Source organism: Streptomyces sp. HmicA12, assembly GCF_000373565.1.
In the GTDB taxonomy this organism is placed as follows: Bacteria; Actinomycetota; Actinomycetes; order Streptomycetales; family Streptomycetaceae; genus Streptomyces.
Map to the genome: position 1 here is coordinate 1 of NZ_KB891803.1, position 55,434 is coordinate 55,434.

Here is a 55,434-nt window from a genome sequence, read left to right on the forward strand (position 1 = left end):
GCCACCTCGGACAGCAGCGTCACCTGCGCCACCCCCAGCCGCTCGGCGACCAGCGCCGGCACGATCCCGGCCGTGCCGTCGGTGGAGGCCATACCGGAGACNACCAGGTCGAAACCGGCCTTCTCGATCGCCTTCGCCAGCACCAGCGAGGTCCCGATCGCGTCCGTGCCGTGCAGATCGTCGTCCTCGACATGGATCGCCTTGTCCGCACCCATCGACAACGCCTTGCGCAGCGCGTCCTTCGCGTCCTCGGGACCCACCGTCAACACGGTGATCTCCACGTCGTCATCGGAGTTCTCCGAGATCTGCAGCGCCTGCTCCACCGCATACTCATCCAGCTCCGACAGCAGCCCGTCCACACCATCACGATCGACGGTCAGGTCATCGGCGAAGTGCCGGTCGCCGGTCGCATCCGGCACATACTTCACGGTGACAACGATCCTCAAGCTCACGCCGAATCTCCTCGCTCAGGGCGTCCTCAGGGTGTTGCCAACGTATGGCACTGAGTTCCCTCTGTAAAGGTACGTAGTGCCAAAGCGGAGCTCCCGGTGTTACGTTCCCGGCATGAGCGAGGCGCGCGAGGTCAACGGGTCACAGAAGAAGGCACCCATGCGGGAGGTGCTGGCCGAGGCGGCGTTCCAGCTGTATCTGGAGCGCGGGTTCGAGCGGACGACCGTGGACGACATCGTGGCGCGGGCGGGGGTCGGTCGGCGGTCCTTCTTCCGCTATTTCCCGTCCAAGGAGGACGCGGTCTTCCCCGACCACGAGAGCTGCCTGGCCGACATGACGGCCTTCCTCGACACCGCGAGCGACGAGCGCGACGCCGTCGAGGCGGTGTGCGACGCGGCCCGCCTCGTGCTGCGCATGTACGCGGCGAACCCCGAATTCTCCGTCCAGCGCTACCGGTTGACGCGCGAGGTCCCGGGCCTGCGCACGTACGAACTGTCCGTCGTGCGCCGCTACGAGCGCACGCTCGCCGGGTATCTGCGGCAGCGCTGGAGCGGCGCCACGGACGGCGCCCTGCGCGCCGAGGTCGTCGCCGCGTCGGTGGTCGCCGCACACAACAACGCGCTGCGCGCCTGGCTGCGTTCCGGTGGCGACGGCGACGCCGAAGCGGCCGTCGACCACGCCCTCGGCCTCGTGCGACAGGTGTGGGGCGGAGCCGCGCAGGCACCCCCGGCCGTGGCGCCCGACGACGTCGTCGTCATGGTCGCGCCCAAGGGTGCGCCGATGTGGCGCGTCATCCAGCAGGTCGAGACGGCGCTGCGGGACGACTGACGGGCGGCAGGCGATCGGCCGACAGTTGAGGGTACTGGGTGTCTTTACTGCACGGCACTCAGTGCCATACGATGACGGAGGCGCCGTGGCCGCAGCCCGGCGCACGCCGGGCGAGCGCGGGAGGCCGAGGATGTCGGAGTGGGCAGGGGTGTCCGGAAGCGGAATCGGAGCAGGGGCGGGGGCCGGGGTCGGCGTGATGGCGCCTCCGGCGAAGGACGCCGCGGGCTTCGCCTACCAGCGCTGCCGGTGGTGCGGCACACCGTCGTTCCGGCGGCTGCTGTGCCCGGTGTGCGCGTCCAGCGACCTGGAGACCGAGCGCAGTACGGGCCCCGGCATCGTGGTGCAGTCGCGGGTGGTCCACCGCGGTACCGGCGCGGCCCGCAACGAAGCACTGGTCCGCTTCCCCGAGGACTTCGTCGTGCCGTGCCGGATCGTCGGCACCGCACCCCATCTGGTGTGGGTGGGCGCCGGCGTCCGGCCCGCGCGCGGAACGGTCGTCGGCTCGGCGGTCGGCGAGGTCCTCTTCGAACTGTGCGACGACGCGACGGACGACGCCCGCTGGTGACACGTACCGCCGCGGACGAGTACCGCCGCGGACGGGCGCTGCCGGAAGCGCGGGTCAGTCGAGTCCCGCGAGGAAGTCGAGGAGTGCCGCGTTCACCTCGTCGGGCCGCTCCTGCTGGATCCAGTGACCGCCACCGTCGATGACGACCCGGCCGCGCAGATCCGTGAGCACCCGTTCCATCCTGTCGTCCGGCATGAAGCGGGCGACCGGGTCCTTGGAACCGGTGACGAACAGCGACGGGCAGTCGATCGTCCGTCCCGCCAAGTGCTCCGTGAGGGTCCAGGTGCGGTCCAGATTACGGTAGTAGTTGAGGCCGCCCGTGAACCCCGTCCGCTCGAACTCGGTCACGTAGTAGGCGAGTTCGTCGTCGCTCAGCCAACGCGGCGGCGGCAACTGCTCGTCGGGGCGGGCGGCCCACTCGGCCGAGTAGATCTCCCGCGTGACGAGCGTCCTGCGGACCTGGCGCGCCAGCGCGGGGTCGGCGACACCCGGCTCCTGGAACCACACGATGTAGAAGTCGTCGCCGTTCCGCTTGCGCAGGATGGGAACCGGCGGCGCCGGCGGGCGGGGCGCCGCGGGCACGCTCATCCCCGCCATCGCCCGCACGCGCTCCGGGTGCGCCGTCGCCATCTGCCACACGACGATCGCCCCCCAGTCGTGCCCCACGAACACCGCGTCGTCCGCGCCCACGGCGTCCAGCAGCCCGGCGAGATCCCCGCACAGCGTCAGTGCGTCGTACGCGTCGAGGTCGTCGGGCCGTGAACTGCCGCCGTAGCCGCGCATGTCGGGGACGAGGACCCGGTAACCCGCCGCGGCGAGCGCCAGAACCTGGTGCCGCCAGGAGAACGCCAGCTCGGGGAAGCCGTGGCAGAGCACGACCAGCGGCCGGTCCGTCCCCTCACCGGTCTCGGGGCCGTGCTCGAAGACCCGCAACGTGATGCCGTTCGTCGCGACGTCCCGTGACGCGACGTCTTCCCACCCGGCGAGCGGCGATGGTGTGGGCATGAGTGAAACTCCCTGCGTGTAGACGTGTCCGAGAGAGTGAAGTCGATGCCGGCGGCCCGCACAAGGGTGGGCCGGGAGCGACCGCCGGAGGCCGAGGTGGACGGACGCGGCTGAACCACGGTTCAGTGACCGGGCGCGACGGCCGGGCCGGCGGCCAGCCAGCGCCGGCTACCTCGGCGGCGCCGTGGACGCCCGGGGCGTGAGTGAGGGCGTCGACAAGGGGTGCGGGGTCACCGGGCGGCCCGCGATCACGTCGAACAGGACGCGGGCCACATCCGCGCCGAAACCGTGCACGTCATGGCTCATCGCCGACAGCGTCGGATGCGTCAGCCGGCACAGTTGCGAGTCGTCCCAGGCGAGCAGGGAGAGTTCGTCCGGTACCCGGATGCCCATCTCGGCGGCGACCCCGAGACCGGCCACCGCCATGATGTCGTTGTCGTAGACGACCGCGGTCGGCCGCTCGGGGTGAAGCAGCAGCGAGCGCGTCGCCCGCGCCCCTTCCTCGCCCGAGAATCCCGTCGTCACCTGAAGACCCGGATCCAGACCGAGACCCGCCGAGGTCTCCTCGAACGCCCGCTTGCGGATGCCACTGTGCCCGAGACCGGCGGGACCGCCCACCCGGGCGATCCGGCGGTGGCCCAGGGCGGCCAGATAGCGCACGGCCTCCGCGACCGCGGTGGCGTCGTCCGTCCACACCGAGGGGAAGCCGCCGGTCAGGTCCGGATGGCCGACCGCCACGGCGGGCAGACCGAGCCGGGTGAGCGGCTCGATCCGCGGATCGTCCTGATGGAAGTCGACCAGCACGGAACCGCCGACCTGCCGCTCGCGCCACCACATCTCCTGCAGCGCGACCTCCTCGTCCAGGCTGCTGACCAGGCGCAGCAGCAGCGAGCAGGACCGCTCGGACAGCACGCTCTCGATGCCGGAGATGAACTCCATGTAGAACGGTTCGAGGCCGAGCAGCCGTGCCGGGCGGCAGATGGCCAGGCCGATCGTGTCCGTCCGCCGGTTGGAGAGGTTGCGCGCCGAGGAGTTGGGCGCCCAGCCCATCTCCCGGGCCACGGCGAAGATCCGCTCGCGCGTGGCCTCGGACAGGCCGGGCTTGTGGTTGAACGCGATCGACACCGCGCCCTTCGACACCCCGGCCGCGGCCGCGACGTCCTTGATGGTGACGCGCCGGGTGGGCGTGCTCACGCGGGCTCCACGCAGAACAGTGCCGCCCGGATCGCGTTGGCACCGGAGTCCGGGGCGCCGTGCAGCCGGATCCTGGTCGACTCGCCGGGCAGCAGCGTGAGCAGGCCGCGGTCGGCGTGGGCGGCCGGGGAGAGCCGGTCGGCCTGCAGGAGCAGATCGCGGACGAGGGTATGAGCGGTGACCACGACGTCGACTGTATCCCGGCCGCGGTCGACGGTTTCGACGGCGATGTCGAAGCGCGGCTGCGGATAGCCGAACTCGTGGTCCCGCACCGGGAAGTGCAGCGCCCGCAGCCCGTCGGCGTCGGCGACCAGGTACTCCTTCACGGACCCTTCGGCCGGCACGAGCTCAGGCGGCACCGGCAGGCGCAGCACCTCGCGCGGCGGCGCGGTCAGGGCGAGCGAGACGCTGGCCGCCCGGGTGCCGTCCGCGCGCATGAGCCGGAGTGTGACGTCGCACGTCCACGGCTCGGATCCCTGATTGGCCAGGACGAGGTGCGGCCCGTCCGGGCCCGGCTGGAGGGTGAGGAGCCGGTCGGCGTAGACCCGGCGCAGCTCGTGGTGGAGCGGCTTGAGCCGGCCGTCGCCGTCGATCGCCGACCAGGAGCTGACCGGCCAGCAGTCGTTGATCTGCCAGACGATCGTGCCGGCGCAGCGCGGCCAGTGGGAGCGCCAGTGCTCGATCCCCGTGGCGATCGCCCTGGCCTGGACGACCTGCGCCAGGTAGTGCCAGCGGTCGAAGTCGCCCTCGGGCAGGGCGAAATGGCGGGCGATGCCACGGTTCAGCTTTCCGTTCCCGTCCTCCGCCTTCTGGTGGTGCAGCATGCCGGGGGAGTCCGGGGCGAGCTCCTCGCCGGGCAGGGCGCGCCGCAGTGTGGCCATCGTGGGCGGCGCCTGCCAGCCGAACTCGGAGACGAACCGCGGCACATCGGCCAGGTACTCGGTGTAGTCCCGCCGGTTCCACACCTCCCACGAGTGGTACGTGCCGTGGTCGGGGTCGTTCGGGTGGTGGTCCCAGGAACCGGACCACGGGCTGCCCGCCGAGTAGTGCCGCGTCGGGTCCAACTCCGCGACCACACGCGGCAGCAGACCGAGGTAGTAGCCCTCGCCCCAGGAGTTCCCGGCGAGGGGCTCCTCCCAGTCCCAGTCCCGGAACCCCCACAGGTTCTCGTTGTTGCCGTTCCACAGGACGAGGCTGGGGTGCGGCATGAGCCGTACGACGTTGTCGCGTGCCTCCGCCTCCACCTCGCCGCGCAGCGGCTGCTCCTCGGGATAGGCCGAGCAGGCGAAGAGGAAGTCCTGCCACACCATCAGACCGAGCTCGTCGCAGATGTCGTAGAACGCGTCGTCCTCGTAGATGCCACCGCCCCAGATGCGCACCAGGTCGACATGGGCGGCGGCCGTCTGCTCCAGACGCGTGCGGTAGCGCTCGGGCGTGATCCGGGAGGGCAGCACGTCGTCGGGGATCCAGTTCACCCCGCGTACGAAGATCCGCTCGCCGTTGACGACGAACGTGAAACCGGTGCCGTGCTCGTCCGCGCCGCGATCCAGCTCGACGGTCCTGAACCCGACCCTGCGCCGCCACTCGTCCAGCGGCGCCGAGCCGTCGAGCAGAATCAACTCGACCTCGTACAAGGGTTGTTCGCCGTGCCCTCGTGGCCACCACAGCCGCACGTCCGGCACGTCGAGCACCAGCGTGACAGCGTTGTCATCGACCTCGGCGCGCGCTTCGACCCCCGCCACCGTGGCACGCGCGACGAGCGGTCGCTCCGCTCCCGTTGCCGTGCGCTCCACGTCGACGCGCAGTTCCACCCGCCCCCGCGTCCCGTCGACGGTGACCAGCGGCCGCACCCGCTCGATCCGCGCCGTCGACCAGCGTTCGAGCCGGACCGGACGCCACAGTCCGGCCGTGACCACGGTGGGCCCCCAGTCCCAGCCGAAGCTGCAGGCCATCTTGCGGACGTACTGGAACGGCTCGGGATAGACGTTCGGCCGCTCGCCCACCAACTGCCTCACGGCGGCGGCCTCTTCATGGGCGGAGGCGAACGTGACGCTCAACTCGCCCGCGCGGCCTGTGACATCGAAGCGATAGGCGCGGTGCATGTTCCGCGTGCGCCCCAACTCGCTCTCGCCCAGGGAGATGTGGGCCACCGTGTCCAGGCCGTCGAATACCAGGTCGGTGCGTTCGTGGTCGTCCGGCGCGGGCGGCAGCTCGCGGGTGTACGTCCAGGAACGGCGCCCCACCCAGTCGATCTCCCGCTCGTTGAGCCCGATGAACGGGTCCGGAATCAGCCCGGCCGACAGCAGATCGGTGTGGACGCAGCCGGGGACCTCGGCGGGCAGCCGTGCCCCGTCGTGCGCGAGACGCCAACCGTCGCTGAGCTGGGTGATGTCCTTCATAGTGCGGCTCCAATCGGACGGCCACGGCCCGGGATTCGTATGAGACGTCCGTCAACCTAGTCGCAGTGAAGTGAACCGGTCTAGTCCCATCCCGGGATCGCGGACGAGGAGAACTGTGCAGGTAGGCCTCAAGGCCCCAACTCCCCGCTCTTGCAAGGGAGTAACGATTGGGTATCGCGCCGGAAATCCTAGCTTTACCGGTTCACGAATGGCTGACATAGTGCCGTCAGCCGCAGGGCCTGAGCCGTAACCCTTGGAAGGAGTTGGGCACATGAGGACGAAGTCGCTGAGCACCGCGCTGCTTGCCACCGCGCTGCTGACCGTCACGGGGTGTGGCGGAGGAGGGGCGTCCACGGGGGAGGCGGCCACCGCGCCTTCGGACCCCGGCAAGGTGTCGGGCACCATCACGGTGCTGACCAACCGCACCGACCTCGTGCAGGACGGCACGATGAAGAAGTACGCCGCCGCGTTCAAGAAGAACTACCCCAAGGTCACGGTGAAGTTCCAGGGCATCACCGACTACGAGGGGGAGGTCAAGATCCGGATGAACACCGACGACTACGGTGACGTCCTGCTGATCCCCGCCGCGATAGCCAAGGGGGACTATCCCAAGTTCTTCGCGCCCCTCGGTGACACCGGGACCATGGAGCGCAAGTACCGGTTCACCGGCAAGACCGATGTGCGCGGAAAGACGTACGGCATAGCCAACTTCGGTACCGCCAACGGCTTCGTCTACAACAAGGCGCTGTGGAAGAGGGCCGGCATCACCGACTGGCCGACCACCCCCGACCGGTTCCTCGACGATCTCGCGCGGGTCAAGGCGAAGACGGGTGCCACGCCGTACTACACCAACTTCAAGGACGGCTGGCCGCTGAGCGGGGCTTGGACCAACAACGTGGGCTCGGTCAGCTGCGACGGCAAGGCGTCGGACGCCCTGGCCACCGCGGACAAGCCGTGGGCCGACGGCAGCGATCTGAACGTCAGCGACACGCTGCTCTACGACATCGTGCACGACAAGCTGTCCGAGAAGGACCCGACCACCACCAACTGGGAAGCGTCCAAGACCCAGTTGGCCAAGGGCAAGATCGGCAGCATGCTGCTCGGCTCCTGGGCCGTCAACCAGATGCGCGGCGCCGCGCAGGCGGCCGGGGAGAACCCGGACGACATCGGCTTCATGCCGTTCCCGGTCCAGAAGGACGGCCACTTCTGCGCCACCCTCGTCTCCGACTACCAGCTCGCCGTCAACGCGCACTCCGAGCACAAGGAAGCGGCCCGCGCCTGGATCGACTGGTTCACGGAGAAGTCGGGCTTCGCCGCCAAGGAGGGCGGGGTCTCGGCACTGAAGGCCATGAGCTACCCCGATGTCCTCAAGCCCTATGAAGACAACGATGTCACGTTGATCGAGCGTTCCGAGGCCAAGACGGAGCAGGTCAACGCCATCGACAACGCCTCCGAGATCGGTCTCAGCAAGCAGGACTACCGGCAGAAGCTGATCGACATCGCCCGCGGCGCCCAACCGGGCTCCCTGAAGGACTACTTCGCGGACCTCGACAAGCGCTGGGCCGACGCCGCCGCGACCGCGGGCAACTGACCGGACCCGTGCACGGGGCCCGCGCCGCCGTCACGCGGGCCGGGCCCCCGCCGACAAGACCCTCGTCGCGGATCGCCCGTCGCGGATCACGAAAGGCCCTGTCCGACATGACCGACACCACGTCCCCGTCCTCGGCGTCCCCGGCCCCGAGCCGGTACACGCCCGCCGCCCGCCGCCTCCGGGGCGCGGCGCCGCCCACCCGGTCCTGGCGCGACCGTCCGCTGCGCCGGATCACGCCGTGGCTGTTCCTGCTCGCGCCGATCGCGCTGCTGATCACCTTCACCTACGTCCCCGTGGGCAACATGATCTATTACAGCTTCACGGACTGGGACGGGGTGAGTCCCGACCGGAACTTCACCGGGATGGAGAACTACACCCAGCTCTTCACCCGGCCCGAGCTGTTCCGGGTCTTCTTCGTGAGCTTCTACTACCTGGCCGCCTCGGCGGTGCAGATCGTGATCGCGCTCTACTTCGCGACCGTCCTCAGTTTCGATCTGCGCTTCAGGAACTTCTTCAAGGGGATCCTCTTCTTCCCCTACCTGATCAACGGCGTCGCCATCGGCTTCGTCTTCCTCTACTTCTTCCAGGACGGCGGCACCCTCGACTCGCTCCTGTCCTGGTTCGGCGTCGGCGCCGACCACGCCTGGCTCGGCGATCCCGAGTCCGCGAACACCTCCCTCGCCGGGGTGTCCGTCTGGCGCTTCACCGGCCTGAACTTCGTCCTCTTCCTCGGCGCGATCCAGTCGATCCCGGGGGAGCTGTACGAGGCGGCGCAGCTCGACGGGGCGAGCCGCTGGCAGCAGTTCCGGCACATCATCGCGCCCGGCATCCGGCCGGTGCTCAGCCTCAGCGTCATCCTGGCGATCTCCGGCTCGCTGGCCGTCTTCGAGATCCCGTACATCATGACCGGCGGCGCGACCGGCACCTCGACCTTCGTCATCCAGACGGTCAAGCTCGCCTTCCAGTTCAACAAGACGGGCCTCGCCTCGGCCTGCGCCGTGGTCCTGCTGCTGATCATCCTGGTGGTCACCTGGATCCAGCGGCGGCTCGTGCCCGACGACAAGGTGGACCTCGTATGACCACGCTCACCACGGACGACCTCCCCGCCGCGCGCCGCAGGCCCCGCATCGGCACCGCGCTGACGTACCTCTCGCTGGTCGTCGCCTCGCTCGTGGTCCTCGTGCCGCTCGTCGTCGTCCTCCTCACCTCGCTGAAGACGTCCGGTGAAGTGGCCGACGGAGGCGGCGCGTTGAGCCTGCCGCACGACTGGCTGAACTTCTCGAACTACACCACGGCGTTCCGCGACGGGCACATGCTCACGGCGTTCGGCAACACCGCCTTCATCCTGGTGTTCTCCATCACCGGCACGGTGCTCATCGGCTCGATGACGGCGTACGCGATCGACCGCTTCGAGTTCCGGCTGAAGAAGACGGTGATGGCCCTCTTCCTCATCGCCACGCTCGTGCCCGGCGTCACGACCCAGGTGGCCACCTTCCAAGTGGTCAACAGCTTCGGCCTGGTGGACACCCGGTGGGCGCCGATCCTGCTCTACATGGGCACGGACATCGTGTCGATCTACATCTTCCTGCAGTTCATCCGCGGGATCCCGACCTCGCTCGACGAGGCGGCCCGGCTCGACGGCGCGAACACCTTCACCATCTACCGCAAGATCATCTTTCCGCTGCTCAAGCCGGCGATCGCCACGGTCGTCATCGTCAAGGGCATCACGACGTACAACGACTTCTACATCCCCTTCCTCTACATGCCGTCCGAGGACATGGGGACGATCTCGACGGCACTGTTCCGCTTCAAGGGGCCGTTCGGCGCGCACTGGGAGAACATCTCCGCCGGAGCGATCCTCGTGATCGTGCCGACCCTGCTGGTCTTCCTATTCCTTCAGCGTTACATCTACAACGGTTTCGCCCAGGGCGCGACCAAGTAGCCGGCGTCGGAGGCGTCACGGCAAGTAGCGGGCGGAACACGGGGGTTGATGGGGGTGGTCCTCCAGGTGAAGCGTGCGCGAGGATGGAGACATGACCGCGGCCCAGCGCGCCATGTCCGAACTCGGGACCTGGCCGAACCTGGTAAGTGGTCCGCCCCGGTGCTCGGTTGGGCACGCCTTCGGTGCGGCGGGCCACGAACTCGTCCATTTCCACGCCGACGACTGCGCCGATCTGTATCTCACCTCGTCGGCGGTGCAGCGGCTCCTTCCGCAACTGCGGCACAACAGTGCCATCAGGGTCGAGCCGGGCGCCTCCTGGATCACAGTGCTCCTGGAGTGCGACACGGACGTGCACCTGCTGCTCAGCCTGGTGAGCGTGGCGCTGAAGGAACACGACGCGCACGCGTTCCCTTCGCGCCCCTGCGACTGGGAGCGGCCGCGGGCTTCGTAGGTCCGGGCCGACCGCCGCTGTCACTCCTCGAACTGGTCGCCGAACTGCTGCAGTCGCGCCTCTTCGAGGTCGAGGACGTGCTGGGCGCCTTGCAGTGCGCGCGAACTGTAGGAGCCGTGGGTGCGGGCGGTGAGGAGGGCCTCGCGTTCCGCCGTGATGACCCCCAGGCGCAGCTTCAGGTAGGTGGCGCGGGCCGCGTCGAAGTCCGCGGGTGCCGGGGTGTGGTCCCGCTCGTCCTCGTCCAGGTCCGCCTGTTTCGGCCGGATCCGGCTGTCCTGCCGTACGCGGTCCACGATGTCGGGCGGAACGGAACCGTCCGCGGCGGCCTCGTCCACGGCGGCGGACGCCGCGTCCGACAACTCGCCGACCAGACGGACGTACTCGTCGCGCAGCCGCGCGGGATCGTCACCCGGGATGCGCACGGTACGGATCACGGCCGGCAGGGAGAGGCCCTGCAGCAGCAGGGTCGTCACGGCCACCACGAACGAGATCAGGATCAACTGCGCGCGGAACGGCGTGTCCTCGGGCAGGGTCTGGGCCGCTGCCACCGTGATCGCGCCCCGCATGCCCGACCAGGCGAGCACCACGCCGCCCTGCCAGCCGAGCGTCTCCGTCAGCCGGAAGTCGATGTCGGCGCTGGTGCGGGTCACGCGGCGCTGGATGTGTGCCTGCTTGCGGGGGCTGAACCGTTCGCCCAGGTCGAAGGTGTTCAGCCGCTCCTGCATCCGCTCGATCATGGGTTTCGCGGCGGCGGCCCGGCGTTCGTCGCGGCGCACCATCGCCACCAGCGGCACCACGAACACCATGCGTACGACGATCACGAGGCCCGTGAGCGCGAGGCCGTAGAGGACGACGCGGCCCGCGCCCAGCCCGTTGTCGTGCCGGTGCGCCTCGTCCAGGAGCGTCTTCAGGCCGAGCCCCATCAGCAGGAAGATCGAGCTCTCCAGCAGGAAAGCGAGGGTGCGCCAGTTCATCGCCTCGCCGAGCCGATCCTGTGCCCGCAGCAGCCGGGGGCTCTGGTGCCCGGTCACGAGGCCCGTGACGACGACCGCGAGAACTCCGGACGCGTCGAACTCCTCGGCGGGCACGTACGCGACGAAGGGGACGACGAACGAGATCGCCGTGTTCAGGACGGTGTCGTCGAGCAGGGCCCGCACCCGTACGTTGACCAGGCCGACGACCACGCCCACCGCGACCGCCACCACCACCGAGAACACGAAGTCCCCGGCCACGCCCCACAGCGACACCGCACCGGCCATCGCCGCGACCGCGGAGCGCAGAAGCACCAGGGCGGAGGCGTCGTTGACCAGACCCTCGCCCTCCAGAAGCGTCAACAGACGTGACGGCAGGCCGAGTTTGCGGCCCACCGACGTCGCGGCCACCGCGTCCGTCGGGCTGACGACCGCGCCGAGCGCGAACGCGGCCGGCCAGCCGATGTCCGGCATGAGCAGGTGCACGAGCCAGCCCGCGCCCAGCGTGGACACCACGACCAGCAGCACCGCGAGCCCGCCGATGGCCTTGATGTCGCGGCGGAAGTCCTGCGCGGGCATGTTCACGGCCGAGGAATACAGCAGGGGCGGCAGAACGCCCGCGAGGACCCACTCCGGCTCCAGCTCCACCACCGGCACACCCGGTACGAAACTCAGGCAGATGCCCACCACGACCAGGCTCAGCGGCGCGGCGAGTCCGAGGCGTTGCGAGAACGCGGCCACCGCCACGATGCTCGCGATGCCGACGACGGCGATCAGGGTCACTTCCATGGCAGCCTCGCGGGCCTCTGTGCAAGCTGGTGCATGCGGGCCATTGTGGACGGCCGAGCGATGGACGAGACGAGAGGCGAGGCCGAGATGCGCAAGATCGTCCTGATGATGCAGGTGTCCCTGGACGGATACCTGGAGGGCCCGGACCGCGAGATCGACTGGCACCAGGTGGACGACACGCTCCACCAGCACTTCAACGACCTGACGCGTTCCGTCGGCGGTTTCCTCACCGGCCGCGTCACCCACCGGCTCATGGCGGACTACTGGCCGACCGCCGACGCCGACCCGGAGTGCACCCCCGTCATGGCGGAGTTCGCCGGCCTCTGGCGGGAGAAGCCGAAGATCGTCTTCTCCCGGACGCTGCCGCCCGGGCCCACCGACTGGCACGCCACCGTCGTCCCCGAGGTCGTCCCGGCCGCCATCCGGGCCCTCAAGGAGGAACCCGGCGGCGATCTCGTCGTCGGCGGAGCCGACCTGGCCGCCACCTTCCTGGAGCACGATCTGGTCGACGAATTCCGGACCTACGTGCACCCCGTCAGGATCGGCGCGGGCACACCCCTCTTCCCGGCCACCTCCTTCGCCCCGGCACCCCTGCGCCTCGCCGAGACCCGCGCCTTCCCCAACGGGGTCGTCCTGCTGCGCCACGAACGAGCCGGCACGTGAGGTGGCGGCGCGTCGCGGCCCGATGCCGCGCGCTCGGCGGCTACGCGGCGCGCCCGCACGTCCTGTTCGGCGGCGTCTACGGCGCCGTCCTCGCCAGCTCGATGGTCGCGGCGCTCACCCGCTACGGCGAGAGCTCCCGTGCGGACCGTCTGTACGACGCCGCCTGGCTGCTGATCACCGCACTCGCTTCGGCGCTCGCCCACGGCTACGCCCATCTGATCGCGCGGCGCGGCGACCAGGCCCACCACGGGGCGCTCGCCGCGCTGCGGCTCCTGTTCCAGGAGTGGCCGCTGCTCCTGGCCACCGCGCCGACCATGCTGATTCTGCTCGGCGCGGGCCTCGGGTGGTGGGACTCGGACGGCGTCGAGTACGTCGCGTTCACCTTCAACGTCGTCCTGCTCTTCGCCTGGGGTCTGCTCGCCGCCCGGGTCGGGGGCAGGACCTGGCCGTCCGCGCTGCGCATCGGATCGGGCGACGCGCTGCTCGGCATCCTGGTCGTCGTGGCCAACGCGCTCATCAAGTAGCCGCGGCGGCGCGCGATATCGCTGTGGGTGAAGTCGGCTCCCGCCGGGCCCTCACTCGGCCTACGCTGGCGCGATGAGCGCCCACGAGACCCGCAGTCCTCGCCCCGCCCCCAGCCCCGAGCCGCTGTGGCGGCACGTCGTCGGGGACGTGCTGCGCCGCCGGCGGCGCGCCCAGGGACGGACCTTGCAGGACGTGGCCGACGTCGCGGGGATCTCCATGCCCTACCTCTCCGAGATGGAGCGCGGCCGCAAGGAGGCCTCGTCGGAGATGCTCGCCGCCGTGGCCGGGGCGCTCGGCCTCGGCCTGTTCGACGTCCTGGCGCTCGCCCAGGGAGAGTTGGCGCGCGCGGTCCAGGTGCGCAGCACGGTCTCCGTCACCGCGGTCGGTTCGCTCGCCGCGCGGGGGACGGGTGTGGCCCGGGGGCGCGGAACGGTCTGCCTGGCGGCCTGATCGGCCCCCGTCGAGCTCTTCGCGTCAGTCGCCGCGCAGGTGGCGCACGAGCACGGGGACGTGGCTGCGCTCGATCTCCTTGACCGAGGTCACCAGCGTGACCCGGCCGTGCCGCGCCAGCTTCCGTACGTGCTGCACGAGCTCGGCCCTGACCGGCTCGGCCAGTTCGGTGTCGTAGCGCTCGGCGAAGGCGTCGTACCGTCCGTCGCGGTTCTCGTGGTACCAGGTCCGCAGTTCCTTGGACGGGGCGATGTCCTTGAGCCACTCGTCGACGGCGGCCCGCTCCTTGGAGATGCCGCGCGGCCACAGCCGGTCGACCAGCACACGGGTGCCGTCGGCCGGGGCGGGCGGGTCGTAGACGCGGCGTACGGCGTAGGGGTCCGGGCGCTGGTGCGAGCTCATGGGGCCATTGTGCGGGCCCCGCGGTCGGTGTCCCGCGCGTTCCCCTGTTCGGCCCACCCCGATGGCCGAACGTCCCGGCGTGTGCGAGTAGTCGGACATGACCCAAGCACCGTACGACCCTCAGACCCCGCAGCAGACGCCCGGCGCGGGCGCCCCGCCTCCCGAGCAGGGACCGCTCGGCAGGCTCGCGCAGTCCGCGTGGCAGGCCGTGCTGCTCATGGGTGTCGCCTCCCTCATCCTCGGCGTGCTCGTGCTCGTCTGGCCGGGCGCCTCCCTGCTGGCGGCGGGTGTCCTGTTCGGCGTCTATCTCCTGGTCAGCGGCATCTTCCAGCTGGTCTCCGCGTTCGGCCACCACGTCACCACGGGGATGCGGGTGGTGGGCTTCATCAGCGGTGCCCTGTCGGTGCTGCTGGGACTGTTCTGCTTCCGCGGGGCGATGCAGTCGATCCTGCTGCTCGCGCTGTGGATCGGCATCGGCTGGCTGTTCCGCGGCATCACCCAGACCGTCGCCGCGGCGTCCGACCCGGCGATGCCCGCGCGCGGGTGGCAGATCTTCCTCGGCGTGGTCAGCGCACTGGCCGGCATCGTCCTGATCGTCTCTCCGTTCGAGACGGTCGCGGTGCTCACCCTGGTCGGCGGACTGTGGCTGCTCGTGGTCGGCGTGGTGGAGATCGTCACGGCGTTCGCGATCCGCGGCAAGGCGAAGAACATCCCCACGGGCGCGTGAACGGCCGAAGCCCGTCGCGCGCGAAGGGCGCGACGGGCTCCAGGGGAAACCGCGTGATCGGACAGCGGCGTCAGACCCCGACGGCCTCCTCCAGCTCCTCCTCGACCGGGCTCTGCGCGACGGCGGCGTCCCGCAGGGCGCGCTCCTGCCGGCGCTCCGCGAGCCCCGCCACCCCGATCACGACGAGCCCCGCGACCAGCCACGCCGTGAGCGTCCACACGTACCGCGCCAGGCCGTACTGATCGAAGTAGAGAAGACTGCGCGCCCCCTCGACGAACCCCGCGCCGTTCCAGAACGTGTGCAGGCCGCCGAAGAAGCCGTTCTGCAGCTCGGGCCGGAAGATCCCGCCGGAGCTGGTGAAGTTGAGCATCACGAAGAGCACCATGACGCCGAGCGTCGTCCACCGCTTCAGGAACGTGTGCAGGCCGACGCCGATGAACAGGATCCCCGCCGAGTACAGCCAGGCCATGCCCCACAGTCCCCACAGATGGGCGTGGGCGAGATGGAACATCGGCCCCGCGAACGCCGCGCCGATGAGGCTCACGACGGCCGAGACCCCCACGACGAGGCATGCCCGGGTCGGCATCCGCAGCGCCGCACCGGCGCCGCCGAGGACCGCCACCGACGCGTACGAGCCGATGCTGAGTGCGACGAGCAGGAAGAACAGGCCCTGGCCCGTGGGGTCGTCGTCCACCGTCGGCACCACGTCGGTGACCTTCAGCGGCCCGCCCTGCTGTGCGGCGACCGGCGTGAACACCTTCTCGACGACGGAGACCGTGGTGTCGGAGCCGGCGGAGGCCACGATCAGCTCCGGCCTCCCGGCGCCTTGACCCGCGAGGACGTACGCGCCGTCGATGTCACGCGTCCTCAGCTGATCGACGGCGGTGGTCCGGTCGTCGAGCGTCCGCACGTCGAGCGCGTCGCCGGCCTTGTCCTTGAGGGTCTGCGCGAAGACCTTCGCCTCGGCGCCCGAGCCGACGACGGCGACCGGCAGCTGATGCGGCTCGGGGTGGGCGAACGCGCCGAGGTACGCCAGGCCCATGCCCACGCACATCAGGAGCGGGGTGAGCAGATGCGTCAGCACGTGACGCAGCGCCGGATTGCGCGCGGGCATGAGCAGGACCTCCATGGGTTGGCTTATACAACTCTTATTGCAGTTGTACTGTACAACCACATGGGGGCGGGGTGTCCGGAGGCGGTTGTGAGCATGGCCACGCGGGCGGGGGAGGGGGAGGGTCAGGCGGGTCGCGGCAGTGGGTGGTTCTCGATGCCGAGCGGCGCGGGGCCGCGGAATTCCTCACTCCGCTGCTCGTACGCCCGGAGGCGCTCGCGCAGCGCGTGCAGTCGACGGCTCGTCTCGTACAGATAGCGGACCTTCGTCCGCATCACCCAGGGATCTATCGGCTTGACGACGTAGTCGGCGACGCCGAGTTCATAGGCCTGCGCGGCCAGGGTGGGATCCTGGCCCGCGCCGGTGATCATCATGATCGGTATGTCCTGCGTCTGCTCCAGGCGCGTCATGTACTGCGCGACCTCGAAGCCGCTGAAGTCGGGCATCAGGACATCGAGCAGAACCACGGCGACGCCGCCGCGCAGCACCGTCTTGAGGGCGTCGTCACCGGAGTTGGCCCGGTCCATCGGGTACCCGAGCGGAGCGAGCGCGCTCTCCATCGCGAAGAGTGTGTCGTCGCGGTCGTCGACGACGAGGATCTTGGGCCGTGCAACGGTGGGCATGGTCAGGGCCTCCCCTCGTCGGCACCGCCAGCATATGCCGGAACGAGGGGGATGGAAGAGGCTGTTCAGTCCTCTCCACGCACCAGATTCCAGTCAGGATCCCGTTCGTGGTCGGGCCCGGACGGTTCGCGCGTGTCGCGGCGGGCCGGGCGGCAGGTGCGGATCCGGCCCTTGACCTCGTGCTTGGTCTCGGCCGGGTGGGGTGGTCGCACGGTGCCGTTCATGATCGGTCCTTTCTTCGGCCGAATTCGATCGAATTGACTTGTAGACGGCTTTGTAGACGCCCTCTTGATGCCACGAGATGCAATTGATCGACCGGTTGTGTTCATGAATGAGCGCTTCCGGGGCAACCGGTGCTCCCGAGAAGGGAGTTGTCGAGCGCTCCGTCCTCGATGCCGGGTACCCCCACGGGGGCGTGGGAATCGCCGCCGTCAGTACGGGGCCCGCACGTGCCCCGGGCCCCGACGTCGTGTCAGTGGCGTACGCCCTGGGGCGCCTCCACCACGTCCAGGAACACCTGATCCGCCTCGGGCCACCGCTCCCGCACCTCGCCCTTGATGCGCTCGCTCACCAGCTCCAGGCGCTCGCTGTCGATGCCGGGTGCGAGGTCGATCCGGGCCGCGACCAGGGTCGAGTCCATGCCGAGGCGCATCGTGTGCAGGGCCGCCACGTAGTCGATCTCGTCCTGTGCGTCCAGGAGTTCGTGGATGCCGCTGCGCAGGTCCGGGTCGACGGCCTCGCCGATCAGCTGGTCGCGGGCGCTGCGGCCCAGGCCGTAGGCCACGTACACCAGGAGCAGGCCGATCACGAGGGACGCGCCCGCCTCCCACTCGATGTGGCCCGTCACCATGTGCAGCGCCATGCCGCCCGCGGCGAGCAGGACGCCGAGCACCGCCGTGCTGTCCTCGGCGAGGACCGTGCGCAGTGCCGGGTCGGAGCCGATGCCGTCGCCGGGCTGCGCCCTGACCTGGTGCACGGCCCGGATCAGCGAACTGCCCTCGGCGACCAGGGCGACGCCGAGCACGGCGAGGCCCACGACGTAGCCCGTGTGCGACTCCTCCTGGCCGCCCGAGGTGAACGCCTCGAACGCCTGGAAGAAGGAGAAGCAGCCGCCCATCACGAAGATGCCGACAGCGGCGAGCAGCGACCAGAAGAACCGCTCCTTGCCGTAGCCGAACGGATGCTTGCGGTCCGCGGGCTTGCGGCTGCGGTGCAGAGCCGCGAGGAGGAAGACCTCGTTGAGGCTGTCGGCCACCGAATGCGCGGCCTCCGAGAGGAGCGCGGGCGACGTCGCGATCAGACCGCCGACCGCCTTCGCCACGGCGATCACCAGATTGGCGCCGAGCGCCACCAGGACCGTGAGCCGGGTCTTGCGGTCCTCTTCGCTTGCTTTCTCTGTCACGTCAACTCGCAGTGTATGAGGGTTGGTTGTGGGCACTCGGCCGGCCCGGGAGGTGCTGACCATGATGGCTGTTCTGTTGGTTCTCCTGCTCGCACTGATCCTCTTCGGTGCCGGGTTCGCGCTGAAGGTCCTTTGGTGGGTGGCGCTGGCCGTACTGGTCGTCTGGCTGCTCGGGTTCGTGATGCGCGGCACGACAACGAGCGGTTCGAGGTCGCGTTGGTACCGGTGGTGAGTAGCCGGGGTGCGTGGCCGTAAACCCCGGAGAGTTCCTGGATACCGCGGTGGGAGAGGGCGCCGTCGTCCACCCGGTCGACGGCGCCCGTCCGCCGTCCGCCCCGCTCGTCGCCGACGGCACCGCCCACCCGTCCTGACCGTCCCGGCCTCGCCGACCGCGCGGCGAGCCATCTGACGGGGGGCGCCCGCGCGGTCCGCCGGGCCCCCGACACCCCGGTGCGCCATGAACACCGCCAAACCCGCCCCGACCACCTGCCTCCCCGTGCAGGCACTCACCGCGTCCGCCCGCACCGTCCCCACCGACGCCCCGGAGGCCGACGCCACCCTCGCCTGGGACACCACCACGGTCGTCCTCGTCGAGGCGCGCGCCGCCGACGGCACGACCGGCATCGGCTGGACCTACGCGCCGGCCGCCGCCACCGACGTCGTACGTGACCAACTCGCCCACCGGATCACAGGGCAGGACGCCTTCGACATCCCCGCGGCCCATGAGCGCATGTGCCGCGCTGTGCGCGACGCGGGTCGCTCCGGCATCGCCTCCTGCGCCCTCTCCGCCGTCGACCTAGCCCTGTGGGACCTCAAGGCGCGGCTCATGGACCTCCCCCTCGTCCGACTGCTCGGCGCGGCCCGCGCGACGGTGCCCGTCTACGGCAGCGGCGGCTTCACCACGTACCACGACACCCATCTGACCGCCCAGCTCAGCGGCTGGGTGCACGGCCGGCACATCCCCCGCGTGAAGATCAAGACGGGGGAGGGACGGGGCCGGGCGGCCCCCGCGACCTCCAGCGGGTCCGCCACGCCCGCCACGTCATCGGGCCGCAGGCGGAGCTGTACGTCGAGCGGCGGCTACAACCGCAAACAGGCGGTGCGGATCGGTGAGGCGCTCGTGACCCAGCAGGTCGGCTGGTTCGAGGAACCGGTGTCCCGCGACGACCTCACCGGCCTGCGCCTCGTCCGCGACGCCCTCGTCTGCGACGTCACCGCCGGCGGGCACGGCCACGACCTGCCCTGTTTCGCCCGCATGACCGGCGCGGGCGCCGTCGACTGCCTCCAGGTCGACATCACCCGCTGCGGCGGCGTCACGGAGTTCCTGCGCGCGGCCGACCTAGCCCAGGCGCACGGCCTGGAGGTCTCGGCCCACGGCGCCCCGCACGCCCACGCGGACGTCGCGGCCTGCGTGCCGAACCTGCGGCACATGGAGTGGTTCCACGACCACGTGCGGATCGAGTCGATGTTCTTCGGAGGGGTCCTCGACCCGGCGGGCCGCGAGGTGCGGCCGGGGGAGAACGGACCCGGGCACGGGCTGGTGCTGCGCGGCGAGGAGATCGAGGACTCCGCCTGGCCTGAACCGGGCGGGTAACGACCACGGCGCCGGGTACCCGCCCGCTCCGCACCCGAGACGAGAGGCAGAGCCCATGGCATCCCACGACGTGGTGGAACTGCTGACGCAGCAACACGTCAGGATCCGCTCGCTGTTCGAGGAGGTGGCCAACACCAAGGGAGAGGAGCGCGCACAGCACTTCCACGACCTCGTGCGGCTGCTGGCGGTGCACGAGACCGCCGAGGAAGAGGTCGTGCACCCCTTCGCGCGCAAGAACATCGACGGCGGCGAACTCGTCGTCAAGGACCGCATCGAGGAGGAGGAGAAGGCCAAGCGCGTCCTGTCGCAGCTCGACGACATGGACCCCGACTCCCCGCAGTTCCTCGACCGGTTCACCTCCCTGCGCGAGGACGTCCTCGCGCACGCCGACAACGAGGAGCGCTACGAGTTCGCGCACCTCAGGGAGGTCGCCGACAAGGGCAAACTGGAGAACCTCGGCCGCGCGGTGAAGGCCGCCGAGGCCGTCGCCCCGACCCGCCCGCACCCCGGGGCCGACACCGCGGTGAAGAACGTCGCCGTGGCGCCCGTGGCGACGTTCGTCGACCGCACCAGGGACGCCATCCGCAAGGTGACGGGCACCTGAGCGGCCGACGCCGACGAGCAGGTGCGGGGCGCCGTCACGGCGCCCCGCACTCCCGTGCCGTCAGCCGCGCGCCAGCCGCACCGTGACCAGCTGGAAGGGGCGCAGGTCGAACGACAGGTTCGCCACGTCCGGCTCCGGTTCGGCCACCGGGCGCTCCAGCAGATCGCAGCGCACCGCCCGCGCCGCCTCGAAACCGGGGCTCAGGCGGACCCTGGCGCGGCCGCCCTCCGCCTCGTAGAAGCGGACCACGACATCGCCCGAGCCGTCGTCGGCGAGCTTGACCGCGCTGAGCACGACCGCGTCCTGGTCGACGGTCACCAGCGGCGCGACCCCGTCCCCGGCCGCGCCGTCCACCACCCGCTCCGGCAGGGACAGCGCCGCGCCCTCCCGGACCGCGTCGCCCACCGCGGCGCCGGGCACCAGGGCGTGCCGGAAGCGGTGCGTGCCCTGGTCCGTCTCCGGGTCGGGGAAGCGCGGGGCGCGCAGCAGTGACGCGCGCACGGTCGTCGTCGTGCCGCGGTCGTCGGGGGCCTCGCGGACCGTGCGGGTCACGTCGTGGCCGTACGTGGACGCGGTGACCACGGCGACACCCCAGCCGGGCTCGGCCAGGTGCACGAACCGGTGGTTGCAGGCCTCGAAGCGGGCCGCCTCCCAGCTCGTGTTGGTGTGCGTCGGCCGGTGGACGTGCCCGAACTGGGTCTCCGACGCGTACCGTTCGGCGTGCACGTCCAGCGGGAACGCCAGCTTCAGGAACTTCTCCGTCTCGTGCCACTCCACCTCGGTCGCGAGGTCGAGGCGCCCGGATCCGGCGGCGAGCGTGAAGGTCTGGACGGCCGTGGACTCGCCGAAGGAGCGGGCGACCCGCACCCCGTCGCCGGTCGCGGTGAGCGCGTCGACGCCGGTGAGGTCGGTGGCGGTGTTGCGGTAGAACTTGTCGACGTCCCAGGCGTCCCACTTGTTCGGCAGGTCCGGGTGGAGCTGCAGCAGACCCGCCGGGCGGCCCGGAGCGAGGGTCTCGCGGCCGCTCGCCAGATGCACCAGCGAGACGATCAGACCGCGGCCGTCGATCTCGGCCCGCAGAAGCCCGTTGTCCAGGACGAAGCCGCCGCCCTCGCGCGCGTGGACGTCCGTCGCCGGGCCGTCCCCCTCGGCGGAGCCCGTCGCGCCGAGCGCCGGAACCGCACGGCGCGCGTGCGGAGCCGAGTTGAAGCGCAGCACGCCCGTGCCCGTCCCGGCCAGCGCGCGCTGAGCCGCCTCGATGATCTGCTCCAGCTCGGCCGTGACCCGCGCGTACGTGGCGCGCGCCTCCCGGTGCACCCAGGCGATCGAGGAGCCGGGCAGGATGTCGTGGAACTGGTGCAGCAGCACCGTCTTCCACAGCCGGTCCAACTCCTCGTACGGATAAGGGAATCCGCAGCGCACCGCCGCTGTCGACGCCCACACCTCCGCCTCCTGGAGCAGCCGTTCGCAGCGCCGGTTGCCCTGCTTGGTCTGCGCCTGGCTGGTCAGTGTGGCCCGGTGGAGTTCCAGGTACAGCTCGCCGACCCACACCGGGGGCTCGGCGTACTCGGCCTCCGCCTTCGCGAAGAACGCCGCGGGGGCCTCCCACTCCACCGTGGGCGAACCGTCCAGGGATCGCAGCCGCTTGGACCGCGCCACCATCTCGCGCGTGGTGCCGCCCCCTCCGTCGCCGAAACCGGTCGGCGCGAGGGACCGGGTGGCACGCCCCTTGTCCTTGAAGTTCCGCTCCGCGTGGGCGAGTTCACGGCCCTCCATCGCGCAGTTGTACGTGTCGACGGGCGGGAAGTGCGTGAGGATCCGCGTCCCGTCGATGCCCTCCCAGTCGAAGGTGTGGTGCGGGAAGGAGTTCGTCTGCGACCAGGAGATCTTCTGCGTCAGCAGCCACTTCGAACCGGCCTCGCGAATGATCTGCGGGAGGCCGGCCGCGAAACCGAAGGTGTCCGGCAGCCACACCTCCTCGTTCTCGATCCCGAACTCCTCCAGGAAGAACCGCTTGCCGTGCACGAACTGACGGGCCATCGCCTCCGAGCCCGGCATGTTGGTGTCCGACTCCACCCACATGCCGCCCGTCGGCACGAACCGCCCCTCCGCGACGGCCTTCTTGACCTTCGCGTAGACCTCGGGCCGGTGCTCCTTGATCCAGGCCAGCTGCTGCGCCTGCGACATCGTGAAGACGAACTCCGGTTCCGATTCCAGGAGTTGCGTCATGTTCGACGCCGTGCGGGCCACCTTGCGCACCGTCTCGCGCAGCGGCCACAGCCACGCCGAGTCGATGTGCGCGTGGCCGACCGCGCTGATCCGGTGCGCGGACGGGCCGGCCGGAACGGCGAGCGCCGGTGCGAGGGCGTCGCGCGCGGCCTGCGCGGTGGCGTTCACGTCGCCGAGGTCCACCGCGTCGAGGGCCGCCTCCACCGCGTGCAGGATCTCCCAGCGGCGGGCCCGGTCCAGCGGCAGCTCGGCCATCAGCTGGCCGAGCACCTCCAGGTCGTGCACCAGCTCCCACACCGTCTCGTCGAAGACGGCCAGCTCGACCCGGCCCAGGGTGTAGATCGGGTCGCTGCCCGCGGTGTCCAGGTCGCCGAGCCAGGTGGGCCTGAAGGCACGGGAGTTGAAGAAGCCGGGGTTCGACGCCGCCTCGACGCGCAGCTCCACCTCCTCCCCGCCGGCCACCGGGGCGCCGACCCGCACCCAGTGATTGCGCGGGTGCAGCCCCTTGACCGGCGTCCCGTCCGGCTCGTAGACGAGGCCCTCGCACTGGAAGCCGGGGCCGCCGTGGCCGTCGAAGCCCAGGTCGATCAGCGCCTCCACGGTTCGTCCCGCCCACTCCTCGGGAACCGTGCCGGTCACGGTGAACCAGCTGGTGCCCCAGGGCCGCCCCCACCGGGCGCCCTCGTCGATCGGCAGGGTGGGCGCCGCGAGCCCCTCGTCGACCGGCACCGGCTCGGCCGGCGCGTGCCACACCCGCACCTCCAGCGGCACGGACCGCGGGTACACGGCGGGCCGGATGCGCTCCTCCAGCACACGCCGGAGTCGGTCCTCGACGAGCGAACGGTCGTCATGCATGGGCGGTGCATCTCCTGGGGGGTACGGGCTGGCTGTGAGCCGGGTGCGGGTGCGAGCGGGTGCTTCGGGCGCTCAGTCGTCGATCGTCGAGCGCACGGGGTTGATGTCCGCGTAACGGGAGTCCAGCGGATGGACGTCCGCCGAGTGCAGATAGATCGTGCGCGTGTGGAAGAGCGGCACGGTCGGCATGTCCTCGGCGATCAGGTCCTCGATCTCCTGGTAGGCGCGCGTGGCCTTCGCCGGGTCGGCGATCGCGTTGGCCTTCGCGAGCCTTCGGTCCACCTCGGGGTTGCGGTAGCCGGCCGAGTTGAAGTCGCCGTGCGAGGCGAAGACCGGGCTGAGGTAGTCCTCCAGGGACGGGTAGTCGTGCCCCCAGCCCGACGAACGGACGCCGTCCAGCTGGTGCTTGGCCTGCAGCGCGCTGATGTCGCTGCCGGGCTTGCCGACGTAACTGATCCTCAGTCCGAGGTTCTGCCGCCACATGTTGCCGAGCGCCTCGGCGAACACCTGGTCGCCCGGGTTGTCACTGGCGTAGTAGATCTTGAGCTTGCCGCGGAAGCCGCCGGCCTCGCGCAGCAGCTTCTTCGCCTGCGTCACGTCGAACGTGCAGGCGGTGCAGGTGTGGTCGCGGTGCCCGTCCAGGGTCGGCGCGGTGAAGGACGTCGCGGGGACCGCGCCCGGCTTCAGCTTGGCGAGGGACTCCCGGTCCAGGGCGAGCGAGAGCGCGCGCCGCACCTTCGGGTCCTTGAACCCCGCGGTATTGACGGGGAGTTCGAGATAGCTGAGGTTCGGTGCGGCCTTGCCCTGGCTCCACTTGCCGGGCGCGTCCGTCTTGTACGAGTCGATCTTCGACGAGGGCAGGGCGGCGTAGTCCAGGTTGCCGGCCAGGAACTCGTTGTACGCGGTCTCCGGGTTGGAGAAGAAGCGGTACACGAGCCGGTCCGCGTCGGGCGCGTCGTCGCCCGCGTAGTCCTTGTTGCGGACCATGCGGACGGGCCGGCCCGCCTTCCATGCGCCGTCGAGCTTGTAGGGGCCGTAACCGATGGGCCGGTGACTGAACTGGTCCGGGTCCTTCAGGGCCTCCTGCGACAGGGCCGCCAGGCCGTAGTAGCTGAGCGTCGTCGGGTAGGGCGAGAAGGGCGCCTTGAGGGTGACGGTGAAGGTGAGGTCGTCGACCACCTTCAGGCCGGACAGCGTCGTCGCCTTCGGCTTGCCCTCGGCCGGGTTGAGGTCCTCGTACCCCTGGACCTTCTGGAAGAAGCCGTTGTTGAGGTAGCCGTGCGGCCCGTACGCCGTGTAGTTCCAGGTGTCCACGAAGGACTTCGCGGTGAGCTTCTCGCCGTTCGTGAACGTCCACCCGGGCTTGATCCTGATCGTCCAGGTCTTGGCGTCCTTCGAGGTGACCGAGTCGGCGACGACGTTCACCAGCTTGCCGGACTTCTGGTCCACCCGGGTCAGCGGCGCCCACATGGCGAAGGCCAGCTGGATGTTGCTGGAGCTGTTGTCCTTCTCCGGGTTGATGGCCGCGATCTCTGTTCCGGTGGCCACCGTCAGCGTCCGGCCGGCCGCGCCGTCGCCCTTGTCGTCCGAGCCGCCACCGCATCCGACGGCGGTGAGGCCGAGCGCGGCAACCGCCGCCACCGCTGCGCCTCTTCGTGTCCGGGCCATGGGAACTCCCGTGCGTCCGGCCGGAATCGGTGCGACCCGGCGTGCCTGGCTGTCGGGCGGCGACGCTAGGAACACGTTCGCCCGCGCGACAAGTCCCGTGTGCCGGACGTCCATTCAGAGCCCATCCGGACGGCGCGGCGGACGCGGGATGGACGCCGGATGGACGCCGTACAGGGCCTCCCTTGACGCCCACCTGGGCCGTTTCTACTGTCGCGCCCCAACCGACCGGCGCGTCCGGGCTGGTCACGGCGGTTCCGCCGCGATCGGTCCGGCCTGGACAGCGGGAGAACTCATGGCCCGGACAAGAAGAATCGCCACCGCGGCGACCGGCACCGCGTTGGCGGTCGTGCTCGCCGGCTGCAGCGGTGGATCCGGCAGCGGGAGCGGCGGGGGAGAGAGCGGTGCCCATTCGCTGACGATCGCCACCGCGGCCGAGGTCCCCCTGCTCAACCCGTCGAACGACAACGGCTCCACGGGCATCCAGATCGAGTCCGCTCTCTGGGCGCCGCTGACCCGGGTGGACCCGAAGTCCGGCAAGCTGGTGAACGTCGTCGCCGACTCGGTCACCTCGAAGGACGCCAAGACCTGGACGATCAGGATCAAGCCCGGGTGGACGTTCACGAACGGCGAGAAGCTCACCGCGAAGTCCTTCGTGGACACCTGGAACTACACGGCCGCCGGAGAGCACGCCTTCGCGAACAACGGCGCCTTCCAACGGGTCCAGGGGTACGAGGACCTGAATCCCGCCAAGGGCAAGGCGAAGGCGACGACGCTGTCCGGCCTGAAGGTGGTCGACGACCTCACCTTCACGGTCACCCTGAAGGCGCCCTTCTCTCCCTACCCGACGACGCTCAGCTACCTGGGCGTCGCCGCCTTGTCCGAGGAGACGCTGAAGGACCCGGACAAGTACAAGCACGAGCCGATCGGTTACGGCGCCTACAAGCTCGACGGCGCGTGGAAGGCGGGCCAGCCCGTCCGCGTCGTCCGCAACAAGGACTACCAGGGCAAGGACGCCCCGCAGGCCGACCACATCACCTTCCGGTTCTTCTCCAACCCGGAGACCGCGTACAACGAGTTCCTGGCCGGCAACGTCGACTACGTGACCGTACCGTCGTCGAAGATCGACTCGTACAAGACGGACGCGCCCGGCAAGTGGAACCAGGCCAAGGCCGCCGCCAACATCTCCTACCTCAATCTCCCGGTGACGCTGAAGCCCTACGGCGACACCCGGATCCGCCGGGCGCTCTCGCTCGCCCTGGACCGCGCGTCCCTCGCCAAGCTCAAGCCCGGCAACTCTCCCGCGACCTCGTTCACCGCGCCCAGCGTCGACGGACACCGCGAGAACACCTGCACCGCCTGCGCCCAGGACGTGGCCGAGGCCAAGAAGCTGCTGCGCGAGGCCGGCGGCTTCTCCGGCAAGCTGCGGCTCTTCTTCGCCAGCGACAACCCGGGTGAGCAGGTCTACGCCGAGGCGCTCGGCAACATGTGGCGGCAGAACCTCGGCCTGAAGATCAGTTACGTCGGCAAGCCGGGCGCCGAGATCGGCCCGCTCGCCAACGCGGGCAAGCTCGACGGCATCCGCATCATGGCCTGGGGGCACGACTACCCGTCCCTGGAGGACTACCTCACCCCGCTGTTCGCCTCCTACGGCGACGTGAACACCGGCCGCTACAAGGACGCGAAGGTCGACTCCCTGCTCGCCGACGCGAACGCCGAGGTCGACCAGGCAAAGGCGACCGAGGAGTACCAGGCGATCGAGGACCGCATCGCCGAACAGATGCCGGTGGTGCCCCTGTCCCACCAGCGGGACGTGTATCTGCACTCCGACGGCATCGAGCCGCTCAACGGACGCTTCGCGAGCGTCGACCCCGTCCACTCGGCCTTCGGTGACTGACCCGCCCCCCACCGCCCATACCGCAACTCCCTAAGGAGAGAACGGTGTTGCGTTTCGCGCTCCGCCGCCTCCTGATCATGATCCCGATCGCGGTCGTCGTGACGTTCCTCGTCTACGCGATGGTCTTCGCCCTTCCCGGCGACCCGATCCGGGCCCTGTCAGGACAGAAACCCCTGGCCGAATCCGTCATCGCGGCCAAACGCGCCTACTACCACCTGGACGATCCACTGGTCGCCCAGTACCTGCACTTCATGGGCAACCTGCTCAAGGGCGACCTCGGGCAGACCTTCGACGGCCAGGACATCGGCGAACAGCTCGCGCTGCGCTGGCCGGTGACCCTCCAGCTCGGGCTCACCGCCCTCGCCATCCAGCTCGTCCTCGGACTCGTCAGCGGCGTGTACGCGGGCTGGAAGCGGGACGGCGTCGTCGACCGGACGCTGCTCGCGGCGACGCTCGGGGTGCTCGCCGTGCCCGGCCTGGTCGCGATGTTCTTCGCCCAGTCCTTCTTCGCCGTCGAACTCGGCTGGTTCCCGGTCTCCGGCGCCACCGACGGCTGGCCCGGCAGCTATCTGCTGCCCGCCGCCGTACTGGGCATCCTCGGCTTCGCAGGGCTCGCCCGCGTCACCCGCACCAGCCTCGCCGAGGTCGCGAGCGCCGACTTCGTGCGCACCGCACGTGCCAAGGGGCTCGCCCCCCACCGCATCCTGTGGGGCCATGTGCTGCGCAACGCCATGCTGCCCGTCATCACCTACATCGGGCTCGACCTGGCCGGCATCCTCGGCGGCGCGATCATCACCGAGGGCATCTACAACCTGAACGGCATCGGGCAGTTCATGTTCCGCTCCATCGCCATGAAGGAAGGCGGCGTGGTCGTCACGCTCTCCACCGTGCTGCTGCTCGGCTACATGCTCGTCAACCTGGTCGTCGACCTGCTCTACGGCCTCCTGGACCCGAGGGTGCGCCATGTCTGACACCGCCCTGGCGACCGTCGCCGAACTCGAACCCGTCGCCGAGGACACCCCGCGCGGCGCCGCCGTCCTGCGCGACCTGCTGCGCAAACCACGCTTCGTGATCAGCGCCTTCGCGATCCTGGTCATCGCCCTGATGGCGGCCTTCCCCCGGCTGTTCACCGCCACCGACCCGACCGTCTGCGACCTGAAGCTGTCCAAAGGGGCGCCGTCGGCCGAGCACTGGTTCGGGTACGACATCCAGGGCTGCGACTACTACGCCAACGTGATCTACGGGGCCCGGCCCTCGGTCCTGGTCAGCGTCGCGGTGTGCGTCGTCGGATTCCTCGTCGCGTGCGTGCTCGGCATGCTCGCCGGATACTTCCCCGGCTTCGTCGACAGCCTCGTCTCGCGCACCGCCGACGTCCTGTTCGCGCTGCCCGGCCTCGTCGCGATGATCGTGATCCTCCAGGCGTTCTCGTCCCGCTCGGTGTGGACCATCGCCTTCGTGATCGTGCTGCTCGGGTGGCCTGCCGGGATGCGGCTGATGCGGTCGACCGTACTGAGCGTGCGCACCCGTGAATACGTCCTCGCCGCCCGCGCGCTCGGCGCCGGGGCGCCGCACATCCTGCGGGTGCACATCCTGCCCAACTCGGTGGCCCCGCTGCTCTCGCTGACCACGCTCACGGTCGGCGCCGCCGTCGGCACCGAGGCCGCGCTCACGTTCCTCGGCATCGGCCTCCAACCGCCCACCATCTCCTGGGGACTTCAGATCGCCATCGCCGCCTCCTACCGCGACGACGTGCACCTCTTCCTCTTCCCCGCCCTGCTCCTGACCGTCACCGTCATGGCCTTCATGATCATGGGCGACACGGTCAGGGACGCCCTCGACCCGAAACTGAAGAGGTGAGCGGTGAACCTCCGTACCGATCCCGACCTCGATCACGCACCGCTGCTCGACGTACGTGACCTGAGCGTCGAATTCACCACCCGCGCCGGGCAGTTGCAAGCCGTCGACTCCGTCTCCTGGACGCTCCACCGCGGCCGCACCCTCGTCATCCTGGGCGAGTCCGGTTCCGGCAAGAGCGTCTCCACCCAGGCCGTCACCGGCATCCTGGACAGCCCGCCCGGACAGGTCACCGGCGGCCGGGCCCTGTTCGACGGCATGGACCTGCTGCGCCTGACCGAGCGGGAACGCCGCGGCGTCGTCGGCAGCCGCATCTCCCTGGTCTTCCAGGACGCGCTGTCGGCGCTCAACCCGGTGCACACCGTCGGCCGGCAGATCGCCGAGCTGTACCGGGTGCATCGCGGTACCGGCCGCAGGGACGCCATGAAGCAGGCCGCCGACATGCTGGACCGGGTCGGCATCCCGGCCGCGCGCTCCCGCGTCCACGACTACCCGCACCAGTTCTCCGGCGGCATGCGCCAGCGCGTGATGATCGCCATGGCGCTCGCCCTCGGCCCCGAGGTGCTGATCGCCGACGAGCCCACCACCGCGCTCGACGTCACCGTGCAGGCCCAGATCCTCGAACTGCTCGCCGAGATCCAGGCCGACACCGACATGGGCGTCGTCCTCATCACCCACGACCTCGGCGTCGCCGCGGAGATCGCCGACGACCTGGTCGTCATGTACGCGGGCCGGGTGGTGGAGTCCGGGCCGACCGCCGACGTGCTGGGCGACCCGCAACACCCGTACACCCAGGGGCTGCTGGAGTCCGTACCGACCGCCGAGACGCGTGGCCAGGACCTGCCCGCGATCCCCGGCACACCGCCGGACCTGCTGCGGCTGCCGTCGGGCTGCCCGTTCCGGCCGCGCTGCCCGCACGCCCACGACCGGTGCGCCACCGAACGCCCGGTGCTCGTGCCGGCCCTCGGCGAGACCCGCTTCGGCGCCTGCCACCTCCTCGACCAGCCGCTCAGCCCGGAAGGCGCCGCACGATGACCGACGACGTGACCCCCAAGGACGGCCCGCGCCCGCGGGGCGAGGTGATCCTCAGGGCCGAGGGCCTGGTCAAGCACTACGGCAGCGGGCCCGCGCTGCCCTGGCGCCGCAGCACCGCACAGGTGGTGCGGGCCGTCGACGGCGTCGACCTGGAACTGCGGCGCGGTCAGGCGCTCGGCATCGTCGGCGAGTCCGGCTGCGGCAAGTCGACCCTGCTGCGGCTGCTGTGCGCCCTGGAACGGCCGACCGCCGGGCGGCTGCTCTTCGAGGGCGACGACGTCGCGGGGCTGCGCGGCGCCGACCTGAAACGGTGGCGGCGCCGCGTCCAGGTCGTCTTCCAGGACCCCTACGCCTCGCTCAATCCCCGGCTGACGGTCGGTGAGGTCATCGGCGAGGCGTTCGACGTCCACCCCGACGTGGTGCCGCGCGCCGGACGCCGGGCCCGGGTCGCCGAACTCCTCGAACTCGTCGGCCTCGACGCCCGGCACGCCGACCGGTACCCGCACCAGTTCTCCGGCGGACAGCGCCAGCGCATCGGCATCGCCCGCGGTCTCGCCCTCGGCCCCGACGTCCTGCTGTGCGACGAACCGGTCTCCGCGCTCGACCTGTCGGTGCAGGCGCAGGTGGTCAACCTGCTGCTGAAGCTCCGCCGCGAACTGGGGCTCGCGCTCGTCTTCGTCTCCCACGACCTCGGCGTGGTGCGGCACGTGTGCGACGACGTCACGGTGATGTACCTCGGCAAGGTCGCCGAACAGGCCCCGGCCGACGCCCTCTACGCCCGCCCCGGGCACCCCTACACCCAGGCGCTGCTCTCGGCGGAACCCTCCCTCGACCGGATCCGCGACCCGCACGCCCCGCGCCGCACCCGCATCGTCCTCGCCGGTGATCCGCCCTCGCCCGCGGCGCCGCCGCCGGGCTGCCGGTTCCACACGCGCTGCCCGCGCGCCGAGGACCTGTGCCGGACGAGCGAGCCGCCCCTGGTACTGCGCGACGGGCGGGCCGGAGCCTGCCACTTCACGGACGCGGTGCTCGCCGAGGCCAACGGCTGACCCGGTGTCAACCGGCGGACGCGACCGGAGCCCGGGCCGCCCGCCGACCGTCGGGGCCGACGGGGCGCGCGGCCACGGACGGGCGGGGCACCGGCGCCACGCCGCCGTCACCGATCCGGGCCGCTTCGTCGGCGGCCCGGGCGGCGGCGAGCCGCAGCGCCAGGGGATGCCCCGCGCAACTGTCCGCGATGCGGTCGAGGGCCGCGATCGGGTCCGGCCGCGACGGCAGCGGCAGCGCGGCGACCGGGGTGAGCGGCACCCCGGAGGCGAACCGGCGCAGCAGCCGTACCGACTGGGCCGCGTCCAGCGGGCCGAGCCGCAGCACGACGCGGCCGGGCAGCTCGCGCAGCGGGGCGCGGCTGGTCACCAGGACCGCGCAGCCGGGCGCCGAGGGCAGCAACTCGCGTACCTGGTCGATGTCCCGGGCGTCGTCGAGCAGCACGAGCAGCCGGCGTTCGGCCGTCAGCGTACGGAACCGCACCGCACGCCGCTCAAGGCCGTCGGGCACCTCGTGCGGCGGCACCCCGAGATCCTCCAGGAACCGGCCGAGCACCTCGGCCGGGGTGCGTCCGCCGAGCACCGCGTGGAGCTGGCCGTCCGGGAAGCGGTCCCGGACCTGGTGGGCCACATGGACGGCGAGCGTGCTCTTGCCGAGGCCCGCGGCCCCGTACACGACCACGGTGGGCCGGGGCGTCTCCGGCGGGGCGGGCCGCAGCAGCAGGTCGCGCAGCTCGCACACCTCCGTCTCGCGGCCGGTGAAGTCGGCGCTGTCCCGAGGGAGTTGGGCGGGCGCGGGCAACGGCTGAGCGGAGGTCGGACACGGCGGCGCGACCGGCCGGGGCACCGGCCGGGGCGCGGTCAGCTCGGGATCGGCCCGCAGCATCCGGTCGTGCAGCCGGATCAGCCGCTGCCCGGGCTCGACTCCCAGATCGTGCACGAGGGCGCGCCGGATGCCGCGGAACAGGGCCAGGGCCTCGGGCGTGCGCCCGCCGCGGTACAGCGCGAGCATCAACAGCCCCTGGAGGTGCTCGTCGTAGGGCCGGGTGTGGACCAGGGGCGCCGTCAGTTCGGCGGCCTCCGCGTGTTCGCCGAGGTCGAGGAGCACCTCGGCGTGTTCGAGGAGGGCGTCCAGGCGCAGCGCGGACAGGCGCCGCCGGGCGCCGGCGGCGTGCCGCCCCGGTACGCCGCCCAGCGCCTGCTCGCCCCGCCACTGGGCGAGGGCCTGTTCGTAGCCGGAGCGGGCGGCGACCGTGCGGCCCGCGCGGCGCTCCCTGCGCGCCTCGGACACGGCGTCCTCGAACCGCCACAGGTCCAGCGCGTCCCGCTGCAGGTGCAGGCCGTAGGTGGTGCCCCGGGTGATGAGGAGCCGCGGCGCGGCCCGCCGGGCCCGGTCCGGTTCGAGGGCCTTGCGCAGCCGGGCGATGTACGTGGCGAGGAGCCCGGCCGCGCTGTCGGGGGCCTGCTCGCCCCAGAGCGCCCGGACCAGTTCGGTGCGCTCCACCTGCTCGCCGCCGCGCAGCAACAGCGCCGCGAGCAGGGCCTGTTGTTTCGGAGTGCCCGGCGGCAGCGGCTCACGGCCGCGCTCCGCGCGTACCTGGCCGAGCAGCCGGTACCGCACCGGCGCCCCGTCGCAGGCGGGCGGGAGCGCGCGGAGATCCGTCGCGAAACCTGGGGTCACGGGTCGTCACCTTCCTCGTCGGTGGGCCGTGTGCGGTGAGCCGTGCGGGCTGCCGGGCCGTGCGGGGGCGGGGTGCGGGCGATCAGGCGGTGCGGCTCCAGGCCAGCAGCGCGGGGACGCACCGCTCGGCGAACTCCTCGTAGTCCGCCGGGGTGTTGTAGACGTGTGCGGAGAGCCGCAGGTAGCCGACCCCGTCGAAGGACGTGAACGCGGTCTCCGCGCCGAGTTCGTGCGCGGCCCGGTCGCGCAGCACGTCGCTCGCGAAGCGGTGAGGGCCGAGCGCGTCGGGCAGCCGCACCAGACGCAGGGCGGGCGCGGGCGTGCCGACGGCCGGTCGGGCGTCCTGCCCGGTGTGCTGGGCGAAGGCCTGCGCGACGGTGTGCTGACCGTAGTCGGCGAGCGCGCCGAGATAGCCGCGCACCGTGTCCCACCCCCAGGTGCGCTCGACGAACGACAGCGCGGCCGGGGCCGCGAGCCACGCCGAGGTGTCCTGCGTCCCCGTGTGGTCGAAGCGTTCGGGGAACGGCAGCCCCGCGCCCCAGGAGTCGATCAGCGGGTACAGGGCCTCGCGCAGCGGACCGCGTGCGACCAGGGCCGAGGTGCCGCGCGGTGTGCAGCCGAACTTGTGCAGGTTGCCGGTCCAGAAGTCGCAGTCGAGGCCGTCGAGCGGCGCGGCCAGCATGCCGGGGGCGTGTGCCCCGTCCACCAGGAACGGGATGCCGCGCTCGCGGGCCAGTTCGGCGACCCGGCCGACCGGCATCAGCCGCCCGGTGCCGGAGGTGATCTGGTCGAGCAGGATCAGCCCCGTGGCGTCCCCCACCTGCTCGGCGACGGCCGCGAACGCCTCGTCCGCGTCGGCCGTCAGCGGGACGTGCGCGGTCCGCACCCGGCCGCCGCAGCGCGCCGCCGCCCGCTGCGCGGCCATGGTGACCGCGCCGTACCCGTGATCGGTGACCAGGATCTCGGCGCCGGGCGCCAGGGCGAGGGAGGCCAGGACGGTGCTGACCCCGGCGCTCGCGTTCGGCACGAGGGCCAGGTCGTCGACGGACACCCGCAGGAACGCGGCGAGCACCTCGCGGGCCTCGGCGATCCGCCGCGGCTGATCCGGGAACCAGACCACGGGCGCCCGCTCGGCCCGTTCCCGCAGCCGGTCCTGCTCCCGCTGCGCCGCCACCGGCACGGCTCCGAACGAACCGTGGTTCAGATGCAGCAGCTCCGGAGCGAGGGACCAGGCGCCCGCGGCGGGCCCGCCGTCCGGCAGGGGCAGAGTCTGCGGCGGGTTCGGCGGGGCGACGGCCAGGCCCGTACTCATGCGACTCCCAGAAGGCGATGTCCAAGACGTATGACGACTCGCGTCATCCTGGCATGCGCATCGCCGTGATTGAAGAGGTAATTCCCTGAGTTTGCAGGGAAGTTATCTGATGACTCGTGCTCGGCCTCCTGAAGACATCTGATGACTTGGTAGGGTCTCGGGAGCCGGCACACCGGGCAGGCGGAAGCGGGGGAGCGGGATATGTCCGCAGTGGAGAGGGCCTTTCACGGCCTGCGGCACATGATCGCCGACGGGCGGCTGAAGGCCGGCGAGCGGATGCCGCCGGAGGGCGACCTCTGCTCCGAACTCGGCGTCTCGCGCGGCCCGTTGCGCGAGGCCGTCCGCATGCTCGCCGCGCTGCGCGTGGTCGAGCCGCGGCACGGTTCGGGCACCTACGTCTCCGCCCTGCGGCCCGAGGACATCATCGGCAGCCTCTCCCTGACCGTGGACCTGTTGCCGCTGTCCGGCCTGCTGGAGGTCTTCGAACTGCGCCGGGTCCTGGAGGCGCACGCCGCGGCACAGGCCGCGGCCCGGGTGAGTGCCGAGGCGCTGGAGCGCATGAACGAGCGACTCGACGCCATGGAGGCCATCGACGACCCGGCGGAGGTCTCCGCCCTCGACCATCAGTTCCACTCGGAGATCGCCCGCGTCGCCGGCAACCCCGCGCTGCAGTCCCTCCTCACGGTGTTCCGCACACGCTCCCGGCGCCACCAGATCTTCACCCTGCCCGAGGGGGCGGAGATCAAGCGGGTCAGCGACGCCGGTCACCGCGAGATCGTCGGAGCCATCGGCCGGCACGATCCGGTGGCCGCCGCGGCGGCCGCGGCCGCGCACATCGCCCACTCGGAGAAGTGGCTGCGCCATCTGCTCGAGCGGCAGCAGGAGGACTGACGTTCGACGGCCGCGCGGCAGGTTTGGTGCTCCCGGATACGGCTACCCGCCCGCGACTGCACGAGCCGTGAAAGGAGCCGGGCCGGTGACCACTCTGGCGAAGCACTCGCACCCCCGCGCCGAGAACACCACGGGCGCGGAGCGCGCCCCCATGTACGAACCACCACCGCCCTACGACGACCGGGTCCGCTTCCTCGAGGACCGTTTCGCGTGCGCACAGTCCTGCACGGAGTGCGCCCGCGCCTGTGCCGTCCTGGTGAGCTCCGCCGAACTGGGCACCGTCCCGCCGACCGGGCACGGCCCGGCCCGCCCGGTCCCCGCCGAACCGCCCGCGTCGGCCGAGTCGCCGCACGGTCTGCGGCGCGCCCTGCTGCTGTGCGTCGAGGTCTGCGACGCGACGTGCCGCCTGCTCTCGGAGGAAACGCTCCAGGACGAGTACGCCCTGCGGCTCCAGGTCGAGTGGTGCCGCGCCGTCGCGCTGGAGTGCGCCCACGTCTGCGACCGGTCCCCGGACACGGCGGACTGTGCCGAGCAGTGCCGGGCGTGCGCGCGGGCCTGCACCGCGTTCCTGGCGATGCTGGACTGAGGCGCCGTACGAGGTGAGGGCGTCCCCGCCATTCCCTATTTCTGGAACGGGTTCTACTGTGTGCGCCGTCAAACCGCGTCTGAAAGACCGTCAGGCGCAGCCCAGTTGACCGCCAGGAGGGGCCGTGCACCTCGAATACACGCCTGAGCAGCAGCAGTTGCGCACCGAGCTGCGCGCCTACTTCGCCGAGCTCGTGCCCGACAACGCCTACGCCCGCTACGAGGACCCGGCCGCCCAGAAACGCTTCTACCGGGAGACGGTGCGCCGCCTCGGCACGGACGGCTGGCTCGGCGTGGGCTGGCCGAAGGAGTACGGCGGCCGCGGCCTGAGCCCGATGGAACAGTTCATCTTCTTCGACGAGGCCGCCCAGGCCGGGGTGCCGCTGCCCCTGATGGCGCTCAACACCGTGGGCCCGACGATCATGCAGTTCGGCACGGACGAGCAGAAGGAGTACTTCCTGCCGAGGATCCTCGCCGGGGAGATCGACTTCGCCATCGGCTACAGCGAACCGGACGCGGGCACCGACCTCGCCGCGCTGAAGACCCGCGCGGTCAGGGACGGCGACGACTACGTCGTCGACGGCCAGAAGATCTGGACGACCAACGGCGACACGGCCGACTGGGTGTGGCTGGCCGTCCGCACCGACCCCGACGCCGCGCCCCACAAGGGCATCACCATGCTCCTCGTGCCGACGTCCGACCCCGGCTACTCGTGCACCGTCATCAACACCCTCGCCTCGCACGACACCACGGCGAGCTACTACGAGAACATCAGCGTCCCCGTCTCCCGCCGCGTCGGCGACGAGAACAAGGGCTGGCGGCTGATCACCAACCAGCTCAACCACGAACGCGTCACGCTCGCCGCGCACGGCACGATGGCGATCCGCGCCCTGCACGACGTGCAGCGCTGGGCCATGGAGACCAAGCTCGCCGACGGACGCCGCGTCATCGACCTCGGCTGGGTCAGGAAGCGCCTCGCGCAGACCCACACCAAGCTCGACGCGATGAAGCTCCTCAACTGGCAGATGGTGAACGCCGTCCAGGAGGGCACCCTCATGCCGCAGGACGCCTCCGCCGTGAAGGTCTACGGCTCCGAGGCACGCCGCGACGCGTACGCGTGGCTGATGGAGGTCGTGGGCGCGGCCGGCGCACTGAAGGAGGGGAGCGCCGGTGCCGTGCTCCACGGCGAACTGGAGCGCGGCTACCGGTCGGCCGTGATCTTCACGTTCGGCGGCGGCAACAACGAGATCCAGCGCGAGATCATCTCGTGGATCGGACTCGGGATGCCGCGGGTGCGGCGCTGAGGCCGCGCGGCGGCACCGTGCATACGGCCTCGCCCGACCGGCACCTGTGTGTGCGGGCGCAGAGGAGGAGGCGGTTCCTGACTGCGGAAGAGCCAGTGCGCTTCACCCGTCCCGCGGCCGATCCGCTGTTCGAATCGGCTGCGGAGGCCTGCGGGCCGGACACGATTGCTCGCGTGCTCACCGGTGCCGAAGGCGACGGTGCGATTCCGCCCTTCCGGCCGACAGCATCGCGTCGGTGATCGGGCGGATCGTGCGGCAGCGCTGATGCTGCCGAGCAGGCCTGGCGCCATGCCCGCCCTCCGCGGAGGAACGAGAAGCCGCCATGTGGCTCATCGGCCGACCCTGGCCGGGTGGCCCGGCCCTGGGTGGCGTCCCTGCTGGATGGCGCTGAGCGTGATCGGCCTGCGGGTGAGGCGACTTCGGCGAGACCGAAGAGACCACCGGCGCGCGGAGCGCATCGAAGCGGTACCGGGTCCGCACGCTCAACTCCTGGGCAACAGCGGCCCAAGCGGCCCGAGATCGAGGTTCAGGTCCTCGGGGCGCAGGTCATAGCGTTCCGTGAGTTCAGCCATGCGGTCCTCCAGGAGCATCAGGGTCAGACCGATCCGCTCCTCCTGGTCCTCCGTCAGGTCGCCGGTGTCGAATCGGCGGACGGCCTGACGTTCCATGAGCTGGCGCAACAGCTCCACCACGGTGAGGACCAGCTTCATCAGATCGCGCTCGACGGTGTCGGGTTCCAGCTCGATACGTCGGCGTTCTTGTTCGCGGCCAGGGCTGGTCATGACAACTCCGGCCAGGGGGAGGGTACTTGCTCATTCACGGAACTGATGAGGGCGTTCAGGTCGATGCGCACGAGGTCGACGTCCGCGATACGCAAGGTGATGTCGCCGGCCAGGACGACCCCGCCCGCCAGCAGCCGGTCGAGAAGGTCCACCAAGGCGATCTCACGCCGCTCGACCACCGTCATCGTGCCTCCTCGCCGTTGTCGCCGGCCATGTCGGTGAAGGAGTATCCGGCCCAGGGGCCGGTGAGTTCGACGCGCAGCCCCGGCTCACCGTTCTTCAGCGCGCCGACCTGCTCCCCGAACTGCTCCGCCGCCTCACGATCCACCAGGTAGGACGCGTTGAGGATGTTGCGGCCCTCGGTCCGGGCGAGTTCCGGGCTCTGTGGGGTGTGCGTCCGAGTGGCGACGGAACTTCCCGTCAGCCCTTCGTGCAGCTGTTGCGAGAAACGCTCGGCACGCCGCAGGGCCGCCTCACCGGCGGTGCGTTCGGCGCGGCGCCGACGCAGGTAGTCCCGGCCCGAGGCGGCGGAGCCGGTGGCCTTCTCGGGATCGGCCTGGTCCGCGTACACCTTGACGCCCCACTCGAGCCGCCCGGCGAGCCGGTCGAGACCGGCCCGGAAGCGGGCACCTTCCTGCTCCGGCATCGCCCGTACACCGCTGTCGTCGCGGATGACGGTGGCCAACCGGAGGGGGAGCGGGCCGGTGACCGTGGCAAGGGCGGCGATCACGTTCTGGTGGGCGCGAGCCGTCACGGCGAGCCACTCCAGATCCTCCAGATGGGCGCGGGGCGGCGCCTCGGCGAAATCCCGCTCCGGCACGTGCGCGACGACCGCGACGAGCCCGTCGTGCTCCAGCTGCCGGGGCCGGGTGCCTGCGGCACCGACAAGTTCTGCCTGAAGCGGAGCGGTGAGTGGTCGGCAGACGGCGTACACGTACCGCAGGTCGTCCATCGACGTCATGACGGGCCCTTCTCCCTCTCTCCCCGGAATTCCTCCAGCTCGACCAGGCGCTCTTTCAACTCGGCGTTCTCGCGAGCGAGTTCCCGGCGCCGGGCACCCGACGACAGGGCTGGATCGTCCTCCCACCAGTCGATGCCCATCTCCTTCGCCTTGTCGATCGAGGCCACGATCAGGCGCAACTTGATGGTGAGCAGTTCGATGTCGAGCAGGTTGATCCGGATGTCACCCGCGATGACGATCCCCTTGTCGAGGACGCGCTCCAGGATGTCGGCGAGGTTGGCCCCGCCATCACTTCGGTACGGATCGGGGAAACCGCTCGCGGTGGTCATCGGCGGGCTCCGCTCACGGCACGGCGACGCCGCGGCGCCGGCTCCTCCTCCTTCTCCTCCTCGGGCTGGTCCTCGTACCGATCCTCTTCTTCCTCGTCCTCGTACCGCTCCGGCTCCTCGTCGTCCTCGAACTCCTCGAAATGCTCCGCGTCGTCGGCTTCGTAGTAGGAGCCCTCCTGGCCCTCGTCCTCGGTCTCGGCATCCTCCGGCTCGGCGTTCTCGTCGCGGCGCTCTTCCTCCTCGTACGCGCCCTCGTCCTCGTCCGCCTCGCCCTCGAACCCGTCCGACGGCGTACCGCTGTCCTCCTGCGTCCGCTGTTCCTCCTCGGCCACGGCGTCCTCATGACTGGTGACGACCTCACCGTCACGGATCTCCCCGCGCCAGCCGTCACTCGCCTCACCGCGCAGCGTCACGAAGCGGGCGTAGTGCTTGAGGTCGAGACGCGCCCTGCGGCCCTGGGCACGCCAGATGTTGCCCGTCCTCTCGAACAGACCCTTGGGGTAGTACTCGATGACCAGCAGCACCCGGGTCAGCTGGTCGGCGAGCCGGTGAAAGGACACGACGCCCTTGGTCGTGCCCTTGGCGCCCTCCGATGTCCAGGAGATCCGGTCGTCGGCCACCTGCTCGGTGGTGTGAGCCTTCCAACTCCGGCTGGACCAGAAGACCTTGAGCTGCCAGTCGGAGGTCACGTCGTCGGCGCGGTTCGCGTTCTTGACACCCCGCGCGAACGTGGAGAACTCCTGATACTGCGTCCACTGGTCGTACGCGGTCCGCAGATCGACGCCCACGTCGATGAACTCCATGATGACGGTGGGCTTCTTCCCGGCGCCGCTCTTGCGCTTGCCCTTGCCGCCGAGGTTCTTGAACGCTCCGACGACGTTGTCCTTGAGGTGGCTCGCGCCCAGCTCGACGGCGCTGCGCAGCGGGCCCTTGCCTTCGGCGATCTTGCGGCCGCCGTCGAGCGCGAGCTTGGCGAAGCCCGGGCTGTTGCCCTCGGCGATGTCGTTCAGCTTGACCGTCGTCTCGCCCAGCTTGCGGCCCGTACCGACGAGTATCCGTTCGGCCTGCGCCATCAGATAGCTCTGCAGTTCGGATTTGAGATGGTCGGCGGCCTGGCTCTTGGCGATGCCGTTGAGCGCCTTGGTCGGGGAGTCAGCCACGGCCACGGCCTCCCTTCGAGGCGCGGGTCGCGCTGCCCGCGGTCTTCGGGGCGGTCCGGGTCGCCTTTTTGGCGCCGTTGGCCGCAGCCTTGTCCGCCGCGGGCCGCTTGGCGGCGTCCTTCTTGGCTGGTGCCCTCTTCGTCGCGGAGCTGCGCGCGCCTCCGCCACGGCCGGGACGGCTGCGGTCCTCGCGGTCGTCGCCCGTTTCATCGGAGTTCCGGGCCGGGGCACGGTCGTCCTCGTAGCGAGCCTCGTCCTCGTACCGATCGTCGGACGGCTCGTCGTCACGGTCACGGCCGCGGCCCGTCACGAGTCCCGTCGCCCGCTCTCCCGCGTCACGCACGTCGTCGACATCCGGGGAGACTCCCGCGATGCGGTCCTGCACGCCCTGGGTGCGGCTGTGCAGGCGGCCGGCGAGGCCCTCGATCTGCCGCTCGACCAGCGCGCCCGTCGCCGCGGTCCCGACGCCGCGAAGATCCTGTCGGAGCTGGTCGCCGATCTCCTTGAACTGGGGATTGTTCTCCAGCTGTGTTGTCACCAGATCGGCGATGGCGCGCGGGCTCAACTTCAGCCGTTTGCCCGCGACCATCGTGCCGACGGCGAACGCCAGTTTCATCTTCTTCGTACGTCCGAGGACGTAACCGGCCCCTACCGCGAGGCCGAGCGCTGCTCGGTTCACTTTCCCTCCAGCCGATCGAGGAGCTCGTCCTCGATACGGTCGAATGTGGTCTGGTCGATTTCGCCCGACGTCAACTGCTCTTCGAGCCTTGCCAGTTCGGCGCGAATCACCGCCGGGTCGTAGTACTGCCGCTCGGCCTCCGTGAGTACCTGCCTCATCACCCACAGCGACCCGCGCACCGGCGCCAGCGGCAGCAGCGCAACCTCCGTGATCAACCCCACGGGATCACCCGGTCTCCGCCGGCTCCGCCGGGCCCGGCTCCACGAAGCTGTACGGCGGCAGTGGGCCATTGGCGGTCAGGACGAGATGCGGATGGGACCGGCGTACGTCCTCCAGCGCGGAGACGAAGTGCTCGGCGGCCTTCCTGTCGACGAGGAACGAGACGTTGGCGAGCCAGCCTGTGCTGTCCGGTCCCGTCGACACCGCCTCCGCCGCCGGGGCCAGCAGATGCTGCAGCTCGACGGCGTCCTCCGCCTCGCGGGCCTGCACCGCGGCCACGACCATCTCGCCGAGTCGTAGCCGGTCCTCATAACTGCCCCCACCGGCCTGCCGATTGGCCTCGGCCAAGGTGCGCAGATCGGAGTCCTCGGTCATCACCAGGTGCAGCACAGCCTCTTCGTCATGCTGCGCCTTGACGTTGTACTCGACCTTGCCCTCCAGCGCCCGCAGTCGTTCCTGATAGTGCTCGGAGCGCTCGGCGAGCACGGCAGCGACCGCCTGGTCGTCGGGGGCGAGGCTGCCGAACCGCATCGGCAGCACAGCGCCGCCACCCGCCTCGGACAGTACGTTCTGGTGGGCGAGCAGATCGCGGCGCTTGGGCCGCAGATCGTCGGGGGCGTCGCTGATGATCGCCGCCAGGGGGCCCTGCTTGACGAGCCGTATCTCGCGCGAGGGTTCGCCGACGCCGCCCATTCCGTCGGGCAGTGAGGGGTGCTCCACGCTCGCTATGCCGTAGATGTACGTGCTGCTCACTCCGACTCCTCCCCCCGGCGGCTCGGGGCGGCCCGGCGGGTGCGCTTCGGCTCGGCCTGGCCCTCCTCGCGGGCCTGCTTGAAGGCGTCGGAGACGGTCTGCGCGGCTCCGGACAGCGCGCCCTTGGTCTTTCCGCGGGCACCCGACTCGGTGACTTCGCCCAGGAGGTCGGGCAGGCCCGGGTTGCGGTGCGGACCCGCCTCCAGGTCGAGCCGGTTGCACGCCTCCGCGAAGCGGAGATACGTGTCGACGCTGGCAACGACGACGCGGACGTCGATCTTCAGGATCTCGATCCCGACCAGGGATACGCGGACGAAGGCGTCGATGACGAGGCCGCGGTCCAACACGAGTTCGAGTACGTCGTACAGTCCGCTGGTGCCGCCACCGCCACCTGATTGCTGTGCGGGGACAACGGTCATGAAGCTGTTCCTCCCTGCTCTGTGTCTGTGTGGAAAGGGGGGTCGCCTACCGGCCGCCGGCCTTGTGGGGCTCGGACCGCCCTCGTTCGTAGCGGCGGATGCGCCGGTAGGCCGTGAGCACGCCTTGCGGATCCAGACTCACGCGGTAGCTCGCCAACAGGCTCATGGTGTCGGGGACGCGGGCCACTTCGAGAACCTCGATCTCCAACTCCCAGCCCTCGGGGGTCCGTTCGAAGGACGACACGCTCTCCGCGGTCATGCCGGTGAACTCCGCCAGCTGGGCACGTGCGTCGCGCAGTACCTGCATCGGGCTCGGCGTGTTTCTCACATCGTCAGGCGATTCATCGTTTTGTTCGTTCTTCCTCGTATTCGTCATGGCATCCTCGTTCACCGAGTCACCTCACGAGCACTGGCCAAACCTGCAACTCCCCAGTGCTGTAGGCGCATTGGTTCGCCGGGGCGGCGGTTGGAGCGGTCGGAGGGGCGGCAGAGGTCCGTGCCGGTCGCCGGAGGTCTTGGTGACCGTGCCCTGTGCGGTACGCCGACTGACCGATGCGGTGAGGATCCGCGGCGTGGCGCAAGGCGGGTGGAGAGCACTGATTGGCGCGGCGCGGGGCGAGCGCCTTGTGTCGGGGAGCGGCTGGGACCCTGCATCTGGGGTTGCTGCCTCACAGCCATGGACGGCGCCGTGACGGCTGGAGCCTTCCCGAAAGGTGGGAGATCCTGCGAAGTCGCGTTCATGGCAGGAGCCACCGTGACGCTGTGCTCCGTTCCGGGTCGCTCGGCACGGGGTGACGACCGCCCTGTGCCGAGCGTTCCGGCGGGGGTGCCACTCCATGCGCGCGTACGCACGTGAGCCCCCGCCACACATCGAGTCCAGGAGGACCCACTGTGCGACAGGGGTCCGGGGAGCCGGGATGCCGTTGCCGAGCGGGGCACGCGGACGGGCTCAGGCCTCCGGTGGCTGAGGCGGCATCGGAGGAGCCGTGGGCACGGCCGGCTTCTCCTCGCGCGCCGCAGTGCGCAAGGCGTACGCCGCGACGCCCAGCACCACGGCGATCACGAGCGCCGCTGCCCAGTCCGGCATGCCGAGTGCCAGCACGAGCCCGAGCGCGAGGGACACCGCCGCCCCGGCGTAGAGGGCGGCCGCTGCCGCACCCGAGTACAGCGCTGCTTTGCGCCGCCGTTTGCGCGTGCTTTCCCGTACGGCCTGGGCCAGTTCGGCCCGGAGCGCCTCCCGGACAGCCCGCGTGACCTGTCCGGTCAGTTCGTCGGTCAGTCGTTGGTCGATGCGTTCCATGGGCCCCCGGGTACCCAAGGGTCGGACGTCGTAACGAGGCCGCTCGGCCCACCCCGCGGCACGGGCGAGCATCGCGGTAGACATGGGCAAAGTGGCGTGGTGGGAGGGGAGTTGGGCGGTTCGGGTACTTCGGCACCGATGTGCGGAAGGAGGCCGCAGCCCGGGAGTGACCTCGGGCGTCGTCGTCCTTGCGGCCGACGTGGCCGAGACGCGTGTGAGGCCGGGCGTCCGTACGCCCGGCCTCACACGCGTCTCGTATCTCCTCGGGGGACGACTGCGCCCACTTCGCGACGCCGAACCCGGCGCGGACGAGTGCCGCGCCGGGTTCGGCCATCGGTCCTGAAGCAGGCGCCGAGCAGACCTCAGAGGCGCCCGCCCGTGGCGCGGGTCAGCGGCCCCTGACCGCGCTTGGCGCCCGCCCTGCCGAGTCCGTAGGCCCCGGCCAGTGCGGCTATCAGGCCGCCTCCGGCACCCACCACTATCGCCTGGTGATGACGGACGGCGGTCCAGGCCGTCGAGGCGATCCGTACCGAGCGGCCCGGCACGGTCGACAGGAAAGCGCCGCTTTCCTTGGCCTTGGTGCCGATGGCGGTGACGCGGCTGGTGGTCGCGTCGGCCGCGTCAGAGGCAACCGACGTGGCGCCGCCGACGGCCTGTGTCGCCGCGGTGCGGGTCTGCCGCCCTGCCGACTGTGCCGCGTTCCCGGGCCTGTTGTTCTTTCTGGTGGATCCCGTGCTCTTCGCGGTCGTGTCGTTCTTAGCGCTTTCAGCCATGTGTTCCGTGTAGCCCGCTTCCCGTCGGCGAAACGTGGTTGTGGGTTACGGGAATCTCGACAACACCCTCCTTGCGCTCAGGGGGTTCGGTCGCAGTGCTGTGCCCGGGGCATGCTCACAGGCCGTTCGTCCGTTTCGCCTCCTCCTCGTCCTCCTCGTCCCATGCCCGCGTGTCTCGGGGTTCGATGAACGGCTCGGCCTGTTCCGGATGACCTCCGGCCATGGCACGCTGCCGGGCCATTTCCGCGTCGAACTCCAGGCCCAGCAATATCGCGAGATTGCTCAGCCACAGCCAGACGAGAAAGACGATCGCGCCGGCCATGGCCCCGTAGGTCTTGTTGTAAGAGGAGAATCCCGCGGCATAGAAGGTGAATCCGGCTGACGCGACGAGCCACACCAGCAGGGCGAGGAACCCGCCCGGGGTGACCCAACGCCAGCCTCGCCCCTTGACGTTGGGCGTCGCCCAGTAGAGCAGGGCGATCATGAGTACCAACAGCACCGCCAGCACCGGCCACTTGACCACGGTCCAGATCATGAGCGCGGTGTCGCCGAGGTGGAGCAGGTCTCCCGCTTGTCGCGCGATGGCTCCGGTGAAGACCACGATGAGCGCACTGAACAAGGCCAGCACCATGAGCAGGATCGTCAGGCCGACACGCAGCGGGAGAACCTTCCAGAAGGGGCGTCCCTCCGGTACGTCGTAAATCTGGTTCGCCGTCCGGACAAAGGCTCCCACATATCCCGAGGCCGACCAGACCGTCAGGACCAGCCCGACCACGGCCATGATGGAACCGATGCCTGCATTACCCCGTAGTTGGGTCACGGTTGTGGTGAGAATGTCCCGGGCGGGGCCGGGGGCCAGCGTCTCGAAATTGTCCAGCAATTTCTGGGTGACCTTCTCTCCCGCGGCACCCAGGAGCGACACCAGTACGAGCAGGGCGGGAAACAGTGAGAGCACACCGTAATACGTCAGCGCTGCCGCACGATCGACCAGCTCGTCCTTCTGGAACTCCCGAAAACTGCGTTTGAGCACCGCGATCCATGCGTGTGTGGGCAGTTCGGCCGGAGAGTCGGGTGCCGTCCGCTCGACTTCCTGCGTCGGACCGAAATCCTCCGGACCGTTCTGCTTCGCTCCGCGCTTCGCTGCGGAGTCTTCCGTGCTCTTGTGATCCCACATGCCCTACGCGTGTCCCTCCTGAGCGCAGCCACGCATGCGTCCCGGACGCGGGTCCTCGGTGTGGCGTAGATACGCCGTACATCCTCGATGCCGCCCGCGTGCGGGGGCCGGCTCCGGGAACGAGGAGTCCCTTGCGGCACGACTCCCGTTGTCGCGTTCGAGCCGCGGCACGAGCGGCGCCCTACGGAGGTCGGTCATGCCGCAGCTCAACGGATTGCACGACTTCGGCGCCCTGCGCTTCGGACACCAGGCCGAGATCCGGCGCGACGCCGTGGAAAGCGTTCGCGACGCGGTGCGGGAGAGCGACGTACGCGACCTCTACATCGTGATCCACGGAGCGCACAACGACGAAGCGGTGACACGGTCCGTCGACGAGGCGTTCGGGAAGCTGCTCGCGGACGTGTGGGGGCGGTCCGCGGACCGGGCGGGGGTGCTCGGTGTGCACTGGTCGTCGTTGTGTTTCAGGGACGAAGGGCTGCCCCTCGACGAGGCAGGGGCGAAGGGAGCCAGCGGCGAGGGGCCGGGCATCACACCGGCGTTGAGAGAGGACCTCTTCCGCGCGCTGCCCGACAGCGAGGGTCAGTTGACGGAGATCCTTGCTCTGCTCGACGAGCGCCCGGCCCGTGAGTCGGCGTTCGACAGTCTGGGCTCCGCCCTGCGGAGTCTGGCGGAGATCCCGCTGCAGGACCCGCTGGCCGGGTTCGCGGCGGACACCCGTGCCGAAGTGGTGCCGCAGACCGATCCGTTGATGCTGTTCGAGGACACGCGGACGATGTGCGCCGAATTCGCGGGCGCGCTGAACGACGTACGCCGCTCATTGGAAGAGAGGTCCGGAAAACCCGCACGGCACGAGTCCGGCATCGGCGAATCCGCCGTATCGGAGGAGGGCACGCTCCTGGAGAGCCGGGTGACCGGTCCGCGTCCGGCGCAACCGCCCAGTGAGCGGGTGCGTAGAGTCGGAACGACCGACGGTGGGCATGCGGCGGGGTACGGGCGCGCCGCGCAGGACCACGCGGAACTGTGGGACGGGGCCCACGAACTCTTCCGTCAGGTGATCCGGCATGTGCTGCGCCGCCGGGCGGGGTTGGTGGGGCAGGAGGGCTTCGGCCCCATTCTGCCGATGCTCGTGGAGGGCTCCGACGTACGCCTCCACGTGATCGGTCATGGTCTGGGCGGGCGCCTCGCGGGGTTCGCCCTGCGCGGTCTCGAGGTGAGCCCCTCGGAACCGGTGCTGTTGGATTCCCTCACCTTGCTGCAAGGGGAGATGTCCCATTTCGCGTTCGCGGGCAGCCTGCCTCAGCAGGTCACGGGCCACGGGGCGTTGTGGGGTCTGCAACGGCTGGTACGGGGACCGCTGATCTGCACGTTCTCCCATCTCGACTTCCACCTGGGCGTGATGTACCCACTGTCGGCCCAGATGATCGGCGACTCGTCGGGACTCGTCAGCACCTCGCGTAAATGGGGGGCGCTCGGTTTCGACGGCGTTCAGGGCGTCGACGGACCAGCACCGATGACCTTGCGCGACGCGACGGAGCAGCAGTCACTGATGCAGGAGTCACAGGCGGTGACGTACCTGAACGTGGACGCCTCCGAGGTCGTCCGGTGCGACGAGCTGCCCATGGGGGGACATCACCACGTCTTCCATCCCCAGGTGGGGCGGTTGCTGTGGCTGGCGGCCCAGCGGTAGGGCTTGAGGCTCGGCGGGCTGATCAGCCCGGCCAGACGCCCGTCAGCCGCTTCGTGGTGCGCGCGCCGCCGCGTTCGACGGCCGCCCGCACCACGGCGAAGACGGCACCCTGCAGAGCGGCGGCGAACAGGATCTCCTGCCAGCCGCGGTCCTCGTCCGTGGCATCGGGGGCGTCGTCCTCGTGGCCGAGCCGCTCCCACACCTTCTGGAAGACGAGGCCGGCCGCCGCGCCGGACGCCATACCGAGCACCAGTCCGACCGGCTTGTAGGCGATCTTCACTGCATTCACCGGTGTCTCCTTTCCCGCGCCTCGCCAACAGGGCGAACGCGCTGCTCGCCCTCGAGGCCGTGATCATGAGGGTCTTTCAGGTGGTGTCGCGACCGCGTGCCCCGCGCCCGGAGGGGCAAACCGGCACGGATCCATCGCAGCGCAGAGACCTTTCGCCGGTACTGCGGCGCCGTCGTGGCGGAGCTCTCTCGTTGCCCCGGATACGGGCTGTGATGCTGGAAGTCGCCGGTCGAGCGGGTCCGCTGGAGACTCGTACCGAGCCGTGAGTGCCGGAGGAGCGATGGCTGCTCGCAACCGGATCCTTGGCTGGCCCGCCTGTCGCCGGTTCACCGGGTCCGACCCGCTGGGGCGGGGCTCGGCCGCGATGTCGCCCCGTAGCAAGAGCCTGCGACCCCGGTCGAACTGCGTGGGGGTGCGTACCGCATCCGAGTACCCATGCAATTCAGCACATACCCCAGGAACTGAGTGTCGCGTTCCCGGTCGCCGGAGGCCGATCCCTCGTCCTCGACCGTGAAGGCATGCGCCGGCGCCGCAGGCAGGGCCGTCACATCGTTCGGCGTACTTTGCGCGGTCACGGACACGGAGCCATCGATCCTGCTGGTCGTCGGCGCGGGAGCTGAGGCCGGCCCGTCGGTCCCGCCGGAGGAGGCCTCGAACTCGGCGGTCCAGACGCTGGTGGGCGCGCCGGTGGCCGCGGGTGGGTCCGAGGTGGGGGAGCGGTCCGGAGGGCGGGCGTCGTACTCCATTCCATGGCAGGGGCCAGGAAATCCTGGTTCAGGATCCCTCCGCGCGGAGCGGTGCGAAAGTCCTGGCAAAGGGCAGCAGCCCGCCCTTAACTCGACGGTATGGGGTACTCGCGCCCTCATCCACAGCATCGACAGGGCCGGGCGTCGCCTCTGACCGGCCCGCAGAGTTCAGAAGGATGGAGGTGGCGGTCGTGTCGAGTACCCAGTCGCCCGATGCCGGACCCGGCCAGGGCAAGAAAGTCGCCGGCCAGGAACCAGTGAGCGAGTTGGTTCAGCGGGCTTCGCAGCAATTGTCCGAGCTTGTGCGAAGCGAGCTGAGGCTGGCGCAGGCGGAGATGAAGCAGAAGGGCAAGCACTACGGCAAGGGGGGCGGCCTGTTCGGCGGTGCCGGCATCGTCGGCTTCCTGACTCTGCAGGCGCTGGTCGTCACGGCCATTGCCGCGCTGGCGGTGCCGCTGCCTGTGTGGACGGCCGCGCTGATCGTCACCGCTGTGCTGGCTGTGGTCGCCTCAGTTCTGGCAGTGATCGGCAAGAAGCAGGTTGCCCAGGCCGCGTCCCCAGCACCCACACGGACGATCGAGAACGTCAAGGCCGATGTAGCCACGATCAAGGAGAGTGCGCACCGATGACCCAGCCGCCTCACGATGAGCCGACCGCATCGACCACTGACGAACTGCGCGAACAAGTTGAACAGACCCGGGCCGGGCTCGGAGAGACGGTCGAGGCGCTCGCGGCGAAAGCCGATGTCAAGGCACGAGCCCAGGAGAAGGCTGCGGACGCCAAGGAACAGGCAGCCATGAAGGCCCGCGGACTGAAGGAGCAAGCCACGGTCAAGGCCGGGGAACTGGAGACGAAAGCCGCCGAACTGCTTCAGCAGGCGCAGGACAGGGTGCCCGATTCGGTGAAGGACAAAGCGTCCCGGACAGCCGAGCACGCCCGGGCGACGACAGCCCGGGTCGGACAAGTCTGGGACGAGAAGGCGCCCGAGCCGGTGCGGGAGAGGACAGCCCAGGGGGCACGAGTGGCGCGGGAGAATCGCAGCGCGCTTCTGGCCGCGGCAGGTGTGGCGGTTGTCTGGCTGGCCTATCGCCACCGCAAGAGGTGAGTCGTGGGTTCTTCCACCCGCACGCCGCCGACCAAAGCCCTTGCGACCGCTGCCCGGTGACCCGCGCCTGAGTACGCGTACTCAGGGAGCCTGCGTCGCAGCACCCTCACGGGACCGTGGCGCGGTCCCGAGGATGAGACGGCCCCGCCCCGCTCGGAAAGAGGTAGCCATGGGTCGTCAGCTGCAGTTGCGTGCCGCCACACCGGAGGACCGCGACTGGATCCATGAACTGCGCCACCGGGTGTACGCAAGGGAGTTGGGCCAGCACGCGCCCCACCCGGCCGGGCGGCTGACCGACGGCCTCGACGGCGACAACGTCTACCTGGTCGCCGCCCGCGGCGAGGACCGGGTCGGGTTCGTGAGTGTCACGCCGCCCTGGGTGGGCCGGTTCGGCCTGGACAAGTACCTGACCCGGGACGAACTGCCGGTGCTGGACGAACCCGACGCCTTCGAGGTGCGCATCCTCACCGTCGAGCCGGGCGAGCGGTCGAGCGCGGTCGCGCCGCTGCTGATGTACGCCGCCCTGCGCTGGATCGCCTCCCGCGGCGGCCGCCACGTCGTCGCCATGGGCCGCACCGAGGTGCTCGGCCTGTATCTCGCCGCGGGCCTGCGCCCGGTCGGCCGCACCGTGCGCAGCGGCGCGGTGACGTTCGAGGTACTGACCGGCGGCGTGGGCGAGTTGACGCGCCGGGCGCTCGATCGGCACCGCGCCACCGTGGAGCGGCTGCGGTCCGCGGTCGACTGGCGGCTCGACGTACCGTTCGCCCCGGGCCCGGACGGCTGCGAGCACGGCGGCGCCTCCTTCACCGCCGTCGGCACCGACTTCCGTACCCTGCACCGCCGCCGGCAGATCGTCGCGGCCGACGTCCTGGACGCCTGGTTCCCGCCCGCGCCCGGGGTCCGGGCGGCACTCACCGACGACCCCGGATGGCTGGCCCGCACCTCACCGCCGACCGGCGCCGAGGGCCTGGTGGCCGAGATCGCGGCGACCCGCGGACTGCCGGAGACCACGCTCGCCGTCGGCGCCGGATCGTCCGACCTGATCTTCCGGGCCTTCGGACAGTGGCTGACCCCCGACAGCCGGGTGCTCCTGATGGACCCGGGCTACGGCGAGTATGCCCACGTCACGGAACGCGTGATCGGCTGCCGCGTGGACCGGCTGCGGCTGCGCCGCGCCGACGGCTGGCGGATCGACCCGCAGCGGCTCGCCGCGACCGTCGCCACCGGCCGCTACGACCTCGTGGTGGTCGTCAACCCGAACAACCCCACCGGACTTCACGCGCCCGCCGCCGAACTGGGCGCCGTGATCGCCGCGGCACCCGCCCGCACCCGCTGGTGGATCGACGAGGCGTACCTCGGCTACGTGGACGAGGCCGAATCGCTCGCGCCGCTCGCCGCGACCGACCCCCGCGTCGTCGTCTGCACCTCGCTCTCCAAGGCGTACGCCCTGTCCGGCGTGCGGGCCGCCTACCTGGTGGCCGAGCCGGATACGGCCCAGCGGCTGCGGCGCTGGACGCCGCCCTGGCAGGTGAGCCTGCCCGCGCAACGGGCCGCCGTGGAGGCGCTGCGCGACCCCGCGTACTACGGCGAACGCCGGCGACGGACGCAGGTCCTGCGCCGCCGACTCGCCCTGGAACTGGCCGAGTTGGGGGAGAGCGTGATCGTCGAGGAAGGCGTGGCGAACTTCCTCAACGTGACCCTGCCCGCCGACGGCCCGAGCGCCGCGCAGCTCGTGGCCGAGTGCCGACGCCACGACGTGTACCTGCGCGACCTGTCCCCGCTCTCCGCGCTCTACGAAGGGCGCACCCTGCGGATCGCCGTGAAGGACACCGCGGACAACGCCCGCGTCGTGGCCGCCTGCCAGGCCGCCCTGGACGTGCTCCTGCCACCGGTACCCCGCCCGGCCGTGCTCGCCGCCGGATGCGCGCGGTGACATCGGTCGCTTCCCTGGCACCCTGGCTCGGCGGCGCGCTGGCCCTCGCGGGCGTCGCCGTGGTCGCGTCGCGGCGCCGCGAACTGATGATCCGGTGGTGCGCGTGGGCGGTCGGCGTGCCCCTGATCACCGGCGCTTTTTGGCTGGGGCAGCCGGGCGCCGCGGCCGTCGCGGGCGCGGCCGCACTGATCGCGGCCCTCGAACTCGGCGGACTGCTGCGCCTGCCCCGCTCTGACCGGGCGGTACTCGCCGCCGCCCTCACCGGCGTGATCCTCACCGCCTGGCTCACGCCCGGGCAGCTGCCGCGCGCGGTCGCGGCCGGGGCCCTCGCGGTCGCCGCGGTGCCGCTCCTGTCCGGCGACGCCGACCACGGCCTGCGCCGCGTCAGCGGTGGACTGCTGGGCCTCGCCTGGCTGAGCGTCCTGGCGGCACTCGTCCCGCTCGGCGCCGACGGGCTCGCCCTGTTCGTCGCGGTCTCGGTCGCCGACATCACCGCCTACTTCGCGGGACGGCGGCTCGGCGGACCCCGCCTGTCACCGCTGTCCCCGGCCAAGCGGTGGAGCGGCACCCTGGCGGGCGCAGCGACCGGCATCGGAACACTCGGCGTCCTCGGCGCGGCGAGCTGGCAGGCGATGGTCGCCGTCGCGGTCGGCGGACCGGCGGGCGACCTCGTCGAATCCATGGTCAAGCGCGGTACGCAGGTCAAGGACGCGGGCCGCTGGCTGCCCGGCTCCGGCGGCCTCCTGGACCGCGTCGACTCCCTGCTGGGCGCGCTGGCGGTGCTGGTCGTGCTGGGCTGAGTCCGCGGTGCCGCGGGTACGCTGCGGGACAGGAGGTGGGACATGCGCGACGACGCGGACCCGGGACTCTTCGGACCCGACTCGGTGACCTGGCAGGTCCACTCCGACCCCATGATGTGGGTCGCGGGCATCCGAGCCCTGTACTTCCAGGCACTGCACCCCCGCGCCGTGCGCGGCGTCATGCAGAACTCCGACTTCCGGCGCGACGCCTGGGGCCGGCTCATGCGCACGGCGAGCTTCGTCGGGACGACCACGTACGGCACCACCGAGACGGCCGAGAAAGCCGGCGCGCGCGTCCGCAGGATCCACAGCCGTCTGAAGGCCACCGACCCGGACACCGGCGAACAGTACGGCGTCGACGAACCCGCCCTCCTGCTGTGGGTGCACTGCGCCGAGATCGACTCGTACCTCCACGTCGCGCGCCGCTCCGGCTTCCGGCTCACCGACGCGCAGGCCGACCGCTATATCCACGAACACCGCACCAGCGCCCGCCTCGTCGGCCTCGACTCCGACGAAGTGCCGGGAAGCCAGGCCGAGATGAGGGAGTACTTCGAGAAGGTGCGGCCCGACCTGGCCACGGGACCCGAGGCCCGCGCCGTCGACGACTTCCTGCAACGCCCGCCGACCCACCCGCTGTTGACACCCGCGCGTGCGGTGCTCTGGCGGCGCGTGGCGAACCTCGCGTACGCGTCCCTGCCGCCGTACGCCCACACGCTCTACGGCAGGCCCGCTCCCGCCCCGGCCGTCGTCACCCGTCGCCTGCGCGCCACCGGCACCGCGCTGCGCTGCGTCCCCGACCGTGTCCGCTGGCAACTGCCCCCGAAACACATCCTGCGCGCCATGGCACGACTCGGTCCCGACGCGCGCCCCGCCCCGTACAAAGTCGGGAGATGGGTAGCCATACTGGACTAGGGCCTGGCGACGCGCACTCCCGTCGGCAGGGCCGGCCGGGGAGGGCGCGGGCGAGCTACGGGGGCGAAGGCGGGACATGCCGGAGTCGGGGGAGACGCGGGACGACATCAGGCTGATCCACGGGCGGTACCGACTGCTCGACGTGATCGGCCGCGGGGGAATGGGCGAGGTGTGGCGGGCGCGCGACGAGTCGCTCGGGCGGCACGTCGCCGTCAAGTGCCTCAAACCGCTGGGGCCACAGCGCGACCAGTCCTTCACGCGGGTGCTGCGGGAGCGCTTCCGCAGAGAGGCCCGGGTCGCCGCGGGCCTCCAGCACCGCGGCATCACCGTCGTCCACGACTTCGGTGAGTACGAGGGCATCCTCTACCTGGTGATGGAGCTCCTGGAGGGCAAGAACCTGAGCCAGCTCCTGGAGGACAACCGGCACCACCCGTTCGCGGTGGACGAGGTCGTCGACGTCGCCGACCAGGTCGCCTCCGCCCTCGCGTACACCCACGAACAGGGCATCGTCCACCGCGACCTGAAACCCGCGAACATCGTCCGGCTCGGTGACGGCACGGCCAAGATCTGCGACTTCGGCATCGCCCGGCTCGGCCATGACATCGGCTTCACCTCCCGGCTCACCGGCACCGGTATCGCGATGGGCACCCCGCACTACATGTCGCCCGAGCAGATCGGCGGCACCCACGTCGACCAGCGCAGCGACCTGTACTCGCTGGGCTGCGTCCTGTACGAGATCGCCACCGGCGCGCCGCCGTTCGACCTCGACGACGCCTGGGCCGTGCTCGTAGGGCACCGCGACACCCCGCCCGAACCGCCGCGCGGCCACCGCCCCGACCTGCCCGGCTACGTCGAGCGGATCATCCTCGACCTGCTCGCCAAGGACCCCGACGAACGACCGCGCGACGCAAAGGAGTTGGGGCAGCGCATCACCGCGGGACGCGCTGGACGCGCGACGTACGTGCCCACCGTGCGCGCCGCGCAGGTCGTGCCGCACCCCGCGACCCGGGTCGTGAGCGAGCGGCCGGCCCCGCGCGAGCCGCGCCTGCCGTCCTGGACCCGCGGCATGACCACCGGGCACAAGGCGACCGGCGGCTCCGGCCTGCGTGCCACCCCGCCCGACGCGGCGTCCGGCCTCTCCGGGGACTGGGTCCCGCGCCCCGCCGTCCCGGCCGGCCCTCGCGCGACACCCGCGGAACCGGTCGAACGCCCCACGCCCGCACCGGAGTTAGTGGCCAATCTCGCCACCCGGCACAACGCCGGGCTCAGTCTCGGCAGGCTCGGCCGCTGGGCCGAGGCGGGCGAGGTGCACCGGGCGGTCGCCGCCGAACGGGAGCACGCGCTCGGCCCCGACCACGCCGACACCCTCGCCAGCCGCTACGAGGTCGCCTTCACCCTCAGCCGCACCGGCCGCGCCGCGGACGCGCTGCGCGAGTACCGGCGCGTCGTGGACGGCCGTGAGCGGGTGCTCGGACCCGATCATCCGGACACGCTCGGCGCGCGCCAGGAAGTGGCGTACGTCCTGGGTAAGTTGGGTCGCCACTTCGAGGCCCATCAGGCCTACACGGCGGTGCTGGCTTCCCGCGAGCGCGCGATGGGCCCCGACCATCCCGACACCCTGCGCTGCCGCCACAACCTCGCCTTCAACCTCAGCCGTCTCGGTCGCCTGGAGGACTCGTACCGGATGGCCGGCGAGGTGGCGGCCGCCCGCGCCCGCGTCCTGGGCCCCGACCACCCGGACACCCTGGTCACCCGCTGCGAAGTCGGCTACACGCTGGGCCAGTTGGGCCGCTGGAACGAAGCCCTGCGGGCCTACCGCGAGGTCGCCCGGGCCAGGGCCCACGCCCTCGGCCCCCAGCACCCCGACACGCTCGCCGCCCGCTACGAGGTGGGGATCAGCCTCGGACGCCTGGGCCGCAGCTCCGAAGCCCTCACCCTGTACCGCGACCTGATCGACGACCGCACCCGCGTCAACGGCCCCGACGACCCCGAGACCCTGCGCGCCCGCCACGGCCTGGGCGTCAACCTCGGCCGCATGGCCCGCTGGGAGGAAGCGCTCGCCGAGGCCCGCGACGTCTGCGCGATCCGCGAGCGGGTCCTCGGCCCCGACCACGTCGACACCCTCATCAGCCATCGCGAGGTGGCCGTCGGTCTCGGCTGGCTGGGCCGCTGGCAGGACGCCCTGACCGAGTACCGCAAGGTGGCGACGGCCCGCGCCCGCGTTCTCGGCGAGGCCCACCCCGGCACCCTCGCCAGCCGCAACGACGAGGCGCACTGTCTGGAGCAGCTGGGCCGCGGCCCGGAGGCGGCGGACCTCTACCGAAGGGTGGCTGCCCTCCGCCGGCGTGGGTAGTAGCCCGGTCGGTGCCGGTTCTCGGAAGGAGGCCCGTGATGATCAGGTCCGCCCAACGGACGGAACGCGTCGCGGTCGTCGGGGCAGGTGTCGTCGGGGCCTGCGTGGCGTGGAACCTGTCCCGGCAGGGTGCCGAGGTGGTCCTCATCGACGCGGGCCGGCCGGGGGAGGGCGTCACCAACTGGTCGTTCTCGTGGGCCAACGCCAGTAACAAGACCGTGACCAGGGCCTACTTCGACCTGAACGTCGCAGGTATGGAGGCGCACCGTGAGCTGGCAGGGACGGTCGGGCCCGACGCGTGGTGGTACCCCAGTGGCCATCTGCGCTGGGCGGACGACCCCGCGGCGGAGTCGAAGCTCCTGACCACGGCGGGGCTCCTGGCCGTCTGGGGCTACCGGACGGAGGTGCGCACGGGCGCCG

58 protein-coding genes and 1 pseudogene (1 of these 59 only partly in view) are annotated in these 55,434 nt (G+C 70.9%); 31 read left to right on the forward strand and 28 right to left on the reverse strand.

Annotated features, from left to right (window positions below):
• Positions 1-452 (reverse strand): electron transfer flavoprotein subunit beta (locus B072_RS0112060; RefSeq protein ID WP_043243850.1); only part of this gene is annotated, 452 nt, incomplete at its 3' end.
• A 112-nt stretch (positions 453-564) separates the two neighbouring features.
• On the opposite strand from B072_RS0112060, the gene B072_RS0112065 reads away from it, so the two are divergent.
• Positions 565-1,278 (forward strand): TetR family transcriptional regulator, encoded by a 714-nt coding sequence (locus tag B072_RS0112065; protein ID WP_018530203.1) that lies wholly within the window; start codon positions 565-567, stop codon positions 1,276-1,278.
• 196 nt (positions 1,279-1,474) lie between these two features.
• Complete coding sequence (locus B072_RS0112070; RefSeq protein WP_018530204.1) at positions 1,475-1,843, forward strand: Zn-ribbon domain-containing OB-fold protein; 369 nt, start codon at positions 1,475-1,477, stop codon at positions 1,841-1,843.
• Between the two features lie 54 nt (positions 1,844-1,897).
• On the opposite strand, the gene B072_RS0112075 is transcribed toward B072_RS0112070, so the two are convergent.
• The 3 genes from B072_RS0112075 to B072_RS0112085 all read right to left on the reverse strand — a co-directional run bounded on the left by B072_RS0112075 (position 1,898) and on the right by B072_RS0112085 (position 6,441).
• Positions 1,898-2,848 (reverse strand): alpha/beta fold hydrolase, encoded by a 951-nt coding sequence (locus B072_RS0112075; protein ID WP_018530205.1) that lies wholly within the window; start codon positions 2,846-2,848, stop codon positions 1,898-1,900.
• Between the two features lie 168 nt (positions 2,849-3,016).
• Entirely contained in the window at positions 3,017-4,042 is a 1,026-nt protein-coding gene (locus B072_RS0112080; protein ID WP_018530206.1) for a LacI family DNA-binding transcriptional regulator, read from the reverse strand.
• Positions 4,039-6,441 (reverse strand): glycoside hydrolase family 2 protein, encoded by a 2,403-nt coding sequence (locus B072_RS0112085; RefSeq protein ID WP_018530207.1) that lies wholly within the window; start codon positions 6,439-6,441, stop codon positions 4,039-4,041. The genes B072_RS0112080 and B072_RS0112085 overlap by 4 nt, the downstream gene beginning before the upstream one ends.
• Before the next feature lie 271 nt (positions 6,442-6,712).
• Between B072_RS0112085 and B072_RS0112090 the strand changes: the two genes are divergently transcribed.
• The 4 genes from B072_RS0112090 (at position 6,713) to B072_RS0112105 (ending at position 10,425) form a co-directional block, all read left to right on the forward strand.
• A complete protein-coding gene (locus B072_RS0112090; protein ID WP_018530208.1) occupies positions 6,713-8,032 on the forward strand; it encodes an ABC transporter substrate-binding protein in 1,320 nt (439 codons plus the stop codon).
• Positions 8,033-8,139: 107 nt separating this feature from the next.
• A complete protein-coding gene (locus B072_RS0112095) occupies positions 8,140-9,111 on the forward strand; it encodes a carbohydrate ABC transporter permease (protein WP_018530209.1) in 972 nt (323 codons plus the stop codon).
• Complete coding sequence (locus B072_RS0112100; RefSeq protein WP_018530210.1) at positions 9,108-9,974, forward strand: carbohydrate ABC transporter permease; 867 nt, start codon at positions 9,108-9,110, stop codon at positions 9,972-9,974. Before B072_RS0112095 ends, B072_RS0112100 begins: the two co-directional genes overlap by 4 nt.
• Positions 9,975-10,065: 91 nt before the next feature.
• Positions 10,066-10,425, forward strand: coding sequence for a luciferase family protein (locus B072_RS0112105; RefSeq protein ID WP_018530211.1), 360 nt, complete (start codon positions 10,066-10,068; stop codon positions 10,423-10,425).
• 20 nt (positions 10,426-10,445) lie between these two features.
• Here B072_RS0112105 and B072_RS0112110 read toward each other — a convergent pair whose 3' ends face one another.
• Positions 10,446-12,185 carry a cation:proton antiporter gene (locus tag B072_RS0112110; protein ID WP_018530212.1) on the reverse strand — a complete coding sequence of 580 codons (1,740 nt, stop codon included), beginning with the start codon at positions 12,183-12,185 and terminating at the stop codon, positions 10,446-10,448.
• A 60-nt stretch (positions 12,186-12,245) separates the two neighbouring features.
• Here B072_RS0112110 and B072_RS0112115 point away from each other — a divergent pair, with 60 nt between their 5' ends.
• From B072_RS0112115 to B072_RS43035, 3 genes are all read left to right on the forward strand, one after another.
• Positions 12,246-12,848 (forward strand): dihydrofolate reductase family protein, encoded by a 603-nt coding sequence (locus B072_RS0112115; RefSeq protein ID WP_018530213.1) that lies wholly within the window; start codon positions 12,246-12,248, stop codon positions 12,846-12,848.
• Complete coding sequence (locus tag B072_RS0112120) at positions 12,845-13,372, forward strand: hypothetical protein (RefSeq protein WP_018530214.1); 528 nt, start codon at positions 12,845-12,847, stop codon at positions 13,370-13,372. Before B072_RS0112115 ends, B072_RS0112120 begins: the two co-directional genes overlap by 4 nt.
• A gap of 73 nt (positions 13,373-13,445) precedes the next feature.
• Positions 13,446-13,823, forward strand: coding sequence for a helix-turn-helix domain-containing protein (locus tag B072_RS43035; RefSeq protein WP_078506398.1), 378 nt, complete (start codon positions 13,446-13,448; stop codon positions 13,821-13,823).
• A gap of 24 nt (positions 13,824-13,847) precedes the next feature.
• Here B072_RS43035 and B072_RS0112130 read toward each other — a convergent pair whose 3' ends face one another.
• Positions 13,848-14,225: a DUF488 domain-containing protein gene (locus tag B072_RS0112130; RefSeq protein WP_018530216.1), complete on the reverse strand. Its 378-nt coding sequence runs from the start codon at positions 14,223-14,225 to the stop codon at positions 13,848-13,850.
• Positions 14,226-14,322: 97 nt separating this feature from the next.
• Here B072_RS0112130 and B072_RS0112135 point away from each other — a divergent pair, with 97 nt between their 5' ends.
• Positions 14,323-14,952, forward strand: coding sequence for an HdeD family acid-resistance protein (locus tag B072_RS0112135; RefSeq protein WP_018530217.1), 630 nt, complete (start codon positions 14,323-14,325; stop codon positions 14,950-14,952).
• Positions 14,953-15,022: 70 nt separating this feature from the next.
• Here the strand turns inward: B072_RS0112135 and B072_RS0112140 are convergent, their stop codons facing one another.
• The 4 genes from B072_RS0112140 to B072_RS0112155 form a co-directional block, all read right to left on the reverse strand.
• On the reverse strand, positions 15,023-16,081 hold the full coding sequence (locus B072_RS0112140) for a hypothetical protein (protein WP_018530218.1): 1,059 nt from the start codon (positions 16,079-16,081) through the stop codon (positions 15,023-15,025).
• A 107-nt stretch (positions 16,082-16,188) separates the two neighbouring features.
• A complete protein-coding gene (locus B072_RS43040; protein WP_018530219.1) occupies positions 16,189-16,686 on the reverse strand; it encodes a response regulator in 498 nt (165 codons plus the stop codon).
• 65 nt (positions 16,687-16,751) lie between these two features.
• The gene (locus B072_RS48110; protein WP_018530220.1) at positions 16,752-16,910 is read right to left on the reverse strand and encodes a hypothetical protein; all 159 of its coding nucleotides are present in this window, start codon (positions 16,908-16,910) and stop codon (positions 16,752-16,754) included.
• A gap of 248 nt (positions 16,911-17,158) precedes the next feature.
• Entirely contained in the window at positions 17,159-18,088 is a 930-nt protein-coding gene (locus B072_RS0112155) for a cation diffusion facilitator family transporter (protein ID WP_051127164.1), read from the reverse strand.
• 61 nt (positions 18,089-18,149) lie between these two features.
• On the opposite strand from B072_RS0112155, the gene B072_RS0112160 reads away from it, so the two are divergent.
• From B072_RS0112160 to B072_RS0112175, 4 genes and pseudogenes are all read left to right on the forward strand, one after another.
• The gene (locus B072_RS0112160) at positions 18,150-18,320 is read left to right on the forward strand and encodes a hypothetical protein (protein ID WP_026245739.1); all 171 of its coding nucleotides are present in this window, start codon (positions 18,150-18,152) and stop codon (positions 18,318-18,320) included.
• Between the two features lie 13 nt (positions 18,321-18,333).
• Positions 18,334-18,459, forward strand: coding sequence for a hypothetical protein (locus B072_RS49615; RefSeq protein WP_267880632.1), 126 nt, complete (start codon positions 18,334-18,336; stop codon positions 18,457-18,459).
• Positions 18,460-18,545: 86 nt separating this feature from the next.
• Positions 18,546-19,682: pseudogene (locus tag B072_RS43045) on the forward strand (enolase C-terminal domain-like protein).
• A gap of 55 nt (positions 19,683-19,737) precedes the next feature.
• Positions 19,738-20,286, forward strand: coding sequence for a hemerythrin domain-containing protein (locus B072_RS0112175; protein ID WP_018530224.1), 549 nt, complete (start codon positions 19,738-19,740; stop codon positions 20,284-20,286).
• A 60-nt stretch (positions 20,287-20,346) separates the two neighbouring features.
• Here the strand turns inward: B072_RS0112175 and B072_RS0112180 are convergent, their stop codons facing one another.
• Both B072_RS0112180 and B072_RS0112185 read right to left on the reverse strand, forming a co-directional pair.
• A complete protein-coding gene (locus tag B072_RS0112180) occupies positions 20,347-23,370 on the reverse strand; it encodes an alpha-mannosidase (protein ID WP_018530225.1) in 3,024 nt (1,007 codons plus the stop codon).
• A 72-nt stretch (positions 23,371-23,442) separates the two neighbouring features.
• Positions 23,443-25,038 (reverse strand): peptide ABC transporter substrate-binding protein, encoded by a 1,596-nt coding sequence (locus B072_RS0112185; protein ID WP_063746441.1) that lies wholly within the window; start codon positions 25,036-25,038, stop codon positions 23,443-23,445.
• A gap of 292 nt (positions 25,039-25,330) precedes the next feature.
• Here B072_RS0112185 and B072_RS0112190 point away from each other — a divergent pair, with 292 nt between their 5' ends.
• From B072_RS0112190 to B072_RS0112210, 5 genes are read left to right on the forward strand one after another with little or no spacing between them, the layout of a single operon-like run.
• Positions 25,331-26,932 (forward strand): peptide ABC transporter substrate-binding protein, encoded by a 1,602-nt coding sequence (locus B072_RS0112190; protein WP_018530227.1) that lies wholly within the window; start codon positions 25,331-25,333, stop codon positions 26,930-26,932.
• A 44-nt stretch (positions 26,933-26,976) separates the two neighbouring features.
• A complete protein-coding gene (locus B072_RS0112195) occupies positions 26,977-27,903 on the forward strand; it encodes an ABC transporter permease (protein WP_018530228.1) in 927 nt (308 codons plus the stop codon).
• A complete protein-coding gene (locus B072_RS0112200) occupies positions 27,896-28,789 on the forward strand; it encodes an ABC transporter permease (RefSeq protein WP_018530229.1) in 894 nt (297 codons plus the stop codon). Before B072_RS0112195 ends, B072_RS0112200 begins: the two co-directional genes overlap by 8 nt.
• 3 nt (positions 28,790-28,792) lie before the next feature.
• Entirely contained in the window at positions 28,793-29,821 is a 1,029-nt protein-coding gene (locus tag B072_RS0112205) for an ABC transporter ATP-binding protein (RefSeq protein ID WP_018530230.1), read from the forward strand.
• Positions 29,818-30,870, forward strand: a complete 1,053-nt coding sequence (locus B072_RS0112210; protein ID WP_018530231.1) for an ABC transporter ATP-binding protein — start codon at positions 29,818-29,820, stop codon at positions 30,868-30,870. Before B072_RS0112205 ends, B072_RS0112210 begins: the two co-directional genes overlap by 4 nt.
• A gap of 7 nt (positions 30,871-30,877) precedes the next feature.
• Here B072_RS0112210 and B072_RS43050 read toward each other — a convergent pair whose 3' ends face one another.
• Positions 30,878-32,548, reverse strand: coding sequence for an AfsR/SARP family transcriptional regulator (locus B072_RS43050; RefSeq protein WP_018530232.1), 1,671 nt, complete (start codon positions 32,546-32,548; stop codon positions 30,878-30,880).
• Between the two features lie 82 nt (positions 32,549-32,630).
• Complete coding sequence (locus tag B072_RS0112220) at positions 32,631-33,860, reverse strand: aminotransferase class V-fold PLP-dependent enzyme (RefSeq protein ID WP_018530233.1); 1,230 nt, start codon at positions 33,858-33,860, stop codon at positions 32,631-32,633.
• 201 nt (positions 33,861-34,061) lie between these two features.
• Between B072_RS0112220 and B072_RS0112225 the strand changes: the two genes are divergently transcribed.
• The 4 genes from B072_RS0112225 to B072_RS46435 all read left to right on the forward strand — a co-directional run bounded on the left by B072_RS0112225 (position 34,062) and on the right by B072_RS46435 (position 36,879).
• A complete protein-coding gene (locus tag B072_RS0112225) occupies positions 34,062-34,751 on the forward strand; it encodes a FadR/GntR family transcriptional regulator (protein WP_026245741.1) in 690 nt (229 codons plus the stop codon).
• Between the two features lie 151 nt (positions 34,752-34,902).
• Positions 34,903-35,337: a hypothetical protein gene (locus B072_RS0112230; protein WP_026245742.1), complete on the forward strand. Its 435-nt coding sequence runs from the start codon at positions 34,903-34,905 to the stop codon at positions 35,335-35,337.
• A gap of 124 nt (positions 35,338-35,461) precedes the next feature.
• On the forward strand, positions 35,462-36,640 hold the full coding sequence (locus B072_RS0112235) for an acyl-CoA dehydrogenase family protein (RefSeq protein ID WP_018530236.1): 1,179 nt from the start codon (positions 35,462-35,464) through the stop codon (positions 36,638-36,640).
• Positions 36,604-36,879, forward strand: coding sequence for a chemotaxis protein CheB (locus tag B072_RS46435; protein WP_078506400.1), 276 nt, complete (start codon positions 36,604-36,606; stop codon positions 36,877-36,879). The genes B072_RS0112235 and B072_RS46435 overlap by 37 nt, the downstream gene beginning before the upstream one ends.
• A gap of 243 nt (positions 36,880-37,122) precedes the next feature.
• Here B072_RS46435 and B072_RS0112240 read toward each other — a convergent pair whose 3' ends face one another.
• The 13 genes from B072_RS0112240 to B072_RS0112305 form a co-directional block, all read right to left on the reverse strand.
• The gene (locus B072_RS0112240; protein WP_018530237.1) at positions 37,123-37,422 is read right to left on the reverse strand and encodes a gas vesicle protein K; all 300 of its coding nucleotides are present in this window, start codon (positions 37,420-37,422) and stop codon (positions 37,123-37,125) included.
• Positions 37,419-37,607, reverse strand: a complete 189-nt coding sequence (locus tag B072_RS0112245; protein ID WP_018530238.1) for a gas vesicle protein — start codon at positions 37,605-37,607, stop codon at positions 37,419-37,421. Before B072_RS0112245 ends, B072_RS0112240 begins: the two co-directional genes overlap by 4 nt.
• A complete protein-coding gene (locus B072_RS0112250; protein WP_026245743.1) occupies positions 37,604-38,374 on the reverse strand; it encodes a GvpL/GvpF family gas vesicle protein in 771 nt (256 codons plus the stop codon). The genes B072_RS0112245 and B072_RS0112250 overlap by 4 nt, the downstream gene beginning before the upstream one ends.
• 5 nt (positions 38,375-38,379) lie before the next feature.
• Entirely contained in the window at positions 38,380-38,712 is a 333-nt protein-coding gene (locus tag B072_RS0112255; protein ID WP_018530240.1) for a gas vesicle protein, read from the reverse strand.
• Positions 38,709-39,878 carry an SRPBCC family protein gene (locus tag B072_RS0112260; protein ID WP_018530241.1) on the reverse strand — a complete coding sequence of 390 codons (1,170 nt, stop codon included), beginning with the start codon at positions 39,876-39,878 and terminating at the stop codon, positions 38,709-38,711. Before B072_RS0112260 ends, B072_RS0112255 begins: the two co-directional genes overlap by 4 nt.
• Positions 39,865-40,551, reverse strand: coding sequence for a hypothetical protein (locus B072_RS47330; RefSeq protein WP_018530242.1), 687 nt, complete (start codon positions 40,549-40,551; stop codon positions 39,865-39,867). The genes B072_RS0112260 and B072_RS47330 overlap by 14 nt, the downstream gene beginning before the upstream one ends.
• A complete protein-coding gene (locus B072_RS43055) occupies positions 40,548-40,772 on the reverse strand; it encodes a gas vesicle protein GvpG (RefSeq protein WP_018530243.1) in 225 nt (74 codons plus the stop codon). Before B072_RS43055 ends, B072_RS47330 begins: the two co-directional genes overlap by 4 nt.
• 4 nt (positions 40,773-40,776) lie before the next feature.
• On the reverse strand, positions 40,777-41,523 hold the full coding sequence (locus B072_RS0112275) for a GvpL/GvpF family gas vesicle protein (RefSeq protein ID WP_018530244.1): 747 nt from the start codon (positions 41,521-41,523) through the stop codon (positions 40,777-40,779).
• The gene (locus tag B072_RS0112280) at positions 41,520-41,942 is read right to left on the reverse strand and encodes a gas vesicle structural protein GvpA (RefSeq protein WP_018530245.1); all 423 of its coding nucleotides are present in this window, start codon (positions 41,940-41,942) and stop codon (positions 41,520-41,522) included. The genes B072_RS0112275 and B072_RS0112280 overlap by 4 nt, the downstream gene beginning before the upstream one ends.
• 46 nt (positions 41,943-41,988) lie before the next feature.
• A complete protein-coding gene (locus B072_RS0112285) occupies positions 41,989-42,318 on the reverse strand; it encodes a gas vesicle protein (RefSeq protein WP_078506402.1) in 330 nt (109 codons plus the stop codon).
• Between the two features lie 573 nt (positions 42,319-42,891).
• The gene (locus B072_RS0112290) at positions 42,892-43,242 is read right to left on the reverse strand and encodes a phage holin family protein (RefSeq protein WP_018530247.1); all 351 of its coding nucleotides are present in this window, start codon (positions 43,240-43,242) and stop codon (positions 42,892-42,894) included.
• A gap of 362 nt (positions 43,243-43,604) precedes the next feature.
• Positions 43,605-44,015, reverse strand: coding sequence for a hypothetical protein (locus B072_RS43060; protein WP_043243833.1), 411 nt, complete (start codon positions 44,013-44,015; stop codon positions 43,605-43,607).
• 115 nt (positions 44,016-44,130) lie between these two features.
• A complete protein-coding gene (locus tag B072_RS0112305) occupies positions 44,131-45,189 on the reverse strand; it encodes a YihY/virulence factor BrkB family protein (RefSeq protein WP_018530250.1) in 1,059 nt (352 codons plus the stop codon).
• Positions 45,190-45,385: 196 nt separating this feature from the next.
• On the opposite strand from B072_RS0112305, the gene B072_RS0112310 reads away from it, so the two are divergent.
• The gene (locus B072_RS0112310) at positions 45,386-46,876 is read left to right on the forward strand and encodes a hypothetical protein (RefSeq protein WP_018530251.1); all 1,491 of its coding nucleotides are present in this window, start codon (positions 45,386-45,388) and stop codon (positions 46,874-46,876) included.
• 22 nt (positions 46,877-46,898) lie between these two features.
• On the opposite strand, the gene B072_RS0112315 is transcribed toward B072_RS0112310, so the two are convergent.
• Positions 46,899-47,165 carry a DUF4235 domain-containing protein gene (locus B072_RS0112315; RefSeq protein ID WP_026245745.1) on the reverse strand — a complete coding sequence of 89 codons (267 nt, stop codon included), beginning with the start codon at positions 47,163-47,165 and terminating at the stop codon, positions 46,899-46,901.
• Between the two features lie 1,003 nt (positions 47,166-48,168).
• On the opposite strand from B072_RS0112315, the gene B072_RS0112325 reads away from it, so the two are divergent.
• From B072_RS0112325 to B072_RS0112355, 7 genes are all read left to right on the forward strand, one after another.
• Positions 48,169-48,540, forward strand: a complete 372-nt coding sequence (locus tag B072_RS0112325) for a phage holin family protein (protein WP_018530253.1) — start codon at positions 48,169-48,171, stop codon at positions 48,538-48,540.
• Positions 48,537-49,016, forward strand: coding sequence for a DUF3618 domain-containing protein (locus tag B072_RS0112330; protein ID WP_018530254.1), 480 nt, complete (start codon positions 48,537-48,539; stop codon positions 49,014-49,016). Before B072_RS0112325 ends, B072_RS0112330 begins: the two co-directional genes overlap by 4 nt.
• Positions 49,017-49,185: 169 nt before the next feature.
• Positions 49,186-50,949, forward strand: coding sequence for a histidinol-phosphate aminotransferase family protein (locus tag B072_RS0112335; RefSeq protein WP_018530255.1), 1,764 nt, complete (start codon positions 49,186-49,188; stop codon positions 50,947-50,949).
• Complete coding sequence (locus B072_RS0112340; protein ID WP_026245746.1) at positions 50,946-51,749, forward strand: phosphatidate cytidylyltransferase; 804 nt, start codon at positions 50,946-50,948, stop codon at positions 51,747-51,749. Before B072_RS0112335 ends, B072_RS0112340 begins: the two co-directional genes overlap by 4 nt.
• 42 nt (positions 51,750-51,791) lie before the next feature.
• Positions 51,792-52,661 (forward strand): oxygenase MpaB family protein, encoded by an 870-nt coding sequence (locus B072_RS0112345; protein WP_018530257.1) that lies wholly within the window; start codon positions 51,792-51,794, stop codon positions 52,659-52,661.
• Positions 52,662-52,737: 76 nt separating this feature from the next.
• Positions 52,738-55,014, forward strand: a complete 2,277-nt coding sequence (locus tag B072_RS0112350; protein WP_018530258.1) for a serine/threonine-protein kinase — start codon at positions 52,738-52,740, stop codon at positions 55,012-55,014.
• Between the two features lie 38 nt (positions 55,015-55,052).
• Positions 55,053-55,434 carry the start of an NAD(P)/FAD-dependent oxidoreductase gene (locus tag B072_RS0112355; protein WP_018530259.1) on the forward strand. It continues 740 nt past the right edge of the window, so only the first 382 of its 1,122 coding nucleotides appear in the window; the start codon lies at positions 55,053-55,055; the stop codon falls past the right edge of the window.

What these genes read in the sequence shown, in the direction of transcription:
- B072_RS0112075 (WP_018530205.1), bottom strand. Translation starts at nt 2,848, where the DNA reads ATGCCCACACCATCGCCGCTCGCCGGGTGGGAAGACGTCGCGTCACGG.
- B072_RS0112310 (WP_018530251.1), top strand. Translation starts at nt 45,386, where the DNA reads ATGCCGCAGCTCAACGGATTGCACGACTTCGGCGCCCTGCGCTTCGGA.
- B072_RS0112135 (WP_018530217.1), top strand. Translation starts at nt 14,323, where the DNA reads ATGACCCAAGCACCGTACGACCCTCAGACCCCGCAGCAGACGCCCGGC.
- B072_RS0112180 (WP_018530225.1), bottom strand. Translation starts at nt 23,370, where the DNA reads ATGCATGACGACCGTTCGCTCGTCGAGGACCGACTCCGGCGTGTGCTG.
- B072_RS0112190 (WP_018530227.1), top strand. Translation starts at nt 25,331, where the DNA reads ATGGCCCGGACAAGAAGAATCGCCACCGCGGCGACCGGCACCGCGTTG.
- B072_RS0112290 (WP_018530247.1), bottom strand. Translation starts at nt 43,242, where the DNA reads ATGGAACGCATCGACCAACGACTGACCGACGAACTGACCGGACAGGTC.
- B072_RS0112255 (WP_018530240.1), bottom strand. Translation starts at nt 38,712, where the DNA reads ATGACCACCGCGAGCGGTTTCCCCGATCCGTACCGAAGTGATGGCGGG.
- B072_RS0112305 (WP_018530250.1), bottom strand. Translation starts at nt 45,189, where the DNA reads ATGTGGGATCACAAGAGCACGGAAGACTCCGCAGCGAAGCGCGGAGCG.
- B072_RS0112220 (WP_018530233.1), bottom strand. Translation starts at nt 33,860, where the DNA reads ATGAGTACGGGCCTGGCCGTCGCCCCGCCGAACCCGCCGCAGACTCTG.
- B072_RS0112085 (WP_018530207.1), bottom strand. Translation starts at nt 6,441, where the DNA reads ATGAAGGACATCACCCAGCTCAGCGACGGTTGGCGTCTCGCGCACGAC.
- B072_RS0112130 (WP_018530216.1), bottom strand. Translation starts at nt 14,225, where the DNA reads ATGAGCTCGCACCAGCGCCCGGACCCCTACGCCGTACGCCGCGTCTAC.
- B072_RS0112345 (WP_018530257.1), top strand. Translation starts at nt 51,792, where the DNA reads ATGCGCGACGACGCGGACCCGGGACTCTTCGGACCCGACTCGGTGACC.
- B072_RS0112330 (WP_018530254.1), top strand. Translation starts at nt 48,537, where the DNA reads ATGACCCAGCCGCCTCACGATGAGCCGACCGCATCGACCACTGACGAA.
- B072_RS43060 (WP_043243833.1), bottom strand. Translation starts at nt 44,015, where the DNA reads ATGGCTGAAAGCGCTAAGAACGACACGACCGCGAAGAGCACGGGATCC.
- B072_RS0112230 (WP_026245742.1), top strand. Translation starts at nt 34,903, where the DNA reads ATGTACGAACCACCACCGCCCTACGACGACCGGGTCCGCTTCCTCGAG.
- B072_RS0112280 (WP_018530245.1), bottom strand. Translation starts at nt 41,942, where the DNA reads ATGACCGTTGTCCCCGCACAGCAATCAGGTGGCGGTGGCGGCACCAGC.
- B072_RS0112140 (WP_018530218.1), bottom strand. Translation starts at nt 16,081, where the DNA reads ATGGAGGTCCTGCTCATGCCCGCGCGCAATCCGGCGCTGCGTCACGTG.
- B072_RS0112115 (WP_018530213.1), top strand. Translation starts at nt 12,246, where the DNA reads ATGGACGAGACGAGAGGCGAGGCCGAGATGCGCAAGATCGTCCTGATG.
- B072_RS0112200 (WP_018530229.1), top strand. Translation starts at nt 27,896, where the DNA reads ATGTCTGACACCGCCCTGGCGACCGTCGCCGAACTCGAACCCGTCGCC.
- B072_RS0112175 (WP_018530224.1), top strand. Translation starts at nt 19,738, where the DNA reads ATGGCATCCCACGACGTGGTGGAACTGCTGACGCAGCAACACGTCAGG.
- B072_RS0112210 (WP_018530231.1), top strand. Translation starts at nt 29,818, where the DNA reads ATGACCGACGACGTGACCCCCAAGGACGGCCCGCGCCCGCGGGGCGAG.
- B072_RS43035 (WP_078506398.1), top strand. Translation starts at nt 13,446, where the DNA reads ATGAGCGCCCACGAGACCCGCAGTCCTCGCCCCGCCCCCAGCCCCGAG.
- B072_RS0112095 (WP_018530209.1), top strand. Translation starts at nt 8,140, where the DNA reads ATGACCGACACCACGTCCCCGTCCTCGGCGTCCCCGGCCCCGAGCCGG.
- B072_RS0112240 (WP_018530237.1), bottom strand. Translation starts at nt 37,422, where the DNA reads ATGACCAGCCCTGGCCGCGAACAAGAACGCCGACGTATCGAGCTGGAA.
- B072_RS0112250 (WP_026245743.1), bottom strand. Translation starts at nt 38,374, where the DNA reads ATGGACGACCTGCGGTACGTGTACGCCGTCTGCCGACCACTCACCGCT.
- B072_RS0112065 (WP_018530203.1), top strand. Translation starts at nt 565, where the DNA reads ATGAGCGAGGCGCGCGAGGTCAACGGGTCACAGAAGAAGGCACCCATG.
- B072_RS0112245 (WP_018530238.1), bottom strand. Translation starts at nt 37,607, where the DNA reads ATGACGGTGGTCGAGCGGCGTGAGATCGCCTTGGTGGACCTTCTCGAC.
- B072_RS0112105 (WP_018530211.1), top strand. Translation starts at nt 10,066, where the DNA reads ATGACCGCGGCCCAGCGCGCCATGTCCGAACTCGGGACCTGGCCGAAC.
- B072_RS0112350 (WP_018530258.1), top strand. Translation starts at nt 52,738, where the DNA reads ATGCCGGAGTCGGGGGAGACGCGGGACGACATCAGGCTGATCCACGGG.
- B072_RS0112335 (WP_018530255.1), top strand. Translation starts at nt 49,186, where the DNA reads ATGGGTCGTCAGCTGCAGTTGCGTGCCGCCACACCGGAGGACCGCGAC.
- B072_RS0112110 (WP_018530212.1), bottom strand. Translation starts at nt 12,185, where the DNA reads ATGGAAGTGACCCTGATCGCCGTCGTCGGCATCGCGAGCATCGTGGCG.
- B072_RS0112160 (WP_026245739.1), top strand. Translation starts at nt 18,150, where the DNA reads ATGATGGCTGTTCTGTTGGTTCTCCTGCTCGCACTGATCCTCTTCGGT.
- B072_RS0112070 (WP_018530204.1), top strand. Translation starts at nt 1,475, where the DNA reads ATGGCGCCTCCGGCGAAGGACGCCGCGGGCTTCGCCTACCAGCGCTGC.
- B072_RS48110 (WP_018530220.1), bottom strand. Translation starts at nt 16,910, where the DNA reads ATGAACGGCACCGTGCGACCACCCCACCCGGCCGAGACCAAGCACGAG.
- B072_RS0112100 (WP_018530210.1), top strand. Translation starts at nt 9,108, where the DNA reads ATGACCACGCTCACCACGGACGACCTCCCCGCCGCGCGCCGCAGGCCC.
- B072_RS0112185 (WP_063746441.1), bottom strand. Translation starts at nt 25,038, where the DNA reads ATGGCCCGGACACGAAGAGGCGCAGCGGTGGCGGCGGTTGCCGCGCTC.
- B072_RS0112225 (WP_026245741.1), top strand. Translation starts at nt 34,062, where the DNA reads ATGTCCGCAGTGGAGAGGGCCTTTCACGGCCTGCGGCACATGATCGCC.
- B072_RS43040 (WP_018530219.1), bottom strand. Translation starts at nt 16,686, where the DNA reads ATGCCCACCGTTGCACGGCCCAAGATCCTCGTCGTCGACGACCGCGAC.
- B072_RS0112285 (WP_078506402.1), bottom strand. Translation starts at nt 42,318, where the DNA reads ATGACGAATACGAGGAAGAACGAACAAAACGATGAATCGCCTGACGAT.
- B072_RS0112090 (WP_018530208.1), top strand. Translation starts at nt 6,713, where the DNA reads ATGAGGACGAAGTCGCTGAGCACCGCGCTGCTTGCCACCGCGCTGCTG.